Source organism: Enterobacter cloacae complex sp. XAL002 (genome assembly GCF_049236805.1).
Lineage (GTDB): Bacteria > Pseudomonadota > Gammaproteobacteria > Enterobacterales > Enterobacteriaceae > Enterobacter > Enterobacter intestinihominis.
The window spans coordinates 1-57,671 of sequence record NZ_JBMKJN010000020.1; the positions used below are offsets into that span (position 1 = coordinate 1).

Annotated in this window: 50 protein-coding genes (1 of these 50 running past the window's edge); 25 read left to right on the forward strand and 25 right to left on the reverse strand. The window is 56.4% G+C overall.

The genetic code is table 11. The features are described 5' to 3' along the window. Window positions 1-100: 100 nt before the first annotated feature. Window positions 101-2,806, reverse strand: a complete 2,706-nt coding sequence (gene malT, locus ACOT0L_RS17595) for an HTH-type transcriptional regulator MalT (protein WP_022649640.1) — start codon at window positions 2,804-2,806, stop codon at window positions 101-103. A 573-nt stretch (window positions 2,807-3,379) separates the two neighbouring features. Between malT and malP the strand changes: the two genes are divergently transcribed. Then, window positions 3,380-5,773, forward strand: coding sequence for a maltodextrin phosphorylase (gene malP, locus ACOT0L_RS17600; RefSeq protein ID WP_126503844.1), 2,394 nt, complete (start codon window positions 3,380-3,382; stop codon window positions 5,771-5,773). A 9-nt stretch (window positions 5,774-5,782) separates the two neighbouring features. After that, complete coding sequence (malQ, locus tag ACOT0L_RS17605; RefSeq protein ID WP_126503846.1) at window positions 5,783-7,861, forward strand: 4-alpha-glucanotransferase; 2,079 nt, start codon at window positions 5,783-5,785, stop codon at window positions 7,859-7,861. An 87-nt stretch (window positions 7,862-7,948) separates the two neighbouring features. Here the strand turns inward: malQ and gntT are convergent, their stop codons facing one another. The 3 genes from gntT to gntX form a co-directional block, all read right to left on the reverse strand. Continuing rightward, window positions 7,949-9,265 carry a gluconate transporter gene (gene gntT / locus ACOT0L_RS17610; protein WP_023298788.1) on the reverse strand — a complete coding sequence of 439 codons (1,317 nt, stop codon included), beginning with the start codon at window positions 9,263-9,265 and terminating at the stop codon, window positions 7,949-7,951. Between the two features lie 305 nt (window positions 9,266-9,570). Then, complete coding sequence (nfuA, locus tag ACOT0L_RS17615) at window positions 9,571-10,146, reverse strand: Fe-S biogenesis protein NfuA (protein ID WP_003861601.1); 576 nt, start codon at window positions 10,144-10,146, stop codon at window positions 9,571-9,573. Between the two features lie 61 nt (window positions 10,147-10,207). Further along, a complete protein-coding gene (gene gntX / locus ACOT0L_RS17620; protein ID WP_023298787.1) occupies window positions 10,208-10,888 on the reverse strand; it encodes a DNA utilization protein GntX in 681 nt (226 codons plus the stop codon). A 36-nt stretch (window positions 10,889-10,924) separates the two neighbouring features. Between gntX and bioH the strand changes: the two genes are divergently transcribed. Continuing rightward, complete coding sequence (gene bioH / locus ACOT0L_RS17625) at window positions 10,925-11,707, forward strand: pimeloyl-ACP methyl ester esterase BioH (RefSeq protein ID WP_126503848.1); 783 nt, start codon at window positions 10,925-10,927, stop codon at window positions 11,705-11,707. Here bioH and feoC read toward each other — a convergent pair. The 5 genes from feoC to greB form a co-directional block, all read right to left on the reverse strand. Further along, window positions 11,682-11,918, reverse strand: coding sequence for a [Fe-S]-dependent transcriptional repressor FeoC (gene feoC / locus ACOT0L_RS17630; RefSeq protein WP_015571443.1), 237 nt, complete (start codon window positions 11,916-11,918; stop codon window positions 11,682-11,684). The genes bioH and feoC overlap by 26 nt on opposite strands. An 11-nt stretch (window positions 11,919-11,929) precedes the next feature. After that, a complete protein-coding gene (gene feoB / locus ACOT0L_RS17635) occupies window positions 11,930-14,248 on the reverse strand; it encodes a Fe(2+) transporter permease subunit FeoB (RefSeq protein WP_063151001.1) in 2,319 nt (772 codons plus the stop codon). 30 nt (window positions 14,249-14,278) lie between these two features. Then, a complete protein-coding gene (gene feoA, locus ACOT0L_RS17640; RefSeq protein WP_126503850.1) occupies window positions 14,279-14,506 on the reverse strand; it encodes a ferrous iron transporter A in 228 nt (75 codons plus the stop codon). A gap of 336 nt (window positions 14,507-14,842) precedes the next feature. Then, entirely contained in the window at window positions 14,843-17,173 is a 2,331-nt protein-coding gene (locus ACOT0L_RS17645; protein ID WP_046620723.1) for a Tex family protein, read from the reverse strand. 87 nt (window positions 17,174-17,260) lie between these two features. Continuing rightward, complete coding sequence (gene greB / locus ACOT0L_RS17650; RefSeq protein WP_022649631.1) at window positions 17,261-17,734, reverse strand: transcription elongation factor GreB; 474 nt, start codon at window positions 17,732-17,734, stop codon at window positions 17,261-17,263. A 228-nt stretch (window positions 17,735-17,962) separates the two neighbouring features. On the opposite strand from greB, the gene ompR reads away from it, so the two are divergent. Beyond that, a complete protein-coding gene (ompR, locus tag ACOT0L_RS17655; RefSeq protein ID WP_001157751.1) occupies window positions 17,963-18,682 on the forward strand; it encodes a two-component system response regulator OmpR in 720 nt (239 codons plus the stop codon). Further along, entirely contained in the window at window positions 18,679-20,025 is a 1,347-nt protein-coding gene (envZ, locus tag ACOT0L_RS17660) for a two-component system sensor histidine kinase EnvZ (protein WP_003861615.1), read from the forward strand. Before ompR ends, envZ begins: the two co-directional genes overlap by 4 nt. Before the next feature lie 93 nt (window positions 20,026-20,118). Here envZ and pckA read toward each other — a convergent pair whose 3' ends face one another. Beyond that, window positions 20,119-21,735, reverse strand: a complete 1,617-nt coding sequence (gene pckA, locus ACOT0L_RS17665; protein ID WP_046620356.1) for a phosphoenolpyruvate carboxykinase (ATP) — start codon at window positions 21,733-21,735, stop codon at window positions 20,119-20,121. Between the two features lie 376 nt (window positions 21,736-22,111). On the opposite strand from pckA, the gene ACOT0L_RS17670 reads away from it, so the two are divergent. Beyond that, window positions 22,112-23,869, forward strand: coding sequence for a DUF4153 domain-containing protein (locus ACOT0L_RS17670; RefSeq protein ID WP_126503852.1), 1,758 nt, complete (start codon window positions 22,112-22,114; stop codon window positions 23,867-23,869). 122 nt (window positions 23,870-23,991) lie between these two features. Here the strand turns inward: ACOT0L_RS17670 and hslO are convergent, their stop codons facing one another. The 4 genes from hslO to ACOT0L_RS17690 form a co-directional block, all read right to left on the reverse strand. Continuing rightward, window positions 23,992-24,876, reverse strand: a complete 885-nt coding sequence (gene hslO / locus ACOT0L_RS17675; protein WP_006812239.1) for an Hsp33 family molecular chaperone HslO — start codon at window positions 24,874-24,876, stop codon at window positions 23,992-23,994. A gap of 18 nt (window positions 24,877-24,894) precedes the next feature. Next, window positions 24,895-25,296 (reverse strand): ribosome-associated heat shock protein Hsp15, encoded by a 402-nt coding sequence (gene hslR, locus ACOT0L_RS17680; protein ID WP_003861618.1) that lies wholly within the window; start codon window positions 25,294-25,296, stop codon window positions 24,895-24,897. Further along, the gene (gene yrfG, locus ACOT0L_RS17685; RefSeq protein ID WP_003861619.1) at window positions 25,293-25,976 is read right to left on the reverse strand and encodes a GMP/IMP nucleotidase; all 684 of its coding nucleotides are present in this window, start codon (window positions 25,974-25,976) and stop codon (window positions 25,293-25,295) included. Before yrfG ends, hslR begins: the two co-directional genes overlap by 4 nt. A gap of 64 nt (window positions 25,977-26,040) precedes the next feature. After that, the gene (locus ACOT0L_RS17690; RefSeq protein WP_023298780.1) at window positions 26,041-28,179 is read right to left on the reverse strand and encodes an intracellular growth attenuator family protein; all 2,139 of its coding nucleotides are present in this window, start codon (window positions 28,177-28,179) and stop codon (window positions 26,041-26,043) included. Between the two features lie 327 nt (window positions 28,180-28,506). Here ACOT0L_RS17690 and nudE point away from each other — a divergent pair, with 327 nt between their 5' ends. Next, complete coding sequence (nudE, locus tag ACOT0L_RS17695) at window positions 28,507-29,067, forward strand: ADP compounds hydrolase NudE (protein WP_003861622.1); 561 nt, start codon at window positions 28,507-28,509, stop codon at window positions 29,065-29,067. 93 nt (window positions 29,068-29,160) lie between these two features. Here the strand turns inward: nudE and mrcA are convergent, their stop codons facing one another. Next, the gene (mrcA, locus tag ACOT0L_RS17700) at window positions 29,161-31,713 is read right to left on the reverse strand and encodes a peptidoglycan glycosyltransferase/peptidoglycan DD-transpeptidase MrcA (protein ID WP_045308980.1); all 2,553 of its coding nucleotides are present in this window, start codon (window positions 31,711-31,713) and stop codon (window positions 29,161-29,163) included. A 120-nt stretch (window positions 31,714-31,833) separates the two neighbouring features. Here mrcA and pilM point away from each other — a divergent pair, with 120 nt between their 5' ends. The 12 genes from pilM to trpS all read left to right on the forward strand — a co-directional run bounded on the left by pilM (window position 31,834) and on the right by trpS (window position 41,794). After that, a complete protein-coding gene (pilM, locus tag ACOT0L_RS17705; RefSeq protein WP_022649626.1) occupies window positions 31,834-32,607 on the forward strand; it encodes a pilus assembly protein PilM in 774 nt (257 codons plus the stop codon). Beyond that, complete coding sequence (locus ACOT0L_RS17710; RefSeq protein WP_126503854.1) at window positions 32,607-33,101, forward strand: PilN domain-containing protein; 495 nt, start codon at window positions 32,607-32,609, stop codon at window positions 33,099-33,101. Before pilM ends, ACOT0L_RS17710 begins: the two co-directional genes overlap by 1 nt. A 3-nt stretch (window positions 33,102-33,104) precedes the next feature. Next, window positions 33,105-33,557 (forward strand): hypothetical protein, encoded by a 453-nt coding sequence (locus tag ACOT0L_RS17715; RefSeq protein ID WP_063850319.1) that lies wholly within the window; start codon window positions 33,105-33,107, stop codon window positions 33,555-33,557. Beyond that, window positions 33,547-33,951, forward strand: a complete 405-nt coding sequence (locus ACOT0L_RS17720; protein WP_032621951.1) for a HofP DNA utilization family protein — start codon at window positions 33,547-33,549, stop codon at window positions 33,949-33,951. The genes ACOT0L_RS17715 and ACOT0L_RS17720 overlap by 11 nt, the downstream gene beginning before the upstream one ends. Then, a complete protein-coding gene (gene hofQ / locus ACOT0L_RS17725) occupies window positions 33,863-35,101 on the forward strand; it encodes a DNA uptake porin HofQ (protein ID WP_063841660.1) in 1,239 nt (412 codons plus the stop codon). Before ACOT0L_RS17720 ends, hofQ begins: the two co-directional genes overlap by 89 nt. Before the next feature lie 286 nt (window positions 35,102-35,387). Further along, window positions 35,388-35,909 (forward strand): shikimate kinase AroK, encoded by a 522-nt coding sequence (gene aroK, locus ACOT0L_RS17730; RefSeq protein WP_003861630.1) that lies wholly within the window; start codon window positions 35,388-35,390, stop codon window positions 35,907-35,909. Window positions 35,910-35,966: 57 nt separating this feature from the next. Further along, a complete protein-coding gene (gene aroB / locus ACOT0L_RS17735) occupies window positions 35,967-37,055 on the forward strand; it encodes a 3-dehydroquinate synthase (RefSeq protein WP_022649622.1) in 1,089 nt (362 codons plus the stop codon). 92 nt (window positions 37,056-37,147) lie between these two features. Then, complete coding sequence (gene damX / locus ACOT0L_RS17740) at window positions 37,148-38,446, forward strand: cell division protein DamX (RefSeq protein WP_126503855.1); 1,299 nt, start codon at window positions 37,148-37,150, stop codon at window positions 38,444-38,446. A gap of 67 nt (window positions 38,447-38,513) precedes the next feature. After that, entirely contained in the window at window positions 38,514-39,326 is an 813-nt protein-coding gene (gene dam, locus ACOT0L_RS17745; protein WP_022649620.1) for an adenine-specific DNA-methyltransferase, read from the forward strand. Between the two features lie 39 nt (window positions 39,327-39,365). Then, window positions 39,366-40,043, forward strand: coding sequence for a ribulose-phosphate 3-epimerase (gene rpe / locus ACOT0L_RS17750; RefSeq protein WP_003861634.1), 678 nt, complete (start codon window positions 39,366-39,368; stop codon window positions 40,041-40,043). After that, entirely contained in the window at window positions 40,036-40,797 is a 762-nt protein-coding gene (gene gph / locus ACOT0L_RS17755; RefSeq protein ID WP_017384158.1) for a phosphoglycolate phosphatase, read from the forward strand. Before rpe ends, gph begins: the two co-directional genes overlap by 8 nt. After that, window positions 40,790-41,794 (forward strand): tryptophan--tRNA ligase, encoded by a 1,005-nt coding sequence (trpS, locus tag ACOT0L_RS17760; RefSeq protein WP_015571430.1) that lies wholly within the window; start codon window positions 40,790-40,792, stop codon window positions 41,792-41,794. The genes gph and trpS overlap by 8 nt, the downstream gene beginning before the upstream one ends. Window positions 41,795-41,929: 135 nt before the next feature. Here trpS and ACOT0L_RS17765 read toward each other — a convergent pair whose 3' ends face one another. The 5 genes from ACOT0L_RS17765 to tsgA all read right to left on the reverse strand — a co-directional run bounded on the left by ACOT0L_RS17765 (window position 41,930) and on the right by tsgA (window position 48,066). Then, window positions 41,930-42,100, reverse strand: a complete 171-nt coding sequence (locus ACOT0L_RS17765; RefSeq protein WP_003861638.1) for a YhfL family protein — start codon at window positions 42,098-42,100, stop codon at window positions 41,930-41,932. Between the two features lie 146 nt (window positions 42,101-42,246). After that, complete coding sequence (cysG, locus tag ACOT0L_RS17770) at window positions 42,247-43,620, reverse strand: siroheme synthase CysG (protein ID WP_022649618.1); 1,374 nt, start codon at window positions 43,618-43,620, stop codon at window positions 42,247-42,249. Between the two features lie 134 nt (window positions 43,621-43,754). After that, the gene (gene nirD, locus ACOT0L_RS17775) at window positions 43,755-44,081 is read right to left on the reverse strand and encodes a nitrite reductase small subunit NirD (RefSeq protein WP_022649617.1); all 327 of its coding nucleotides are present in this window, start codon (window positions 44,079-44,081) and stop codon (window positions 43,755-43,757) included. Further along, entirely contained in the window at window positions 44,078-46,621 is a 2,544-nt protein-coding gene (gene nirB, locus ACOT0L_RS17780) for a nitrite reductase large subunit NirB (protein ID WP_022649616.1), read from the reverse strand. The genes nirD and nirB overlap by 4 nt, the downstream gene beginning before the upstream one ends. 260 nt (window positions 46,622-46,881) lie before the next feature. Continuing rightward, window positions 46,882-48,066 (reverse strand): MFS transporter TsgA, encoded by a 1,185-nt coding sequence (tsgA, locus tag ACOT0L_RS17785; protein ID WP_022649615.1) that lies wholly within the window; start codon window positions 48,064-48,066, stop codon window positions 46,882-46,884. Window positions 48,067-48,344: 278 nt separating this feature from the next. Here tsgA and ppiA point away from each other — a divergent pair, with 278 nt between their 5' ends. The 4 genes from ppiA (at window position 48,345) to argD (ending at window position 51,509) form a co-directional block, all read left to right on the forward strand. Then, window positions 48,345-48,917, forward strand: a complete 573-nt coding sequence (gene ppiA / locus ACOT0L_RS17790) for a peptidylprolyl isomerase A (protein ID WP_022649614.1) — start codon at window positions 48,345-48,347, stop codon at window positions 48,915-48,917. A gap of 105 nt (window positions 48,918-49,022) precedes the next feature. Beyond that, window positions 49,023-49,607 (forward strand): putative adenosine monophosphate-protein transferase Fic, encoded by a 585-nt coding sequence (locus tag ACOT0L_RS17795; RefSeq protein ID WP_023298771.1) that lies wholly within the window; start codon window positions 49,023-49,025, stop codon window positions 49,605-49,607. A gap of 30 nt (window positions 49,608-49,637) precedes the next feature. Continuing rightward, the gene (pabA, locus tag ACOT0L_RS17800) at window positions 49,638-50,201 is read left to right on the forward strand and encodes an aminodeoxychorismate synthase component 2 (RefSeq protein ID WP_126503857.1); all 564 of its coding nucleotides are present in this window, start codon (window positions 49,638-49,640) and stop codon (window positions 50,199-50,201) included. Between the two features lie 87 nt (window positions 50,202-50,288). Beyond that, window positions 50,289-51,509, forward strand: coding sequence for a bifunctional acetylornithine/succinyldiaminopimelate transaminase (argD, locus tag ACOT0L_RS17805; protein ID WP_185817718.1), 1,221 nt, complete (start codon window positions 50,289-50,291; stop codon window positions 51,507-51,509). On the opposite strand, the gene ACOT0L_RS17810 is transcribed toward argD, so the two are convergent. Together ACOT0L_RS17810 and crp are read right to left on the reverse strand one after the other, a co-directional pair. Next, window positions 51,506-53,593, reverse strand: coding sequence for a YccS/YhfK family putative transporter (locus ACOT0L_RS17810; protein WP_023307103.1), 2,088 nt, complete (start codon window positions 53,591-53,593; stop codon window positions 51,506-51,508). The two genes, argD and ACOT0L_RS17810, sit on opposite strands and share 4 nt — an antisense overlap. Window positions 53,594-53,650: 57 nt before the next feature. Further along, on the reverse strand, window positions 53,651-54,283 hold the full coding sequence (gene crp / locus ACOT0L_RS17815) for a cAMP-activated global transcriptional regulator CRP (RefSeq protein WP_000242758.1): 633 nt from the start codon (window positions 54,281-54,283) through the stop codon (window positions 53,651-53,653). Window positions 54,284-54,593: 310 nt separating this feature from the next. Here crp and ACOT0L_RS17820 point away from each other — a divergent pair, with 310 nt between their 5' ends. Further along, entirely contained in the window at window positions 54,594-54,998 is a 405-nt protein-coding gene (locus ACOT0L_RS17820) for an OsmC family protein (RefSeq protein ID WP_022649609.1), read from the forward strand. An 85-nt stretch (window positions 54,999-55,083) separates the two neighbouring features. Here ACOT0L_RS17820 and ACOT0L_RS17825 read toward each other — a convergent pair whose 3' ends face one another. The 3 genes from ACOT0L_RS17825 to ACOT0L_RS17835 are packed head-to-tail and all read right to left on the reverse strand — an operon-like array spanning window position 55,084 to window position 57,220. Continuing rightward, window positions 55,084-55,953, reverse strand: a complete 870-nt coding sequence (locus ACOT0L_RS17825; RefSeq protein WP_003861663.1) for a phosphoribulokinase — start codon at window positions 55,951-55,953, stop codon at window positions 55,084-55,086. Between the two features lie 29 nt (window positions 55,954-55,982). Continuing rightward, entirely contained in the window at window positions 55,983-56,201 is a 219-nt protein-coding gene (locus ACOT0L_RS17830; protein ID WP_022649608.1) for a YheU family protein, read from the reverse strand. Further along, window positions 56,198-57,220 (reverse strand): hydrolase, encoded by a 1,023-nt coding sequence (locus ACOT0L_RS17835; RefSeq protein ID WP_048966613.1) that lies wholly within the window; start codon window positions 57,218-57,220, stop codon window positions 56,198-56,200. Before ACOT0L_RS17835 ends, ACOT0L_RS17830 begins: the two co-directional genes overlap by 4 nt. Before the next feature lie 228 nt (window positions 57,221-57,448). Here ACOT0L_RS17835 and mdcA point away from each other — a divergent pair, with 228 nt between their 5' ends. After that, a protein-coding gene (gene mdcA / locus ACOT0L_RS17840) for a malonate decarboxylase subunit alpha (protein ID WP_126503862.1) crosses the window boundary here: on the forward strand, window positions 57,449-57,671 show its 5' portion. Its footprint extends 1,433 nt past the window's final position; only the first 223 of its 1,656 coding nucleotides appear in the window; it begins with the start codon at window positions 57,449-57,451; the stop codon falls past the right edge of the window.

The window sequence follows — 57,671 nt, forward strand, 5'->3', positions numbered from 1 at the left end:
CATTTAGAAAGCAACTTTATTGCTTCTGCATAAAAAAATTACTGGGGATCCCTCAGCCCTGTGGGAGAGGGCCGGGGTGAGGGCATCAGGCCGCACAAAACTAAACTCCGTACCCCATCATCTTCAACAACTGCTGCGCATGCTGCACCGCGTCCTGACGGTGCGCCACGCCCAGCTTCTGATACAGATTGCGAATGTGCGTTTTGATGGTGGTTGCCGCCACCGCCAGCTCACCGGCTATCTGCTCGTTGCTGTAGCCTGAATAGATCAGCCCCAGCACCTGCCATTCACGCTGTGTGAGCGGGCTGGTGCGGATAAGCTCCGGTACTTCCGGATGGTTCAGCAGACGTTCAACAAAGTTCTCATCGAAGTGCGCAAACTTGTGGCGATGGTGCTGGTTGATCTCGCGCAGAATGCGCTGGGCGCGATGCTGATCGAGTTCCGGCAGCGTGTTGAGCTGAATCAGCTGGCGCAACTGCTGGGCCATCACTTCACCCTCAATCACAAAGTGGCTGATAAACCCGGTGCGGTTCGCCAGCTGCAACGCTTCCAGCAGCACGCGCTGGGCATCGTTTTTACGTCCCGCCTGCCAGTAAAGCTGGTTTAACAGCAGCAGGTTGCGGTTTAAATCGCTCATCAGGCGCAGGCTACGGGCGTTTTCGTTTAACTCTTCCAGCACGATTTCGGCAGGCTCGAAGTCACCCAGCAGGATCTGCACGCGGGCAATATTGCGCCACTGGCTTTGCAGGAAGTGGTTATTGGCAAATTCTGGTTTAGGCGTGTGACGCAGCCAGTTGGCGGCGGACTTTTTATCGCCGGTCATCTGCCAGTAAATCACCCGGACCTTATCGGCGTTGGAGACCCAGTCGCTATGGTACTGTCCGTTGCCAAGCAGGTTTTCCAGGCGGTTAAGGTGGTTGCGGGCATTATCCAGGTCGCCTCGCGCCAGCGAGCACTGCACCAGCAGGGCCAGGCACTGGAGTTGCTGCTGCGGCTGGAAGCTCGAAAGCACATTCAGGCCCTGGCGGGCGCAGCTTTCTGCTTCATCCAGACGCGACCATGCCCAGAGCAGCTGAGCGCGAATACGCAACAGGAACTCGTGCATTGGCAGCTGTTCCAGATGCTGTTCACGGATCAGCTGGAACGCTTTCTCCTGGTTTTCCCAGGCGGCCTGCAGGAACCCCTGAGCAAATAAAATCTCGCTTTGCTGGATCAGGCTCCAGAGGGCGTAATGCCAGACATCGTGGCGGCGGGCCATCTGTTCGGTTTGCTGCATGAGCGAAAGCGAACGCGTGAGGTCGCCCTTACAGTGCAGCACTTCGCCGTGTACCGAGGTGGCCACAATACGGCTGTAGAAATTCGCCAGCGGCAGCTCATCCAGCGCGACCATCGCCAGCCGTTCGGCTTCTTCCGGGTCGCCGTCGTTAATCGCCACCTGCGCACGCAGGGCGTTAAATTCGCCGTGCAGGGTGGCATCCATCTCGCTTTCCATCTCCTGCTCGGCGCGCGCCAGCAGGGTGTTCACTTCGCTGTAGCGATGCTGGCTCTGCATCAGCCAGGCCTGGAGCAGCACCAGACGCGGATTCTCCAGCAGGCTCTCCCACGGCAGCGCTTTTAACGACTCTTCCAGCAGCGTCAGTTCGCTGTGGTTGAACAGTCCCCACGCGTGGTTGAGCAGAATATCGCGCAGCATACCGGCATCTCCGGCGGCCAGCGCATGGTGGATAGCCTCGCTCGGGAAACCTTGCGCCATCCAGCTTTCGGCGGCGGCGCGGTGAATTTCTGGCAGCTCTGCGGCCATCTCCCACTGGCAACGCTGGCGCAGGAAGCTGCCAAACAGCGGATGGTAGCTAAACCATTCGCCGGGATCGTCCATTCGCGTCAGGAACAAACCCTGACGTTCAATCTCTTCGAGCTGAAGCTGCCCGTTTTCAATACCGGTGACGCGCACAATCAGCGCATCGTTCATCGAACGTAGCAGGGAGCTTTTCAGCAGGAAATGGCGGGTAGTGAGGTCTACGCTGTTGAGTACCTCATCCACCAGATAATCCGACAGGTGGCTGGCGTTGATGCCCGCCAGGCGGCGCGCGGACTGGTGCGTCGGGCTGTTGTTTTGCCGCGCGGAAAGGGCAATCAGCTGAAGCGCCGTGGCCCAGCCTGCAACGTCATCACACAGGCGGCTGCTTTCCGACGCCTCAATCGGAGAAGTCAGACGGCAGTCAAAGAACTGTTTCGCTTCCTGATGGGTAAAGGCCAGCTGCTGACTGCCAATTTCCAGTAGCTGATCGCGCACCCGCAGGTTGGCAATGCCCAGCTGCGGAAGGTTGCGCGACAGGACGACCAGCGTCAGGTTTTCCGGCTGATGGCGCAGGAAGAACCGCATCGACTCGTGAATAACCGGGTTGGTGATCAGATGATAATCATCAATCACCACATACAGCGGGCGATGCCATTCGGCCAGTTCGATAAACAGCTGGGAGAACAGAGAGGACAGGCTGGCGTACTGGCGCTTTTGCACCATCACCTCGCTGGTGACGCAGTGTCCGTTGGTTGCCTGCTGAATCGCGGCAATTAAATAGCTGGCAAAACGCTCCTGCTGGTTATCACCTTCATCCAGGGAGTACCAGCCAAGATCGCTTTTACCTGCCGCCCATTGCGAAATGAGCGTTGTTTTTCCATAACCCGCAGGACTCGTAACCAGCGCCAGTCGGAAATTATGCGCACCGGAAAGTTTAGCCAGCAGGCGCTCGCGAACCACAGTATGGTCAAGACGAACCGGGCGACTTAATTTGGACGGAATCAACATAGTTTTCACTTCACTGTGGGGAACGAGAGAATTTATTTTTTTTGCGCTTCGTAATTAATATCTATAAGTTCGGCCAATAGAGGAACTATTGCAAGTTATGTCTGGGTTTGGAGGCTCTGAATTTGCACTCTGTCACAAAACATTCTCATCATTGGTGGAACTTTTCATAAATGGCTGGATGCCGCGCTGTTACTGGCTTGTCTGCATGGCGCGCGGTTGCGCTGAAACTGGTTTCAGAAAGAGATAATGACGGTGAAGTTAATTAACTTTGGGGAAAGTTGCTCTGGCTTAATAGTGTTGCTGGAAAGCCGCTGTACGTGAGAAATATTATTCTACGTAAGTAATCATTTCAGCGATGATTAATTTCCTCCGAAACTGCATTTCATTTCTTTGACGCTCTTCCGGGATCGCTTTTTCAGCGAAGCGCACACTTACACAGTGGCCTCGATCACACTTTTATGCTCATCCCCGCTACTCCTCCCTGCCTAATCCCCGACAGGAGGAGGAAGAGGCGCAATGAGCCAGGCACACTAGCGCCAAATGTGTTTTCTCTCTACAGGATGCCGATTCCCTATGTCACAGCCTACTTTCAACAAAGCTCAATTCCAGGCTGCCCTGACGCGTCAGTGGCAGCGTTTTGGCCTTCATGCTGCAAACGAGATGACGCCTCACCAGTGGTGGCAGGCGGTGAGCGGGGCGCTCGCAGAGCAGCTGGACGCTCAGCCCGCGACGAAGCCTGTGAAAGGCCAGCGTCACGTCAACTACATTTCGATGGAGTTCCTGATTGGCCGTCTGACGGGTAACAATCTGCTGAACCTTGGCTGGTATCAGGACGTCGGCGATGTGCTGAAAGAACACGACATCAACCTGACCGATCTGCTGGAAGAAGAGATTGATCCGGCGCTGGGTAACGGCGGTCTGGGACGTCTGGCAGCCTGCTTCCTGGATTCCATGGCAACCGTGGGCCAGTCGGCCATTGGCTATGGTCTGAACTACCAGTACGGTCTGTTCCGCCAGTCGTTCGCTGACGGCCACCAGATGGAAGCGCCGGACGACTGGCATCGTAATACTTACCCGTGGTTCCGCCACAACGCACAGCTGGATGTGCAGGTCGGGATTGGCGGGAAAGTCACGAAGCAGGGGCTCTGGGAACCAGCGTTCACCATTACCGGTGAAGCCTGGGATCTGCCGGTGCTCGGCTACCGTAACGGCGTGGCGCAGCCGCTGCGTCTGTGGCAGGCGAAGCACGCGCATCCATTCAACCTGACTAAATTCAATGACGGTGATTTCCTGCGCGCCGAGCAGCAGGGTATCGACGCCGAGAAGCTGACCAAAGTGCTCTACCCGAACGACAACCATCTGGCGGGTAAAAAGCTGCGCCTGATGCAGCAATACTTCCAGTGCGCCTGCTCCGTGGCGGACATTCTGCGCCGCCACCACCTGGCAGGCCGCAAGCTGGCGCAGCTGCCGGACTTCGAAGTTATTCAGCTCAACGACACGCACCCAACCATTGCCATCCCGGAACTGCTGCGCGTGCTGATCGACGAGCATCAGCTGAGCTGGGACGACGCCTGGGCCATCACCAGCCGCACCTTCGCCTACACCAACCACACCCTGATGCCGGAAGCGCTGGAGTGCTGGGATGAGAAGCTGGTGAAAACGCTGCTGCCGCGCCATATGCAGATCATCAATAAAATTAACGACCAGTTTAACGTGCTGGTGGAGAAAACCTGGCCGGGCGACAAAGCCGTCTGGGCGAAGCTGGCCGTGGTACACAACAAACAGGTGCGCATGGCGAACATGTGCGTGGTAAGCGGCTTTGCGGTGAACGGCGTGGCCGCGCTGCACTCGGATCTGGTGGTGAAAGATCTCTTCCCGGAATATCACCAGCTGTGGCCGACCAAATTCCACAACGTGACCAACGGCATTACGCCGCGTCGCTGGATCAAACAGTGCAACCCGCTGCTGGCCGGCCTGCTGGACAAGACCCTGAAGAAAGAGTGGGCCAACGATCTGGACCAGCTCATCAACCTGGAAAAATACGCTGACGACGCGAAGTTCCGCGAGCAGTACCGCGCCATTAAGCTGGAGAACAAGATACGTCTGGCCGAGTTCGTGAAAATGCGTACCGGAATTGAAATTAACCCAAATGCGATTTTCGATATCCAGATCAAACGCCTGCACGAGTACAAACGTCAGCACCTGAACCTGCTGCACATTCTGGCGCTGTACAAAGAGATCCGCGAGAACCCTCAGGCCGACCGCGTCCCGCGCGTGTTCCTGTTCGGTGCGAAAGCGGCGCCGGGCTACTACCTGGCGAAAAACATTATCCTTGCCATTAATAAAGTGGCGGCGGCGATCAACAACGATCCGAAAGTGGGCGACAAGCTGAAGGTGGTGTTCCTGCCGGACTACTGCGTCTCTGCGGCTGAAATGCTGATCCCGGCGGCGGATATTTCCGAGCAGATCTCTACCGCCGGTAAAGAAGCGTCCGGCACCGGCAACATGAAGCTGGCCCTGAACGGCGCGCTGACCGTCGGCACGCTGGACGGTGCGAACGTTGAAATCGCCGAGAAGGTCGGTGAAGAGAACATCTTTATCTTCGGCCATACTGTTGAAGAAGTGAAAGCCATCAAAGCCAAAGGGTACGACCCGGTGAAATGGCGTAAAAAAGACAAAGTGCTGGATGCAGTGTTGAAAGAGCTGGAAAGCGGAAAGTACAGCGACGGCGACAAGCACGCGTTTGACCAGATGCTGCACAGCATGGACAAACAGGGCGGCGACCCGTACCTGGTGATGGCGGACTTCACCGCTTACGTTGAAGCGCAGAAGCAGGTCGACGTGCTGTATCGCGACCAGGATGCCTGGACCCGCGCGTGTATCCTGAACACCGCGCGCTGCGGTATGTTCAGCTCTGACCGCTCAATCCGTGATTATCAGGCTCGTATCTGGCAGGCAAAACGCTAAGGAAGCGCGATGGAGAGTAAACGTCTGGACAGTGCCGCGCAGGCGGCGGGAATTAGCCTCAGTTACATCAATGCGCACGGCAAACCGCAGTCTATTGGTGCGGACACCAAAAGACGTTTGCTGGATGCCATGCACAAATCCGACGCGAAAGCGTCGGGAGCGCCGGTGCCGAACGTGAAGGTCTTTACCGCGGGCAAAAAGATGCCGCTGGCGGTGGAAGGACGCGGCGAGTTCAGCTGGCTGCTCACCACCGAAGAGGGGCATCAGCATAAAGGCCATGCCACCGGCGGCAAAACCCTCACCCTTCCGGCGAAGCTGCCGGAGGGCTATCACAGCCTGACGCTCACCCAGAATGACAGCCGCTTCCACTGTCGGGTGATCGTCGCGCCGAAGCGCTGCTATGAGCCGCAGGCGCTACTCGAAGGCAAAAAGCTGTGGGGCGCCTGTGTGCAGCTTTACACCTTGCGTTCAGACAGCAACTGGGGCATTGGCGATTTTGGCGACCTGAAAAAGATGCTGGCATCTGTTGGTGAGCGCGGCGGGGCATTTATCGGCCTCAACCCGATCCACGCCCTCTATCCGGCGAATCCGGAAAGCGCCAGCCCGTACAGCCCGTCTTCCCGCCGCTGGCTGAACGTGATCTACATCGACGTTAACGCGTTAGACGATTTCAAAAACAGCAAAGAGGCGCAGGCGTGGTGGAAGCTTGAGACCACCCAACAGATGCTGAAACAGGCCCGCGATGCGGACTGGGTCGATTATGCCTCCGTGACCGCGCTGAAAATGGCGGCGCTGCGTCTGGCCTGGAAGGGCTTTGCGAAGCGTGACGACGAGCAGATGGCAGCCTTCCGCCAGTTTGTGATGCAGGAAGGCGAGAGCCTTTACTGGCAGGCTGCGTTTGATGCGCTGCATGCGTATCAGGTCCAGGAGGATGAGATGCGCTGGGGCTGGCCGGTGTGGCCGGAAGCGTATCAGTCCGTGGATACCCCGGAAGTGAAGGCGTTCTGTGAGACGCATGCCGACGAGGTGGATTTCTATCTCTGGTTGCAGTGGCTTGCGTACAGCCAGTTTGCTGCCTGCTGGCAGGTGAGCCAGGGCTATAACATGCCGATCGGTCTGTATCGCGATCTGGCCGTCGGCGTGGCGGAAGGTGGGGCGGAGACCTGGTGTGACCGTGAACTTTACTGTCTGAAAGCCTCCGTCGGTGCGCCGCCGGATATTCTGGGCCCGCTTGGTCAGAACTGGGGCTTGCCGCCGATGGATCCACACGTGATGGCGGCGCGTGCCTACGAGCCGTTTATCGATCTGCTGCGCGCTAACATGCAGAACTGCGGCGCGTTGCGTATCGACCATGTCATGTCTGTGCTGCGTCTGTGGTGGATCCCGTACGGTGAAACGGCCGATCACGGGGCGTACGTGCAGTATCCGGTGGACGATCTGCTCTCAATCCTCGCGCTGGAGAGTAAGCGTCATCAGTGCATGGTGATTGGCGAAGATCTCGGTACCGTGCCGGTTGAGATTGTCAGCAAGCTCCGCGACAGCGGGGTTTACTCCTACAAAGTGCTCTATTTTGAAAACGACCATGAGAAAACCTTCCGCGCGCCGAAAGCGTACCCTGAACAGTCAATGGCAGTCGCGACGACGCATGATCTTCCTACGCTCAGAGGCTACTGGGAAAGCGGCGACCTGACGCTCGGCAAAACGCTGGGCCTCTACCCGGATGAAGAGGTTCTGCGTGGGTTGTATCAGGATCGCGAGCTGGCGAAACAGGGGCTGCTGGATGCGCTGCATAAGCATGGCTGTCTGCCGAAGCGCACCGGGCATAAGGCGTCGCTGATGTCGATGACGCCAACGCTTAACCGTGGCTTACAGCGCTATATTGCCGACAGCAACAGCGCGTTGCTCGGTCTGCAACCGGAAGACTGGATTGATATGGCGGAGCCGGTAAACATACCCGGTACCAGCTATCAGTACAAAAACTGGCGTCGCAAGCTGTCCACTACGCTTGAAGCGATGTTCGCCGATGACGGGGTGAACAGGCTGATTAAGGATTTGGATAAACGGCGAAAAGCAGCCGGTAAGAAGTAATAAAAAACCCGCCAGTGGCGGGTTTTTTATTATCAGGTCGTGCTCATGTAGGTCGGGTAAGGCGTAGCCGCCTCCCGACTCATGGCATTAAATCACCATATTCAACAGCAGCACCCCGACCAGACCGCACACCGAAATAATGGTCTCCAGCGCGGACCAGGACTTGATGGTTTCACCGATGGTCAGGTTGAAGTACTCCTTGAACAGCCAGAAGCCCGGATCGTTCACGTGGGAGAAAATCACGCTGCCCGAACCGACCGCGATAACCATCAGCTCAGGGCTTACGCCCGTGGTCGCAATCAGCGGCGCAACGATACCACCCGCGGTAATCGCCGCAACGGTTGCAGAGCCCAGCGCGATACGCAGCACCGCGGCAATAGACCATGCCATCAGGAGCGGCGATACGTTGGTTTCATGCATCATGGCAGCAATGTATTTATCCACGCCGCTGTCGACCAGCACCTGCTTAAACGCGCCGCCACCGCCGATGATCAGCAGCATCATGGCAATGATTTTGATGGAAGAGGTCAGCGTGTCGTTGATCTGATCCATGGAACGACCACGGTTAAGACCGAAGGTGAACATGGCGATCAGGACCGCAATCAGCGTTGCCATCACCGGGTCGCCCAGGAACTCCGCAACGGACAGGAACGCGTGACCTTTCGGCAGAACCATCTCTGCTACGGCACGCATTGCCATCAGGATCACCGGCACCAGAGAGGTCCAGACGCTGACGCCAAAGCCAGGCATCTCTGCATCTGTGAAGGTTTTGGCGCTGTACAGGCCTTCCGGGATGGGCTTATCAATGCCTTTCAGGAAGCGTGCATAAACAGGACCGGCCAGGATAACCGTTGGGATCGCCAGAATCGTACCGAACAGCAGGGTTTTACCCATGTCGGCGTGGAAGATGGTGGCGATAGCCGTTGGACCCGGATGCGGCGGCAGGAAGCCGTGGGTGACGGACAGCGCCGCAGCCATCGGTACGCCTACGAACAGCAGCGGGATGTTGGCGGCAGCGGCGATGGTGAACACCAGCGGCAGCATCAGGACGAAGCCCACTTCATAGAACAGTGCGAAACCGACGGTAAAACCGGTTAACACCACCGCCCACTGGATGTGCTGCTTGCCAAATTTATCGATTAGGGTAGTGGCAATACGCTGCGCGCCACCGCAGTCCGCGAGCATTTTACCGAGCATGGCGCCGAAGCCCATGATCAGCGCCAGGCTGCCGAGCGTACCGCCGACACCGGCTTTAATGGAGCTGATAACTTTAACCAGCGGCATTCCCTGCATCAGACCGACTGCAAGTGCCACCAGAACCAGAGCGATAAATCCGTTCATTTTGAAGCGGATCATCAAGAGCAGTAATAACACAACACCGATAGCGACGATGACTAATGGCATGATTGACCTGGCCTTTGAATTGTTATGGGTAACGTCATTGTTTCAACGACAAATTCCGGTTGTCCCAACTGGGAACAGAGTATTAACGGCACTCATACTGATGCCTGCGAAAACGATAAGTTTAGTCGGCTGTTATAAGGGTGTTGAGTGCCCATGGGAATGATACGGGTAACATGACGTGATTGAGAATCACCCAGGGAGGCAAAATTTGAATTATGAGACGCAGGTCAACATATAGAGGGGGAGGCAAGAAAAAGCAGGCCCGGTAAGCGCAGCGCCACCGGGCAATACAGACGGGCACTGAATTAGTAGTAAGAGTGCTCGCCGCGCTGGTGTTCGGTCAGATCGCGCACGCCTTTCAGTTCCGGGAATTCGTTCAGCAGCTGCTTCTCGATCCCTTCTTTCAGGGTTACATCGACCATGGAGCAGCCGTTACAGCCGCCGCCGAATTGCAGGATCGCCAGACCATCTTCGGTGATTTCCATCAGGGAAACACGTCCACCGTGGCCGGCCAGCTGCGGGTTGATCTGCGATTGCAGCAGATATTCCACACGCTCCATCAGCGGGGCATCGTCAGAGACTTTACGCATCTTCGCGTTTGGCGCCTTCAGCGTCAGCTGAGAACCCAGCTGGTCGGTGACGAAATCAATCTCCGCATCTTCAAGATACGGCGCGCTCAGCTCATCAACGTATGCGGTGAGCTGTTCAAATTTAAGGGCAGTGTCAGTTGCTTCCACAGCATCCGGAGGACAATAAGAGACACCACATTCTGCATTCGGAGTGCCTGGATTGATCACAAACACGCGGATCTGCGTCCCTTCTTCCTGATTTGCCAGCAGTTTGGCAAAGTGCGCTTGTGCAGAATCGGAAATACGGATCATAGCTTTGGCCTAATAGTTGACTAAATTACCTGGGTATAATCATACGCCCATTGAAGAAGGGCTACAAGGTACGGCACAGACACCATACCTGAACTGACGCGGCGCCGCTTTGCAAAAGCAGTCGGGAAAGTTCAGCCACGGTACTGCCCGTGGTGACGACATCATCCACAATCGCGATATGGAGACCGTTGACCGGCAATTCAAGGCGAAAGGCGTTTTTCAGGTTTCTTTTGCGCGACCGGGCGTTGAGCCGGTGCTGAACGGCAGTGGCATGAATACGTTTCAGCGCAGAGGCGGGGTACCGGCAACCCAGCCAGCGGGCGAGCGGACGGCACAGCAGGTCGCTCTGATTGTATCCCCGCCGCCAGTGCCGACGCTGAAAGAGTGGCACGTTCACGAGCGTGTCGACCGACGGTAGCCCACGCGTTCTTCGCGCCTGCAATACCGCCAGTAATAACAGGCGTGCCAGTGGCTGCGCCAGCGCGAACTGGCTGGAAAACTTAAACTGATGAACCAGACGACTCAGCGGCAAAACGTAATCATCCACCGCCACCAGCGCGCTCCACGGCGGCGCTTTTTTCAGGCATCGACCACAGGGGAGCGTCTGGCTTACGGCAGGCAAGCCGCATTGCGGACAACCCTTCAGGTAACCCAGCGCTCCCGTGCAAACGGAACAGACGCCCCACGCGCTCAGCGCAAGTGGCATTCGGCATAGCCAGCACAAGCCGGGCACTGTTAGCATACGCAACCTCCATGTGAAAAAAGAGTAAGTTAACTGATGAAGACGCTGTGGTGGCAGACCGTTGGGACGGGAAATTGTCATCTTGTGCTGCTGCACGGATGGGGACTGAACGCCGAAGTGTGGCGTTGCATAAGTGAGGAACTGGCCTCGCAATTTACGGTACACCTGGTGGATCTGCCGGGGTATGGCCGTAGCCACGGCTACGGCGTGATGACGCTCGACGACATAGCGGAGCAGGTTCTGGAAGCGGCGCCGCAAAAAGCCGTCTGGCTCGGCTGGAGCCTGGGCGGGCTGGTGGCAAGCCAGATTGCGCTGCGCCATCCTGAGCGGGTGCAGGCGCTGATCACCGTTGCCTCATCACCCTGTTTCAGCGCCCGCGAGGCGTGGCCGGGCATCAAACCTGAGGTGCTGGCCGGGTTCCAGCACCAGTTGAGCGAAGATTTCCAGCGGACGGTGGAGCGTTTCCTGGCGTTGCAGACGATGGGAACTGAAACCGCCCGTCAGGACGCGCGGATGCTGAAGCAGACGGTGCTTTCCCTGCCGATGCCGGAGGTTGAGGTGCTGAACGGTGGACTGGAGATCCTGAAAACGGCCGATCTGCGTGAGCCGCTGGCGTCACTGACGGTGCCGCATCTGCGTATTTATGGCTATCTGGATGGGCTGGTCCCGCGCAAGGTGGTTCCGCTGCTGGATGCGCTGTGGCCGGAGAGTGAATCAATGGTGGTTGCCAAAGCGGCACATGCGCCGTTCATCTCTCATCCTGCTGAGTTTTGTTCGGCGCTGACCGGTTTTATCAGCGAAGCGTCCACCACTCCCTGAGGCAGGCTTTACCTTCCGGACAACTTTTACAACTGCCGGACAGACAACTGTCCGGCTCTTCCTGAATGCGCACGGCTTTCCCCATCGCCTCCAGCCTTTCCAGCATGGCATCGATCATCGGCTGCGGCGTATGCAGGCTGAGGCTGAGCTGCTTCGCCTCCATTCGTCCCTGTAACGCCAGTAAGTCACGGACCTGAATCAACGATGCCATCTTTTTTCCCCTCAGTGACAGTCGCCCGCAGGGCTGCTACAGCAGGTCGTTGGGGTTTTGCGCGTTGCCAGCAGGTTAACGTCAACGCGGCTACGCGCCCGGCGCAGCAGGCCAATCACCATCACGTTAAACAGGATCACCGCGAGGATACAGACCAGGCTGTAGCGCGGATGCTGGCTGTAATTGACGGTTTGATAAAACACGGTCGCCAGCGAGTAGGCAATGTTCAGCCCCCACAGAATGGAGAAGCCCATCCAGCCGCGGCTGGACTCACGGGCAATGGCGCCCATGACCGAGATGCACGGAATATAGAGCAGGACGAAGATCAGGTAGCTGTAGGCCGCCGACGCGCTGCCAAATTTCTGGCCCATCACGCCCATTGCTCCGGTCGCCATTACGCCGTCGCCTTTGCTGGCTTCAATCGGGTTCGCCAGCACGCTCAGGCTGAAGGTGTCTTTCAGGCTCTGCCAGGTCTCTTCTACTGCACCCAGAAGTTCGTCACCGAGGCTGAACTCTGCCGGGTTGAACTCCTCTTCCTGGATGTTTTCCGCGGTGTAGAGCGTGTTCAGGGTGCCGACAACCACCTCTTTTGCCATCGCGCCGGTGAACAGGCCCACGGTTGCCTGCCAGTTGTCTTCCTGTACGCCAATCGGTTTGAAGATCGGCGTAATGATCCGGCTGACGGAGGCAAGGGCAGAGTCATTAATGTTGTCCGCTGCCTGGCCGCTCAGGGTGAAGCTGTTCAGGGCGCTCAGGAAAATGCTGACCACTACAATCACCTTACCGGCGCGCAGAACAAAGCCCTTCAGGCGCTGCCATGTTTGAATAATCAGGCTTTTCAGATGCGGAACGTGATAAACCGGCAGTTCCATCACGAACGGCGACGCTTCGCCACGCATGATGGTGTGCTTCAGCATCAGGCCGGTGAGAATAGCCATCACGATACCCAGCACATACAGGGAGAAGACGGCCAGCGCACCTTCCTGACCAAAGAACGCCGCGGCAAAGACCGCGAAGATCGCCAGACGTGCGCCGCAGGACATGAACGGCGCCATCATGATGGTCATCAGGCGTTCGCGCGGTGCGTCCAGCGTACGCGCGCCCATGACTGACGGCACGTTACAGCCAAAACCGACAATCAGCGGCACGAAGGATTTCCCCGGCAGCCCCAGCGCCTGCATCAGGCGGTCCATCACGAAGGCGGCGCGTGCCATGTAACCGGAATCTTCAAGGAAGGAGAGGAACAGGTACATCATGCCGATCTGCGGTACCAGCGGCAGGACGGTGTTGATCCCGCCGCCGATCCCCTGCGCAAGGAAGATGGTCAACCATTCCGGGAAGTGGAGGGTGTAGCCCAGCCACTGAATACCGTGCACGAAGATAGCGACAGAGCCGCCATCAAAGATGGGTTGTAATGCACCGCCGATGTTTATAGCGAGCAGGAACATTACGTACATCACCAGTAAAAAGATTGGCAAACCGAGGAAGCGGTTGAGCACAATCTTATCCACGGCGGCGGTGAAGCGGCTGGGTTCAGCGGTTAATGCATTGCTGACCACGTCACAGATAGCGGCGATGGCCTGATAGCGCGCATCCGCAATATGCAGGGCCGGGTCATCCAGCTCGTCGCTCAGGCGAGCCTGTGCAACGCTCAGTTTATCCGCCGCATCGCCTGCGTAGGCGCGGCTGTAGATATCGCCTTCCAGCATTTGCAGGCCAAGCCACAGGCGCTGTCTGGCGGGCATGGCGTTGTCCATCTCCTGCGCCAGCTGCCCGGCCTCGCGCAGCAGCGGCTGGGCGTAGTGCACCAGTTCGACGTCGGCATTGCCCGTGTGGCGGTCAATTGCCAGCTTCAGGGCGTCAATGCCGCGCGCGCGGGTAGAAACCAGCGGAACCACCGGGCAGCCCAGACGGGCGGAGAGGGCGTCGACGTCGATGCGCAGCTTTTGCTTCTCGGCGATGTCGAGCATGTTAAGCGCTACGATGCAGGGGATCCCCAGCTCCAGCAGCTGTAGCGTGAGGTACAGATTTCGTTCGAGATTGGAGGCATCCACCACATTGATGAGCAGATCCGCGTCGCCGCTCAGAATATAGTGGCAGGCAATTTGCTCATCGAGAGAGGTCTGAGATGAAATTGTGGTGAGTGAATAGGTCCCCGGTAAATCAACCAGCGTGACCTGATTATCTGTCGTGGTGAACTGGCCTTCTTTGCGTTCAACCGTTACGCCTGCCCAATTTCCCACACGCTGGCGTGCGCCGGTTAACTGATTAAATAAGGTTGTCTTGCCGGAATTAGGATTGCCAATTAAGCCAATAGTTAATTTTTTCATTGTTTTAGACTCACTGAAACCGCTGGCTTGTTAACGGGATAAAGATTCAACTTCAATTAATGCGAGGTCTTTTTTACGCAGAACCAGATTAACGCGTCGGGTTTCGATATGAACAGGATCGCCCAACGGCGCCACGCGCACCACCTGGAATGATGAGCCGGGTAGCATGCCCAGTGACAGTAGCTTCTGCCGATAGGCCGGGCTTATCTCAGGGGTAAAACCGATAATTTTCCACGCACTTTCTGGAGTGAATTGCATAGCGCCTGATTCCACGAGAGGTTAAATAATCAACACTGCGATGATAATGAGAATAGTTTTTATCAGCAATAATAAAAATGTGACGGGATGTTGTTAATCGTATTAATTTGCGGTCTGCTTGACCTTGCTCAATATTTGCGGGAATACCCGGGAAGGAATAAAAAGCGTATTTGTTAATGGAGTGATAAATAGCGGTTTAAATATGGATATGCAATCGGTTTCATATTTTACGATATAATTTTTCCCCTCACCCCGGCCCTCTCCCCAAAAGGGCGAGGGTGTTCAAGTTCCCTTTCCCCTTTGGGGAGAGGGTTAGGGTGAGGGGCATTTACAGGATTAGCGTTTCTTACCCATCGCCGCTGCCAGAGCATCCATCATCGCGCTGTTGCCTGCTGGCTGTGCGTCACGTCCGCGTGGCTTCGCGGCTTTCGCTGCCGGACGCTGCTGTTCACGGCCACCGCCATTACCGCCACGGCGCGCGTTAGTGTCGCCCGGCTGCTCGTCCAGACGCATGGTCAGGGCGATACGCTTGCGCTGAAGATCCACTTCCAGCACTTTCACCTTCACGATGTCGCCCGCTTTGACCACGGTGTGCGGATCTTCAACGAACTTGTCGGCGAGGGAAGAGATATGCACCAGACCGTCCTGATGCACGCCGATATCCACAAACGCGCCAAAGTTGGTGACGTTGGTTACCGCCCCTTCCAGCACCATGCCCGGCAGCAGGTCGTTCATGGTTTCCACGCCGTCAGCAAAGGTCGCGGTTTTAAACTCAGGACGCGGATCGCGGCCCGGTTTTTCCAGCTCTTTGATGATGTCAGTGACCGTCGGCACGCCGAACTGTTCGTCGGTAAAATCCACCGCTTTCAGGTTACGCAGCGCGCTGCTGTCGCCCATCAGGTCTTTCAGCGCCTGCTGGGTGGCGGCCAGGATACGCTCGACAACCGGATAGGCTTCCGGGTGAACGGTAGAGGCATCCAGCGGGTTATCGCCGTGGTTGATGCGCAGGAAGCCCGCGCACTGCTCAAAAGCTTTCGGCCCCAGACGGCTCACCTTCAGCAGCTGCTGGCGGTTCTGGAACTGACCGTTCTCATCACGCCAGGCGACGATATTCTGCGCCATCATACGGGTCAGGCCTGCTACGCGGGTCAGCAGCGGAACGGAAGCGGTGTTCAGGTCCACGCCGACGGCGTTAACGCAGTCTTCCACCACCGCATCCAGCTTGCGCGCCAGTTGCGTCTGGCTCACGTCGTGCTGATACTGGCCCACGCCGATGGATTTCGGGTCAATTTTCACCAGCTCCGCCAGCGGATCCTGCAAACGACGGGCGATAGAGACCGCACCGCGCAGGGAAACGTCCAGTTCCGGGAACTCCTGCGCTGCCAGCTCAGAGGCGGAATAGACAGATGCCCCCGCTTCGCTGACGATCACTTTCTGCGCCGTCACTTTCGGGAACTGCTTCTGCACGTCGAGATAGAAACGTTCGGTTTCGCGGGACGCCGTACCGTTACCGATGGCAACCAGCTCAACGTTGTACTTTTCGCACAGCGCGGCGACCACGACAGCCGCTTTCGCTGCCTGACCGGTGTGCGGGTAAATGGTGTCGGTGGCAACCAGCTTGCCGGTGCCGTCAACCACGGCCACCTTCACGCCGGTGCGCAGACCCGGATCGAGACCCATGGTGGCGCGCAGGCCAGCCGGCGCAGCCATCAGCAGGTCGTGCAGGTTACGGGCGAAGACGTTGATCGCTTCGTCTTCGGCGCGCTCGCGCACGGTGCCCATCAGCTCGGTTTCGAGGTGCATGAGCACCTTGATGCGCCAGGTCCAGCTCACCACGCCTTTGCGCCAGCTGTCCGCCGGGGCGTTGTTCAGGCGCAGACCGAGGTGATCCATAATGATCTGCTCACAGTGGCTCTCTTTAGGCGGCTCGTCAAACTGCGGATCGGCATTCAGGGAGAGTTGCAGCACGCCTTCGTTACGACCGCGGAACATCGCCAGCGCGCGGTGAGACGGCGCGGTAGAAATGGGTTCGTGGTGATCGAAGTAGTCGCGGAATTTCGCGCCTTCGTCCTCTTTGCCGGACACCACGGTGGAGACGATATGGGCGTTCTTCCACAGGTAATCACGCACTTTGGCCAGCAGCGCCGCGTCTTCGGCGAAGCGCTCCATCAGAATGTAGCGAGCGCCGTCCAGCGCGGCTTTGGTGTCCGCTACGCCTTTTTCGGCGTCGATAAATCTGGCGGCTTCGGTTTCCGGATCGTGAGACGGCTCGTTCCACAGCAGGTCGGCCAGCGGCTCAAGGCCGGCTTCGATCGCAATCTGCCCGCGCGTGCGGCGCTTCGGTTTGTACGGCAGATAGAGATCTTCAAGTTCGGTTTTGCTCAGGGTACCGTTAATGGCTTTTTCCAGGTCACTGGTCAGCTTGCCCTGCTCGCCGATAGATTTGAGGATCGCCTGACGTCGGTCTTCCAGCTCGCGCAGATAGCCCAGACGGGTCTCAAGGTTACGCAGCTGCGTGTCATCCAGACCGCCGGTGACTTCCTTACGATAACGTGCAATAAACGGCACGGTGTTCCCTTCATCAAGCAGACGAACGGCAGCTTCTACCTGTTCGGCTCTGGCCTGAATATCACCCGCAATAATGCGGCAGAGCGACTCTTTCATCATGGTCAGTTCATCTTGTGGATCGAAAATCAGGGGGATAGTTATACGGGCTGACACCAAAAAATGCCAGCCGGGGAGGGCGCTCTCGGACTATTTAACATACTCGATTTCGTTGACGTACCAGCTTGCTTCACCCGCGGGCGTCTGGACAACGGCTAAATCGCCCACCTCTTTTTTCAGCAGGGCGCGGGCCATGGGTGAATCGATAGAAATGTAATCCTTACGACCGAAAATTTCATCATAGCCAACGATACGAAAACGCAGGGTGTCGCCGTTGTCGTTTTCAATTTCGACCCACGCGCCGAAAAACACTTTACCTTCCTGCTGCGGGGAGTAATCGACAATTTTGAGATTCTCGAGGCATTTCGTCAGGTAGCGTACCCGGCGATCGATTTCGCGCAGTCGCTTTTTATTGTACTGATAGTCCGCATTCTCGCTGCGGTCGCCCAGACTTGCGGCCCAGGTGACTTTTTTGGTCACTTCTGGACGCTCTTCGCGCCACAGGTAATCCATCTCTTTTTTGAGTTTCTCGTACCCTTCGCGGGTGATCAGAGGCGTTTTCATGGTGCTGCCTTTAATGCCGGTTAACTGTCTTTGCGCACAATACGTAGCGCACAGTGTAACAGACAAGATTAATAATGATTTATGTGATGAAATGAACAGATAAGCTGCTGTTAAATATGCTTTGTAACAATTTCGTCTAGAATTTATACCAGAATTTGCTGGTCGAACCCGTGCACTTTTTTAGAATACGCTGTTCCAGGCTTATCCGAACCTTTGGGAGTACACACAATGCAAGAGAACTACAAAATTCTGGTCGTAGATGACGACATGCGCCTGCGTGCGCTGCTGGAACGTTATCTGACCGAGCAGGGCTTCCAGGTTCGTAGCGTCGCGAACGCGGAACAGATGGATCGTCTGCTGACGCGTGAATCCTTCCACCTGATGGTGTTGGACCTGATGCTGCCTGGCGAAGATGGGCTCTCTATTTGCCGTCGTCTGCGTAGCCAGAGCAACCCGATGCCAATCATCATGGTGACGGCGAAGGGTGAAGAAGTTGACCGTATCGTCGGCCTTGAGATTGGCGCTGATGACTACATTCCTAAGCCGTTTAACCCGCGTGAACTGCTGGCGCGTATTCGCGCCGTGCTGCGTCGTCAGGCGAACGAGCTGCCGGGCGCGCCGTCTCAGGAAGAGGCCGTCATTGCATTCGGTAAGTTCAAGCTGAACCTCGGCACCCGTGAAATGTTCCGTGAAGATGAGCCAATGCCGCTCACCAGCGGCGAGTTTGCGGTACTGAAAGCGCTGGTCAGCCACCCGCGTGAACCGCTTTCACGTGACAAGCTGATGAACCTGGCGCGCGGCCGTGAATACTCCGCAATGGAACGTTCTATCGACGTGCAGATCTCTCGTCTGCGCCGCATGGTGGAAGAAGATCCGGCGCATCCTCGTTATATTCAGACCGTGTGGGGTCTGGGCTACGTGTTTGTCCCGGACGGCTCTAAAGCATGAGGCGAATGCGCTTCTCGCCGCGAAGTTCGTTTGCCCGCACGCTGTTATTGATCGTCACCCTGCTGTTTGTCAGCCTGGTGACGACCTACCTGGTGGTGCTGAACTTTGCGATCCTGCCGAGCCTTCAGCAGTTTAATAAGGTGCTGGCATACGAAGTGCGTATGCTGATGACCGACAAACTGCAACTGGAGGACGGCACGCAGTTGGTTGTTCCCCCGGCATTCCGTCGGGAAATCTACCGTGAGTTGGGCATTTCTCTCTATTCGAACGAAGCGGCGGAAGATGCCGGCCTGCGCTGGGCGCAGCACTATGAATTCCTTAGCCAGCAGATGGCACAGCAGCTTGGCGGCCCGACGGAAGTGCGCGTTGAGGTCAATAAAAGCTCGCCGGTTGTCTGGCTGAAAACCTGGCTGTCACCCAACATCTGGGTGCGTGTTCCGCTCACCGAGATTCATCAGGGCGACTTCTCACCGCTGTTCCGATACACCCTGGCGATCATGCTGCTGGCTATCGGCGGCGCATGGCTGTTTATTCGTATCCAGAACCGACCGCTGGTCGACCTGGAGCATGCGGCATTGCAGGTTGGTAAAGGTATTATCCCACCGCCGCTGCGCGAGTATGGCGCATCGGAAGTGCGCTCGGTAACGCGTGCTTTTAACCACATGGCGGCAGGCGTTAAACAGCTGGCTGACGACCGTACGCTGCTGATGGCGGGGGTTAGCCATGACCTTCGCACCCCGCTGACACGTATCCGCCTGGCAACAGAGATGATGGGCGAGCAGGATGGTTATCTTGCAGAGTCCATCAACAAGGATATCGAAGAGTGTAACGCCATCATCGAGCAGTTTATCGACTACCTGCGTACCGGGCAGGAGATGCCGATGGAGATGGCGGATCTGAACGCGGTTCTGGGCGAAGTTGTTGCCGCCGAAAGCGGCTACGAACGTGAAATTGCGACCGACCTTCAGGCGGGCGAGATTCAGGTACGTATGCACCCGCTCTCCATCAAACGCGCGGTAGCGAATATGGTGGTCAACGCGGCGCGCTACGGCAACGGTTGGATCAAAGTCAGCAGCGGTACGGAACTCAACCGCGCCTGGTTCCAGGTGGAAGACGATGGCCCGGGCATCAAGCCTGAGCAGCGTAAGCACCTGTTCCAGCCGTTTGTGCGCGGCGACAGCGCGCGCAGCACCAGCGGAACCGGCTTAGGCCTGGCGATTGTGCAGCGTATTGTTGATAACCATAACGGACTGCTGGAAATTGGCACCAGCGAACGGGGTGGTTTGAGCATTCGCGCATGGTTACCGGTGCCGGTTTTACGGGGGCAGGTGAAAGAGAGTTAAAAAAGGGTGGGGCCTGATGCCCTCACCCCGGCCCTCTCCCACGGGGAGAGGGAGAAAACATTAAAAAAGGCAACTTTCGTTGCCTTTTTGCTTTTACCTTGGTCCCGCACTCACCAGCGCAGCACCCGCCGGGGTGTCGGTATACTTCTCAAAGTTTTCGATAAACAGTTTCGCCAGCGATTCTGCCTTCTCGCGCCACTGTTCCGGTGAACCGTAGGTGTTACGCGGATCGAGGATACGCGTATCCACGCCAGGCAGCTCTGTTGGGATCGCCAGATTGAACATCGGCAGCGTAAAGGTCTCGGCGTTATCCAATGAACCATCCAGAATCGCGTCGATGATGGCGCGTGTATCTTTGATGGAGATACGTTTGCCCGTCCCGTTCCAGCCGGTGTTCACCAGGTATGCCTGTGCGCCGGATGCCTGCATGCGTTTCACCAGCACTTCCGCATACTGCGTTGGGTGTAGCGACAGGAACGCTGCGCCGAAGCAGGCGGAGAAGGTTGGGGTTGGCTCGGTCACACCGCGCTCGGTACCCGCCAGTTTAGCGGTAAAGCCGGAGAGGAAATGGTACTGAGTCTGGCTGGCGGTCAGGCGGGAAACTGGCGGCAACACGCCGAACGCGTCTGCGGTAAGGAAAATCACCTTCGTGGCGTGGCCCGCCTTCGACACCGGCTTCACGATGTTGTCGATGTGGTAGATCGGGTAAGAGACGCGGGTGTTTTCGGTTTTGGACGCATCGTCGAAGTCGACAGAGCCATCGGCACGCACGGTGACGTTTTCCAGCAGCGCATCGCGGCGAATCGCGTGATAGATATCCGGCTCTGCCTCTTCAGACAGGCGAATGGTTTTCGCGTAGCAGCCGCCTTCAAAGTTAAACACACCGTCGTCGTCCCAGCCGTGCTCGTCGTCGCCAATCAGACGACGTTTTGGATCGGTGGACAGCGTCGTTTTACCGGTGCCGGAAAGGCCGAAGAACACCGCCACGTCACCTTTTTCACCGACGTTCGCCGAGCAGTGCATGGAGGCGATACCGCGCAGCGGCAGCAGGTAGTTCATGACCGAGAACATCCCTTTCTTCATTTCGCCGCCGTACCAGGTACCGCCGATCAGCTGGATACGCTCGGTCAGGTTGAAGGCGATGAAGTTTTCGGAGTTCAGACCCTGCTCTTTCCACTGCGGGTTGGTGCATTTCGCGCCGTTCATCACGATAAAGTCAGGGGTGAAGTTTTGCAGTTCTTCATCGGTCGGACGAATGAACATGTTCTTCACGAAATGCGCCTGCCAGGCCACTTCAGTGATAAACCGAACGGAGAGACGGGTGTCGGCGTTAGCGCCGCAGAAAGCATCGACGATGAACAGACGCTTGCCGGAAAGCTGATGGGTGACGAGCCCTTTCAGATGCTGCCAGGTTTCAGGAGAGAGCGGTTTGTTATCGTTCTTCCCTTTGCCTTTATCGGCCCACCACAGCGTATCGCGGGTGGTATCATCTCGGACAATGTATTTATCTTTCGGCGAACGGCCGGTAAAAATACCGGTATCGACGGCGATAGCACCAAGATTCGTCAACACACCTCGCTCGTATCCTTCCAGTGCCGGATTGAGCTCTTCCTGATACAGCGTATCGTAATCGGGGTTGTAGACCACTTCCTGGACGTCGTGAATACCATAAGCCTTGAGATCTTGCGGGGTTAAACCATTAACACGCATATCACTGCTCCTTAGCCAATATGTACTGCCTGAAATTGTAGGGTTTTTCTGGGGATGTTAACCGCGACGGGGCTCATAGATTTACGTATCTGGTCAAAACCCTTACTAACGGAAAACGCTGCGACTCCAGTCACAGGGCGGGCAGATTATCGCAGGAATCGCTTTTTGGTTGGGGAAAATGTTCTTAAAAGGTTAATCTCTGGTGAATTTATCCAGAAGAATGTGAATGTAATCGCATACATGAAAGAAAATTACGTAAGAGTTACATTGGGAAAACGATTCAGGTCTCTTGGGTCAGCTATTTTCAGAGTTTGAGGTGGGGGCCAGAGTTTTGCCTTGATGAGACAATAGATTTTTCATGAACAAGGGATGAGAAATGGAAAACCGTGAGACGTTATCTCCTTCAACGCGCGTAGCCGTCGTGCTGGCGGGGGCTCTACAGGGCGTAATTTGCTATGTAATTACGTGGTATATCGAGTACGCAAAATTGCCATCGGATACGCTGTGGCTGATGTGTGTAGTACCTGCCACCGTGGTAATGACAACCACGTTGTCTCTTGCCATGACGTCATTCAGAAAGCCATTTTTGTGGCTGTCACTCGGGATGATCGGCGCGGCAGTCGCGGGTATGGGCGGCTGGCTTAAGTGGAGCGTTGCAGGACTCGAAAGCTGGAATCTCAGAGATGAGATGCTCGTTTTCGGCTTTCATCTGCTGCTGATGACGCTGTTCGTGTTGCCATGGATTCAGCGGCGTCTGGATCCCGTCCCGACTACCTCGTTCTACAGCGACTTTTATCAACGAAACTGGCATAACGCGCTGACGCTGCTCATTATTTTTGTTTCGAATGGTCTCTTCTGGCTGGTGCTTTTCCTCTGGGCCGAGCTTTTCGAACTTATCGGCATCGGCTTTTTTGATCGGCTTTTCTTTCATTCTGACGGGTTTATTTCAGTGGCGATTGGCGTGGTTTCAGCCAGTGCGGCCGTGCTCACGCGTATGCAGGTAAGGTTAATCCTTGCCCTGCAAAATCTGCTGACCCTCATAGCCACCGGTCTGCTTCCCCTGATGGCGGCGCTGGCGCTGCTCTTTATTGGCGCGTTGCCTTTTGTCGGCTTTGAATCCATTTCAGCCAGAATATCCGCCGCGGGCTTGCTGACCACCTTAGCGCTGCTGCTGTTATTCCTGGTGACGATAGTGTGGCATCCACAGCGTCAAACGCTGCCTTACTATGCCCCGTTGCGAGGGATGATTCGCCTTGCTGTGGCTATCGTACCCGCGTATCCGGTTCTGGCGGGGTGGGCGCTGTGGCTACGCATTTCGCAATACGGCTGGTCACCCGAGCGTCTGTACGGGGTATTGATAACCATCGTGGCGCTGGTCTGGGCGGTCGGTTTTTGCGCCAGCGTTCTGATTCAGCGCCGTGAACCGCAGAAGATCCATGCGTACGTCATACCGGCGACCGGGCTGCTTTCCCTCATCTTCCTGGCGTTGATCCATACCCCCGTGCTGGATCCGTGGCGAATAAGCGTTGCAAGCCATATGGCCCGCTATCAGGACGGCAGAATAACGGCGGATCAAGTCAGCCTGTATATGCTCAGTAACGCTGGACGAAAGGGGCGGGAGGCAATGCTCACGCTGCAAAACGATCCGCAGTTTATCTCTAACCTAAAACGGCAGCGTGAAATAAATGGTCTTCTCTCCAGGAACGCTGGCGGAGCAGGTAAGATGACCGCCGCGATGCTGGAAAAACAGGTCCAGCTCGCACCGGGAATGGCTCGTCCTGATAAGGCATTGTGGCAAGCCATGCTCAGCAATCAGTATCGCTTTGAGAGCTGCGATAGCGCCCAGAGTAACTGTTTACTCATGCCGCTGGATCTTAACGGCGACGGCAAGCCTGAAGCCGTGCTATTTCAATTTACCGATCGCACGATCGTGGCTTACACACAAACCAACACGGGCTGGAGGATCGCCGGGGACGCGTGGAAAATGCCGGAGGCATTGACCAGAGAAGAACTTGACCGCGCATTAAGGCAGAGGAAAGTGAAATCTGTCGTGAAGCCCTGGGCGGATATTGAGATTTTTGGGGAGCGTGTCGATATGAGCTACGACAGTTACAATAATGCGCGGCGGCGTTAGTGCTCTTTCTTGCCGGGTGGCGCTACGCTTACCCGGCCTACAATTAGCAATCATATCAAAAAATTGCACAATTCATTGTAGGCCCGTGCGAGCATAGCGCCGCCGGGCAACAGGCTCAGAGCTTAGTGAACCTGCGGATCCGCCGGAGAGGCGTTATTGCGGATCTCCGCGATATCCATCGAATTGAACACGTAGTGCGTACCACAGTAGTCACAGTGCATATCGATTTCACCGTCTTCCGCCATGATGCTGTCGATCTCTTCATCCGGCAGCGTTTTCAGGGCGCCAGCACAACGCTCGCGGGAGCAGGTGCACTTAAATTCCACCGCCTGCGGATCGTAAACCGTCACTTCTTCTTCGTGGTAGAGACGCCACAGCACGTCGGTCGCCGACAGGGTGAACAGCTCTTCCGCTTTGATGGTTTCCGTCAGCGTTGCCAGATGTTCGAAATCATTGGTCTGCGCATCCTGCGCAGGCAGAACCTGAAGCAGCATACCGCCGGCAGCAGGCTGACCATCCACTTCACCGGTGCGGATGAACAGACGGGTTGGCAGCTGTTCGGAACGCATGAAGTAATCTTCCAGGCAGGCGGCAAGCGTATCGCCTTCCAGACCGACAACGCCCTGATAGCGCTCACCTTCTTCAGGCGAGATCGTGATAACCAGGTAGCCATTTCCGACCAGCGTTTTCAGATCCGCATTTTCAGGGATATCGCCCTGAACGCGCGCCACGCCGCGCATCTGCTGCTGGTTATTGCCGTTGATCACCGCCAGCGACATTGGGCCATCGCCCTGCAACTGGACGGTAATATCGCCAGCGAACTTCAGCGTGGCGGTCAGCAGGCTGGTGGCAACCAGCAGTTCGCCCAACAGGGTTTTTACCGGCAGCGGGTAGTTGTGGTTTTCCAGAATCTGTTTCCAGGTTTCGGATACGGTGACCAGCTCGCCGCGCACGGCGAATTGTTCAAACAGATAGCGGTGTAATTGGTCGTGTTGGGCCATTTTCATCTCTCATGCAGGTGAGGGTTACTCGCTCTCACCGTGTTTAAATTTCATCAGATCGCGGCGCTCTTTTTTATCCGGACGCCGGTCCGGGTGAGGCATCGTCAGCGCGTTCATTTTGCGCGCCAGCGCGGTTTTCTCGCGCTTCTCTATGCTTTCGGCCGTCTCTTCATACAGCAAAACGGCTTCGGTTGCTGGCCGCCGCTGTTCGGTAATGGCTTTCACCACCACCGTTTTCTCATCGTTGCCCTGGCGAAGCGTTAACGTGGCATTCAGTTCAACCAGCTTGCTCGGTTTGCTGCGCTGACCGTTGTAATGCACCTTTCCGCCGTCAACCATTTCACGGGCAAGGGCGCGCGTTTTGTAAAAACGGGCGGCCCACAGCCATTTATCCAGTCTTACCCCATCAGAGGGTTTTTCTTTCATGGCGTCTCCTTCACGGTGAGTGAGGGGATCATCCGGCGATAGTCGTTCAGCCCCGGATGTCGCAGATAGCTTTTTTCAGCCAGGCCGGAATCAGGATTGGTCACGCCCAGACAATAGCGAATGCCAAATGCGGCCGCAGAATCCAGAATCGGCTCGCTGTCGTCAATGAACAGCGTGCGTTCCGGCTGTAAACCGGTCTCTTCCACCACGGCATGCCACAACCGCTGATCCTCTTTCGGATAACCAAATGTGTGGGTGGAAAGCAATAAATCAAGGTGCGAAGCAAGACCGGTATGTTCCAGCTTCACGGCCAGGTTATGGGGATGCGCATTTGTCAGCAAAATACGGCGCTTACCGCAGGCTTTCAGCGCGTCCAGGAACGGGACCGTATCTTCGCGCAGAACGGCGCGTGCGCCCTGGGCGGTGGTCATGGCGCAAATATCCAGACCGAGTCGCTCGCTCCAGTAGTCAAGACAGTACCAGTTTAGCGTATGCTGCACCGCGCTATATTGCGAACGAATGAATTCCTGCGCTTCCGCCGGGGAGATCCCCTGCTGTTCACCGTACGTTTCCGGAACCAGCTTTTGCCAGAAATAGTTATCAAAGGCGAGATCAAGCAGCGTGCCGTCCATATCAAGCAGGACGGTATCGACCGCCTGCCAGTCGATATTAAGATGCATAAGGGGGAACTCCAGCCAGAAGAAACGTGCGCGACAGGGTAGCACAACTTGTCGCGCAGAGACGTTATCCGATCAGGCTCTCAGAAGAGGAGATCAGTTTCGGGTTTAGGCAATTTTCGTAGTAGGCCTGGATTTCTGCCAGTCGCGTGCGGGAGCGCTGATAGCGGCGTACGGCCTGATAACCGTTCCAGATAATACACGCCAGCATCGCAATCAGCAGCAGGGATGTCCCTACATAGCGCCACAGGCCAGCGCTATCCGGCATACGGTGCAGGCCAATATGACGCGTGCCGTTGGCATCGGTAAAGAGGGTGGTGACGATCCCTTCCGCGCTGAATGGCGTCTGCATCAGCATCTGCGCCAGACGCTGGAATTCGCTCCACTGCTCCTGGGCAGGATAGTCATACAGCGAAACCTGCGGATAGGGTTGATCCACCAGGTCGCTGCCTTCATCGCTGGCAATCACAAAACCACCCGGCGCCGGGCTGTTAAGCGCCTGGGCGGCACGGGTGGTTTCACGCATCACGAAGGGGGCGGTAGAGGTCGCCACCAGGTTATCCAGCGACTCGGCGCTGACCGGACGCAGAAGCACATTTACACCATCGAGGCGTCCCGCTTCGGCGCGTTTCACCAGCGCGTCCCAGTCTTTGCTGTTGCCGAGATTGACCAGCGCGTTCTTCAGCCGGATACAGTCATCCTGAGCTGAGCAGAGATCTTCTGTTTTCAGGACGATTTCGCCAAAGTCATCCAGCAGCACCATGCCGGACTTCTGAATGGCCGAACGCAGGGCAGGGCTGACGCGAGAATCATCATCCGGTTTTGGATGGAGCTGGCGATTAATCGTCTGGGTGAGCGCGGTGGCCTTATTGACCACATCCGATTCCGGAAGCGGCAGCGGAGAGGCGTCATTCCAGATGATCTGAGAGCAGTCGAACGGCGCGAACGGCGAGTTCTGGCGCGTGTTCCAGGCGCCCGGTGAGTGGATATTACACATCCCGGTGCCTTTCAGCCGCAACGTATCCCCCACGCGTACACCCGCTTCTTCGAGCTGCTGTACGCTGGTGGCTTCCACGGTTTGCGCCCCTTTGATCCATGACAGGGTAAATTTAATCGGCATATCCAGCGGCACGAAAAGCAGCAGCATGAGGAAGATTAACGCGGCGCCACCGGCAATCACCGCGCTGCGAAGCCAGTGCTGAAGCGGGAAGTTTTTTACTTCGTCGTGCAGGGATAAGTAACGTCCCTGGCGTACAACGTGGCGGTCGAGATAGATATCAATATCCGTTTTGTGGCCCAGGTCCTGCGCAATCCACGGCTGCCAGTGGCGCGGATAGATAAGATCGATGATCCCGAGCGAGATATTGTTGATATGTTCCTGATCGTTCTCGCCGAACAGTCCCCAGCGTTTTGGGGTTCCGCGCAGGCAGTGAATTTCGCGTAATGACGTTTTTGCCGGCGGGGCAAATATGCCCCACAGCCCGGCGGCCAGAAGCAGTACTGCGCCGCCCGCGAGCCACGGAACAAACACGTCCGGCGTCAGCAGGCAGATGAAAAAGAGCAGGAACGAGACGACAATCAGCACCGCTTCGCGAATGCCATCCGGGCGGCTCAGGACGTACTCTTCATGCGTTTCCTGGCGGATGTTGAGCAGTTCAATCTGCTCTGTCTCTTCACCACGAATAGAGGCCTGCGTTCCGCTCGCGCGTTCCAGCGCAAAGCGTGGCGCTTCCTGAACATATTCGCTCAGAGTATGACCATTAAGGGAGATAACCAGCGGCAGCGTATCGGTATGGATGAGCTCGACGCTGTTTTCGTCGTTGATATACTGCTCCCAGAAGGGAGGCAGGTGCACTTCAACAGAGTCGAGATAGTAACGCCATTTGTTGGGATCGTCGGTTGTGATGCCGTAGCGGGTAATAGAGCGCGTTACGCACAAAACGGTGTCGCTTTGTGCGTTAAGGTTGAGCGATACGGGGGCGGCGCTGGCGCCGGTAGGGCCAGGCGAAAGCCGGGATCGGTTCAGCGTGTCGAGATACTGCTCAACGGTGCTGCGTTCCTCTGGCGAAAGCTTGCGCGTGTTTGCCCCGGCAAACGCGTTCAAAAAGGGCAGCCGATAACGGCGATGTACGCGGCGCCTGAATACCCACACTGCAATCGACGCGCAGGCCAGCACAGCAGCGAGAAAAATCAAAATGGTGCTCATGCTTTCCCCATCTTACTTATCTTCTTACAGGTGTTGTCAGTCGCACCTTTTGTACAATGAATGAGATTCTGTGGTCGGCTATCGGCAAGTATGGAGTCTAACTTGAGCATGTTGACGCGCATCCCAGTGACCGGTAATGATAACAAAGCCTGTTCCGGCGCGATATCAGCAAATTCCTGGAAACTTTTCAACCTCTTGACATTTGTTTTGAAATGAGAATTGCCTACAGTTACGTTGCATAAATGTAAATAAAGAGCAATTGACATTGCCGAAACCGTGCGGCGTATCGCACAATAAAGCCAGTTCACCCAGCAAAGACCCGTCAAGATGACCAAACCCTTACAAAAGCCCACCATTCTGAATGTTGAAACCGTCGCAAAATCGCGTCTGTTTAATGTTGAAAGCGTGGATCTGGAGTTCAGCAACGGTGTGCGTCGTGTTTATGAGCGTATGCGCCCCTCCTCGCGTGAAGCGGTGATGATAGTGCCTATCGTCGACGAGCACCTGATCCTCATTCGTGAATACGCCGTGGGTACAGAATCCTACGAGCTGGGCTTCTCCAAAGGACTGATCGATCCGGGTGAAACGGTGTTTGAAGCGGCAAACCGGGAGCTGAAAGAAGAGGTCGGCTTTGGCGCGAAAGAGCTGACGTTCCTGAAAAAGCTGAGCATGGCGCCGTCCTATTTCTCCAGCAAAATGAACATTGTTGTCGCGGAAGATCTCTATCCTGAATCGCTGGAAGGAGACGAGCCGGAACCGCTGCCGCAGGTTCGCTGGCCGCTGGCTCATCTGATGGATTTGCTGGAAGATCCTGACTTTAACGAGGCACGCAACGTGAGCGCACTGTTCCTGGTGCGGGAGTGGCTGAAGGGGCAGGGGCGTTTGTAGCGCCACCATTAAAAACGGCAACCGAAGGTTGCCGTTTTGCATTACGCTGTAGGCCGGGTCAGGCGTCGCCACCGCCCGGCTTTTTTGTTGGCGTCAGAAGAGCTCGTGCGTTTCGCCGTTATCAATGATTTCGGTACCCACCTCATGCACCGCCTGCGTGGTTGGCTGCGTACCCTCGATGAAATACTCGGCACGGCTGTTGCCGCCATTCGCGAGCTGTCCGGTGCTGCGGTCAATATTGATCGTGACAATGCCCGGCGGAGGCGTTAGCGGCTGCTCCGGCACGCCCTCGAGAGCGGCCTTCATGTAAGCATCCCAGGCCGGTTGCGCACTCTTAGCCCCGCCCTCGTAACCGGAAATCTGATCTTTAATCGCGCCAGAAGCGGTTGTGCGCCCCAGAGTGCGGCGGTGATCGTCAAAACCAATCCAGACCGAGGTGACAACGCCCGGGCCATAACCTGAGAACCAGGCATCTTTTGAGCTGTTGGTTGTGCCTGTTTTGCCGCCGATGTCGCGGCGCTGCAAATCGCGGCCCGCTCGCCAGCCGGTGCCTTGCCAGCCCGGTTCGCCAAAGATGTTGGTGTTCAGCGCGCTCTTAATCAGGAACGACAGCGGCGTGCTGATCACGTGTGGAGCATACTCCTGCGCGCCACTCTGGGCGACCAGCGCCTGATTGGCCTGTTCCAGCTGAGGCTGCGGCACCGCCAGATTCTGACGTTCCTGAGAGATGGCAACATCTTCCATATCCTTGTTTTCAAGGACATTGGATTTTGGCGTGTCGCCGTAAATCACCGGAATATCGCATTCAGGGCAGGCAATTTTCGGCTTCGCTTCAAACAGTACGCCGCCCTGATCGTTCTCGATTTTGCTGATGAAATACGGATCGACCAGGAAGCCGCCGTTTGCCATTACCGAGTAGCCACGTGCGACCTGGAGCGGCGTGAAGGACGCGGAGCCGAGCGCCAAAGATTCGGTATGAACGATGTTTTGCGCCGGGAAGCCGAAGCGTTGCAGATACTCTGCCGCATAATCAACGCCCATCGCACGCATCGCGCGAACCATGACCACGTTCTTCGACTGGCCAAGGCCCTGACGCAGACGGATAGGGCCAGCGTATTGCGCCGGAGAGTTCTTCGGCTGCCAGTCAGAGCCCGCACCGGCGTCCCATCGGGAGATTGGCACGTCGTTGAGAATGCTGGCGAGCGTTAGCCCCTTGTCCATCGCCGCGGTATACAGGAACGGTTTGATGTTCGAACCGACCTGACGCAGCGCCTGGGTTGCGCGGTTAAATTTGCTCTGGTTGAAATCGAACCCGCCAACCAGCGCCATCACGGCACCGTTCTGCGGATTGATGGAGACCAGGGCAGAGTTGACGTCCGGCACCTGTGCCAGCCACCAGGCATCGCCTACCTGACGCACCCAGATTTGTTGTCCGGTTTGTACCACATCCGTCACTTTACGTGGAGTAGGCCCCTGAAGGGTGTCAGAACGGTACGGACGCGCCCAGCGGATACCCTCCATACGCAGCGAAACGGATGTACCATCGGCCATCATCGCCACCGCTTCCTGCGGATCGGCCTGGGTGACCACCGCCGGACGCAGCGGGCCATAGGTCGGCAGCGCTTTCAGGGAATCAGTAATTTTTTTGCTGTCCCATGCGCCTTCGCCCACTCTCCACAGCACGTTGGACGGGCCGCGATAGCCGTGACGCATATCGTAATCCATCACGTTATTACGCACCGCCTGCTGGGCAGCCTGCTGCACCTTGCGGGTCACGGTGGTATAAACGCGATAGCCGTCTTCATATGCTTTGTCGCCGTAGCGGCGCACCATCTCCTGGCGAACCATTTCCGTCAGATACGGCGATGAGAAAGCAATTTCCGGTGCATGGTAATTGGCATCAATCACATCGCTGCGTGCCCGATCGTACTCATCCTGGCTGATGTAGCCTTCGCTCAACATACGCGATAGCACAACGTTACGGCGCGCGGTGGCGCGGTCCAGCGAATAGAGCGGGTTAAACGTTGATGGCGCTTTTGGCAGGCCGGCAATGGTCGCCATTTCGCTCAGCGTGAGCTGATCGATCGACTTACCGAAATAGACCTGAGCCGCAGCCCCTACGCCATAGGCGCGGTAGCCCAGATAGATCTTGTTGAGGTAAAGCTCAAGGATCTCGTCTTTGCTCAGCAGTTGCTCAATGCGGATCGCGAGGAACACTTCTTTGATCTTACGTATCAGCGTCTTTTCCGGGCTGAGGAAGAAGTTACGCGCCAGCTGCTGGGTAATGGTACTTGCCCCCTGAGAGGCATGACCGGAGAACAGCGCCACGCTTGCCGCACGGAAAATACCGACCGGATCGACACCGTGGTGCTCGTAAAAACGGCTGTCCTCGGTGGCGATAAAAGCCTTCACCATCACGGGTGGAATTTGATTTAAGGTCAGTGGGATACGACGTTTCTCGCCGTATTGCGCCATCAGTTCACCATCGGCGCTATAGACCTGCATAGGGATCTGAAGCCGCACATCACGAAGTGTGGCGACATCAGGGAGTTGCGGCTCGACATATTTGTACAAACCAATAATCGAGCCTGCTCCCAGCAGAATGCAACAGACTGCAAGGATCAATAAATACTTTACGAACTTCACCGGAGATTTCCCATTTGGTTTAGCCTGGGCAGTTTCTAAACAATCGCGCGGTAGTATAAAGGCAAGCCTGATTCATTGATATAGCCGTCACTCCGACGGGCGATAAGGAGATCGTGAAGCATGGCTTTTAAAACGTGGCAAACAGGCGTTCATATTCAACAGGATAAGGTGATTGCCGTGGCGCTGACCAGAGAGCGGGCCGGCTGGCGTTTACGGCGCTGGTGGGCGGTGCCGCTGTCGGACGGGGTTATCGGTGAAGGCAAAATACTTAAGCCAGAACAACTGGTTAACGCATTACGTGGCTGGCGGAAAACATTGCCGCACTCGCATCGGGTATTTCTCTCATTTCCGGCAACGCGCGTTCTGCAACGCGCGTTGCCCCGTCCATCCGTTACCTTGCGTGACAGCGAACAGCTCACCTGGGTAGGCGCCGCATTAGCGCGTGAGCTGGAGATGCCTCCCGATACGCTCTGCTTTGACTACGCGCAGGATACGTTCAGCAACACTTTTCAGGTTACCGCCGCGCAAAACAGAGAGGTCGATACCCTGTTGTCGCTGGCGAAAGCGCTGCGTTTGCGCCTGGCCGCAATCGTCCCGGATGCCGGCGCACTGGCTAATCTTCTCTCTGCTGTTGCCCCCGTCCGGTGCGTAGCCTGGAGGGATAAACACCAGTGGCTGTGGGCGATGCGTCACCAGTGGGGGCGGCGCTACACCACAGAAGCGGCGACGGTGAATGAGCTGGCGGCGTTGCTTGCGCTTTCTCCTTCTGATATCGCCGTGTTTGATGCTGCCCGCGATCCGTGGGAAGCGGTGACGCTGTGTCAGCCGCCGTTGCCAGAATGTGGTGCTGATTACACCGTCGCCCTGGCGCTGGCCATGAGCGAGGCGCCGTAATGAGCATGCCCAATCTTTTACCCTGGCGTCGGCAGCAACGTAATCAGCGCCTGCGTTTTTGGGGGCTGCTGCTTACCGCCTCATTGTTGGTGATGCTGGCGGGAGGCGTCAGCCTTCGGGCGACGCAGACTCTCGCGTCACAGGCGTTGCAGAGCGATCTGGCGGGAACGCGTGCGGTGCAGAAGGTATTGAAAGCCCGTCAGCCGCAGTCTGCGGGGGTGGAAACCCCTTCGCAGCCGCCTGAGACGGTGGCATGGCAACCCGCGCTTGAATCCCTTGCCAGTGCAATGCCCCGGCAGGCGTGGCTGACGGCGCTGCGTTATCAGCCACCCTCGCTGATCCTGACGGGCTATACCACCTCACTCCCGACGCTCTCCGCCATGACCGATGCGCTGAAAAGGGTGACGGGGTTTAACCCCGGACCGGCAGGCGAATTGCAACAGGATAGCCAGGGGCGATGGATGTTCTCTTTTCAACTGCATAGCCGGAGGTAGCCAGTGGGCATCTGGTATCAACGCTGGACAGATGCACGTCCTTCCCGGCGCGTCCTTTGCTGGTTGATCGCGTCGGGGATCGTTGCGTTTGCGATTTGGGGAGCGCTGCTCAGACCCGCTGCTCTGTGCTACGCCGGTATTCAGGTGCAGGCCAGCAGTGCGAAGCGAATCAACGCCTCGCTGTGGCCAAAGGCCGGGCGGCGACCTGTGGTTACGCAAGTGAAGCCGGTGCAGCCCTTTTCTCCGCTGGCATTTCAGCGTGAGGACGCAAGGCTGGTGTACTGGAAACCGCAGCAGAGTGGGGGAGAGCTGGCGCTGGATGCCTTATGGGGCGCAGTTCCGGCGCTCTTTTCCCGGCTGGCGCTTGAGAACGTGCGGGTGAGCGCGTTTTCCATCACCCCACAGGGAAAACAGCTACGCCTTAGCCTGCAACTGGAGATCGGTCATGCGCAGTAAAACCCGTTTGCTGATCCTGCTTTCTCCGCTTTTCCTGACCGGGATGCGGGATCCCTTCTCCGTGCCGGAAGAGCGTTGCGCAGCAGGGCAACTCAGCCAGTGGCGGTATCAGGGAGTCGTCAGCGGCAGCAGGGATATCGGCCTTATGCAGGACGGGCAGAACCGCTGGCACCGGGTAAAAACGCAGATGCGGTTACCGCCAGGCTGGCGGGTGAGTGCGATAGATACACAACAACTGACCGTTGATGTCGGCGAGATGTGCGAGCCGAAACGATGGACATGGCAGCGAGAAGGAACGAAAAAAAGTGAAGATATGGATAGGGCTGTTACTGGCGGCACTCAGCCAGCCCCTGTGGGCCGCGACGCCAAAACCGGTCACCCTGCTGGTGGATGATGTCCCGGTGGTGCAGGTATTACAGGCGATGGTAGCGCAGGAGGATCGCAATCTGGTGGTGTCGCCGGATGTCAGCGGTTCGCTTTCGCTGAATCTAACGCGGGTGCCCTGGAGGCAGGCGCTTCAGACGGTAGTGAACAGTGCCGGGCTGGTATTGCGGGAAGAGGGCGGCATTTTTTATGTGCATACGGCGGCCTGGCAGCGGGAGCAACAGACGCGTAAAGAGCAGGAGCGGGCCCAGCGTCTGCTCGACGCTCCGCTGCTCTCTCACAGCATTCCGTTTGCTTATGCGGATGCGGCCGAATTGCAAAAAGCGGCGGAAAAGCTCTTAAGCCCGAAAGGCAGTCTCGCCGTCGACAAGCGCACCAACCGTCTCCTGGTCAGGGATAACAAGTCGGTGGTGGATATGCTCCAGCGCTGGGCAGCGCAGATGGATCTGCCCGTCGAGCAGGTAGAACTGGCGGCGCAGATTGTGACCATCAGTGAAAAAAGCCTGCGTGAACTGGGGGTGAAATGGAACCTCGCTGACGCAACGGAGGCCGGTAAGGTGGGTCAGGTCACGACGTTGGGCGCTGACCTGTCGGTGGCCAGTGCAACCACACACGTTGGGTTTAATATCGGGCGCATCAACGGCAGGATGCTGGATCTTGAGTTGTCGGCGCTTGAGCAAAAGCAGCAGGTGGATATCATCGCCAGCCCGCGGCTACTGGCGTCGCACATGCAGCCGGCCAGCATCAAGCAGGGCAGCGAAATCCCGTATCAGGTTTCCAGCGGCGAAAGCGGGGCGACCTCCGTTGAGTTTAAAGAGGCGGTATTAGGCATGGAGGTCACGCCGGTGGTGCTCCCGGGCGGCCGCGTTCGACTGAAGCTGCATATCAGTGAAAATATGCCTGGCCAGGTGCTGCAACAGGCGGACGGCGAAACGCTGGCGATTGATAAGCAGGAGATCGAAACGCAGGTAGAAGTAAAAAGTGGGGAAACGCTCGCGCTGGGCGGGATCTTTTCGCAAAAGAATAAAACCGGACGCGACAGCGTGCCCGTGCTGGGCAACATTCCGTGGCTGGGTCAGTTGTTCCGCCATGACGGAAAAGATAACGAACGGCGCGAGTTAGTGGTGTTTATCACGCCACGTCTGGTCAGTATTCATTAATGGGTAACGATCCCCGCAATGATTTTGCATTCAGTTTGTTGCAGATGTTTGACGTGGGGCATGAATTAGCATACAAGGAGTACCGATTTGAGTTGGACTTACGTCTTATTTCCTTATGCGCCGGGAACGGTGATTTAATCAGTTGCCAAACAAGCCGGAGTATTGAGATAATTTTTCGTCTGACTCTCGCTCTATTGCAAATGAGGTTTCAGTTCATGTCCTGCTACGCCGGGTGTCTGCGCAGCGGGGATTACCATTAACGAATAGTCTTAGTAGTACCGAAAAAATGGCAGAGAAACGCAATATCTTTCTGGTTGGGCCTATGGGTGCCGGCAAAAGCACTATTGGGCGTCAGTTAGCTCAACAACTCAATATGGAATTTTACGATTCTGATCAAGAGATTGAGAAACGAACCGGAGCGGATGTGGGCTGGGTCTTCGACGTAGAAGGCGAAGAAGGTTTCCGTGACCGAGAAGAAAAAGTGATCAACGAACTCACGGAAAAACAGGGCATTGTGCTGGCAACAGGCGGCGGCTCTGTAAAATCTCGCGAAACCCGCAACCGTCTCTCCGCCCGTGGCGTAGTGGTCTATCTTGAGACGACCATCGAAAAACAGCTGGCACGCACGCAGCGTGATAAAAAGCGCCCGTTGTTGCAGGTTGAAACACCGCCACGTGAAGTTCTGGAAGCTTTGGCCGATGAACGCAATCCTCTGTACGAAGAGATTGCTGATGTGACCATTCGTACTGACGATCAAAGCGCTAAAGTGGTTGCAAACCAGATTATTCATATGCTGGAAAGCAACTGATTCTGGCTTTATATACACTCGCCTGCGGGTAAAAGCATTTAAGGTGGATGTCGCGTCATGGAGAGGATTACAGTTACTCTCGGGGAACGTAGTTACCCTATCACCATCGCGGCTGGTTTGTTTAACGATCCAGCTTCCTTCTTACCACTGAAAGCGGGTGATCAGGCGATGCTGGTCACCAACGAGACGCTGGCTCCGCTTTATCTCGACCGTGTACGCCACCTGCTTGAGCAGGCGGGCGTGAAGGTCGACAGTGTGATTCTGCCCGATGGCGAGCAGTACAAAAGCCTGACGGTACTGGATACCGTCTTTACCGCACTTCTGCAAAAACCGCACGGTCGTGATACAACACTGCTTGCCCTGGGCGGCGGCGTTGTGGGCGATCTGACCGGTTTTGCAGCCGCCAGCTACCAGCGCGGTGTGCGCTTTATTCAAATTCCAACCACGTTGCTCTCACAGGTCGATTCTTCTGTGGGCGGTAAAACGGCGGTTAACCATCCGCTCGGCAAAAACATGATTGGCGCGTTCTACCAGCCTGCATCGGTGGTGGTGGATCTCGACTGTCTGCAAACCTTGCCAGCGCGCGAACTGGCGTCCGGCCTTGCAGAAGTGATCAAATACGGCATTATTCTTGACGGTGAGTTCTTCACCTGGCTGGAAGAGAATATGGATGCGCTGCTGCGCCTCGATGGGCAGGCAATGGCCTACTGTATTCGCCGTTGCTGTGAGCTGAAAGCAGAAGTCGTTGCCGCAGATGAGCGTGAAACCGGCTTACGTGCTTTACTGAATCTGGGGCATACGTTTGGTCATGCGATCGAAGCCGAAATGGGCTACGGTAACTGGCTTCACGGTGAAGCTGTCGCTGCCGGAATGGTCATGGCGGCCCGTGCCTCTGAACGTCTGGGGCAGTTCAGGCCGGAAGAGACAGCACGTATCATCACGTTGCTTAAACGTGCTGGCTTGCCGGTGAGTGGTCCGCAGGAAATGTCTGCGCAAGCGTACCTTCCCCACATGATGCGCGATAAAAAAGTATTGGCAGGTGAGATGCGTCTGGTACTCCCGCTTGCAATAGGGAAAAGTGAAGTGCGCGGCGGAGTGCCGCACGAAGTCGTACTTGGCGCTATTGCTGATTGTCAGCAGGCGTAACAACTAGAAAGGTCAGGCTGCTGTAACAGGTGGTCGTTTTAGCTTCAGGTAAATGCAGAGTCGTTGGCAGAAGCCTTTGAGTGGGGTGTTAAATGGATGAATTCAAACCAGAAGACGAGCTGAAACCCGATCCCAGCGATCGTCGTACTGGTCGTTCTCGTCAATCTTCAGAACGTGATAACGAGCCGCAGATCAACTTTGACGATGTCGATCTGGATGCAGACGATCGTCGCCCTTCGCGTAGCCGTAACGCGCGAAATGAGCGTGAAGACGAGGAGTATGAATCCGAAGAAGAGTTAATGGATGAACAGCCTGTTGAACGTCGTCCGCGCAAACGTAAAAAAGCGGTAGCGGCAAAACCGGCCTCCCGTCAGTACATCATGATGGGCCTTGGCGTTCTGGTTCTGGTATTGCTGATTGTCGGCATTGGTTCCGCGCTAAAAGCACCTTCTACCCATTCTACCGAGCAGACAGCGTCTGCCGAGAAGAGCATCGACCTGTCTGGTAACGATGCGAGCAACCAGGCGAATGGCGCTCAGCCAGCGCCGGGCACCACTTCCGCAGAGCAGACCGCAGGTAACACCACCGCCGGTCAGGATATCTCTCTGCCGCCCGTCTCTGCGACCCCAACTCAGGGCCAGGCGCCTGTTACGCCGGAGGGCCAGCAGCGTGTTGAAGTTCAGGGCGATCTGAATAACGCGCTGACGCAGCCGCAGAATCAGGAGCAGGTTAACGCTGCCGTGGTGAACTCCACGCTGCCTACTGAACCTGCCACCGTTGCGCCAGTTCATGGCAGCAATGCCCAGCAGCAAACGGCGGCAACGGAAACCAAACCGCGCCAGACGCAGACTGCGGCGCGTCAGGAGCGTAAGCAGGCTGTGATTGAGCCGAAGCGTGAGACGAAACCGCAGACCGTGGCAAAAGCGCCAGAAACGAAAGCGCCAGCGCAGACAAAACCTGCGGTGAGCCAACCGGTTAAAGCGCCAACGCCTGCGGCAACCGCTGCACCTAAAGCAACGGCGACCACAACCGCGCCTGCTGCAACTGCGGCACCGGCTGCTACGCCAACCGCTAGCGCATCCAGCACCGCGGCAGGTAAAACGACGGGTAACGTGGGTTCTCTGAAATCCGCATCATCCAGCAACTACACGTTGCAGCTGAGCAGTTCGTCTAACTACGACAACCTCAACGCCTGGGCGAAGAAATCGAATCTGAAAAACTTTGTGGTTTATCAGACGACCCGTAACGGACAGCCTTGGTACGTTCTGGTAAGCGGAGTTTATGCCTCAAAAGATGAAGCAAAACGTGCCGTTTCCACGCTACCAGCCGATGTGCAGGCGAAAAACCCGTGGGCGAAGCCAATTCATCAGGTGCAGGCCGATCTGAAGTAATGTTTAAAGCGCAGGATGCTGTCGGAGCTTTCTCCACAGCCGGAGAAGGTGTAATCAGTTAGTCAGCATGAAAAAAAATCGCGCTTTTCTTAAATGGGCAGGGGGGAAATACCCCCTGCTCGACGATATTAAAAAGCACCTGCCGAAAGGCGAGTGTCTTATCGAGCCCTTCGTGGGTGCTGGATCGGTATTCCTGAATACCGATTTTTCTCGTTATATCCTGGCGGATATCAACAGCGACCTTATCAGCCTCTATAACATCGTCAAACTGCGTACCGATGAGTATGTGGAAGAGGCGCGGAAGCTGTTTACGCCAGAGAACAACAACCCGGACATTTACTATCAGTTCCGCGCTGAGTTTAATCAGAGCCAGGACCCGTTCCGTCGCGCGCTGTTGTTTCTTTATCTCAACCGCCATGGCTACAACGGTCTGTGCCGGTATAATCTGCGTGGCGAGTTTAACGTGCCGTTTGGCCGCTATAAGCGTCCCTATTTCCCGCAGGACGAGCTGTATCACTTTGCTGAAAAAGCGCAGAATGCCGAGTTCTACTGTCTCTCCTATGAAGAGTGCATGGAGCTGGCGGGTGTAAACTCGGTGGTCTACTGTGACCCGCCTTACGCGCCGCTGTCTGCCACGGCAAATTTCACCGCCTACCACACCAACAGCTTCAGCCCGGCCGAGCAGGCGCGTCTGGCTGAGATGGCGGAAAAGCTGGTCAGCAAAAGAATTCCGGTGTTAATTTCGAATCACGACACGCCTGATACGCGCGAATGGTACAAAGCCGCGAAGCATTTTCAGGTAAAAGTGCGGCGTAGCATTAGCAGCAACGGCGGCACACGTAAAAAGGTGGACGAACTTCTGGCGCTTTATCGACCCTGAGCCTTTGCCCGCCGGTAAACACATTTCAAGGAGATGCGGATGAAACAGTTTTTGATTGCCCCCTCAATTCTGTCGGCCGATTTTGCCCGCCTGGGTGAAGACACTGCCAAAGCTCTCGCGGCTGGCGCGGATGTCGTCCATTTCGACGTTATGGATAACCACTACGTTCCCAACCTGACCATCGGTCCGATGGTGCTTAAAGCACTGCGTAACTACGGGATCACCGCGCCCATTGACGTGCATCTGATGGTGAAACCGGTTGACCGCATCGTGCCTGATTTCGCCGCGGCGGGTGCCAGCATCATCACTTTCCACCCGGAAGCCTCCGAACACGTTGACCGCACGCTACAGCTGATCAAAGAGAACGGCTGTAAGGCGGGACTGGTCTTTAACCCGGCGACCCCGCTGAGCTATCTCGACTACGTGATGGACAAGCTGGACGTGATCCTGCTGATGTCCGTCAACCCGGGCTTTGGCGGCCAGTCGTTTATCCCTCAGACCCTCGACAAACTGCGTGAAGTGCGCCGCCGTATTGATGAGTCTGGCTATGATATTCGCCTGGAAGTGGATGGCGGCGTGAAGGTCAATAACATCGGTGAGATTGCGGCGGCAGGAGCGGATATGTTCGTCGCAGGCTCCGCCATCTTCGATCAACCGGATTACAAAAAAGTCATTGATGAAATGCGCCGTGAACTGGCGAAGGTAAGTCATGGATAAATTGCAGGCTATTCGGGGTGTAGCATTTGACCTCGACGGCACGCTGGTCGACAGCGCGCCTGGATTAACCCGCGCCGTCGATCAGGCGCTGTATGCCCTTGAACTCCCCGTTGCGGGCGAAGAGCGCGTCGTGACGTGGATTGGTAACGGTGCAGACGTGCTGATGGAGCGCGCGCTGACCTGGGCTCGTCAGGAACGTGCCTCTCAGCGTTCTGCGCAAGGGAAACCGAGTGTTGACCACGCGGATATTCCCCAGGATGAGCAGCAGCGTATTCTGCGCAAACTGTTCGACCGTTTCTACGAAGAGACCGTCGAAGAGGGCAGCTTCCTGTTCCCGGATGTCGCTGAAACGCTGAGCGCGCTACATGCGAAAGGCATCCCGCTGGGGCTGGTGACCAACAAGCCAACACCGTTCGTTGCGCCTCTGCTGGAAGCGCTGGATATCGCGAAATACTTCTCCGTAATTGTGGGCGGCGATGACGTGCAGAATAAAAAGCCGCATCCGGAACCGCTATTGCTGGTGGCAGGAAAATTATCCTTAGCGCCTGCGGAGCTGCTCTTTGTCGGGGATTCCCGCAATGATATTCTGGCTGCCAGAGCGGCAGGTTGCCCGTCTGTTGGGTTGACCTACGGCTACAACTACGGTGAAGCCATTACGCTGAGTGAGCCGGACGTTGTGTTCGACCACTTCAAAGATTTGTTGCCCGCACTCGGGCTCTCGCACAGTGAACATCAGGAATTGAATAATGACTAAGCCCATCGTTTTTAGTGGCGCACAGCCTTCAGGTGAACTGACCATTGGTAACTACATGGGTGCGTTACGTCAGTGGGTGAGCATGCAGGATGACTACCACTGCATTTACTGCATCGTGGATTTGCATGCTATCACCGCGCGTCAGGATCCCGAGAAGCTGCGCAAGGCGACGCTCGATACGCTGGCGCTGTACCTGGCGTGCGGTATCGATCCAGAGAAGAGCACCATTTTCGTTCAGTCTCACGTACCAGAGCACGCGCAGCTGGGCTGGGCGCTGAACTGCTACACCTATTTCGGCGAGCTGAGCCGCATGACCCAGTTCAAGGATAAATCTGCGCGCTACTCTGAAAACATCAACGCCGGTCTGTTTGATTATCCGGTGCTGATGGCGGCAGATATTCTGCTGTACCAGACCAACCAGGTACCAGTGGGTGAAGACCAGAAGCAGCACCTGGAGCTGAGCCGCGATATCGCCCAGCGCTTCAATGCGCTTTACGGCGACGTGTTCAAAGTGCCTGAGCCGTTTATTCCGAAATCCGGCGCGCGCGTGATGTCGCTGCTGGAGCCGACCAAAAAGATGTCCAAGTCTGACGATAACCGCAACAACGTTATCGGCCTGCTGGAAGATCCGAAATCGGTGGTGAAAAAGCTCAAGCGTGCGGTGACCGACTCCGACGAGCCGCCAGTGGTGCGCTACGACGTGCAGAACAAAGCGGGCGTATCCAACCTGCTGGACATTCTCTCCGGTGTGACCGGACAGAGCATCCCTGAGCTGGAAAAACACTTTGAAGGCAAGATGTACGGCCACCTGAAAGGTGAAGTGGCAGACGCCGTTTCCGGCATGCTGACCGAGTTGCAGGAGCGCTATCACCGTTACCGTAACGACGAAGCTTTCCTGCAAAAAGTGATGAAAGAGGGCGCGGAAAAAGCCAGCGCGCGCGCCTCCGAAACCCTGAAAGCGGTGTACGACGCGATTGGGTTTGTGGCGAAACCTTAAGCCGCTTTGCCGGGTGGCGCTTACGCTTACCCGGCCTACGGGACCGTGTAGGTCGGGTAAGGCGGAGCCGCCACCCGACAAAACTGACGAAAAAAAAACCGGGAAATCCCCGGTTTTTTTACGCCTGAAAAACGCTTACTGCTGTGCCGCCGGGCCGCAACCGCCAATGATCTTCGAAATGGAGATCGCCGGGTGAAGCAGGTAATCGTAGCTGCAATTATTTTTAGTATTTTGAACGTGACCGGTGCAGGCCGTCAGAGTTGTTAACAGGCCGACCAGAACGGCAGCTTTTGCCAGTTTGAACATACGCATTCCTTGTCAATAAAATCAAAAAATTGGATGTAACACGAGGGAATAAATGGAAAAGTTCCATTACGCGGGCGGTATGTTATCGACTGAGGTAAGAAGGGAGTAGTCCGCTTCAAGACTACTCCCGGGAGAGAGATTGTGCGTTAGTGGCTGGAGAACCAGTTCAGTTTTTCACGCAGTGCTACCACGCGGCCCACCACGATCAGCGCCGGGCTTTCAACCTGCTGCGCCAGCTCGCCCAGCTGCGTCAGTACGCCATCGACCACGCGCTGCGTAATGGCGGTACCGTTTTCTACCAGTGCGACCGGCATATCTGCTTCCATGCCGTGCTCCAGCAGTTTCGCCTGAATCGTGGCTGCCTGATTTAGCCCCATATAGAAGACCAACGTCTGCTTTTCAGCGGCCAGATTATGCCAGTCCAGCTCGCTGCCGGTTTTCAGGTGGCCCGTCACCAGGCGCACGCTCTGGGCATAGTCGCGATGGGTTAACGGAATGCCGGAATAGGCAGAACAGCCGGATGCCGCCGTAATGCCCGGCACCACGGAGAACGGAATGCCCGCGTTGCAGAGAGTTTCCAGCTCCTCGCCGCCGCGACCAAAGATAAACGGATCGCCCCCTTTCAAACGCACCACGCGCTTACCTTTTTGCGCTTCCCGCAGCAGGATCTGGTTGATCTCCTCCTGCGGTACGCAGTGATAACCTGCCCGTTTGCCGACGAATACGCGGTCAGCATCGCGGCGCACCAGATTCATGATGTCATCAGAGACCAGACGGTCATACACCACGATGTCCGCCTGCTGGATCTGCTGGAGACCCTTCAGCGTCAGCAAGCCCGCATCGCCGGGACCTGCGCCCACCAGTACCACTTCACCGCGATGATCCAGCGGTTCAGAGAGGAGTTGCTCGGTCGTCTCTTCAACCGCTTTGGCGTCCTGATTGGCTAGCGACTGCGCCAGCCTGTCGTTGACAAAGAACTTCTCCCAGAAGCGACGGCGTTCGCCCACGGTTGCGAAGGTTTGCTTCACGCGGGAACGCAGCTGCCCGGCGTAATGGGCAATCTGACCAAGGTGTTGAGGCAGCACGGCTTCCAGTTTTTCCCGCAGCAGACGGGCAAGAACGGGCGAGCGGCCACCGGACGACACCGCAATCATCAGCGGCGAGCGGTCGATAATGGATGGCATGATAAAGCTCGCCTCTTTCGGCGCATCCACCACGTTACAGAAGATGCGGCGCGCTTCGCAGGCGTCGCTGACGCGCTGGTTAACGTCATCGTTATCCGTTGCGGCGATGGTCAGCCAGCAGGTATCCAGCAGGGATTCATCAAATTCGCCCTGCACCTGCGTGAGCATCCCTTCCTGCGCCCAGACGTCAAACTGTGGGGCGAAGGTGAGGGCGTTAACGGTCAGTCGGGCGCCCGCCTCTAACAGCAGGCGCGCCTTGCGTTCAGCCACATCGCCGCCGCCCACGAGCAGGCAGTCGCGGTTGCGTAATTGACAAAAAATCGGCAGGTGATCCACGACGTTACCTCACAGTATTCATGGCGGGGGAAGAATTGACGTCAGGATAACAGCAGGAATCGTACAGAACATACGGTTTTTCCTGCCGTTACCCATAAGGGGTCATAAGCCTTTCCTATTGAAAAGGCGAGGGGTTACGCTTTCAGCTGCACCTCGCCGTCCTTCACGCGGACGTCGTAGTGTTTGACCGAGAAGCTTTCATCTTCCATGCAGCGCCCGTCGGTTAAGCGGAAGCGCTGCTTTTTCAGCGGGCTGGCAACCCACAGTTCGCCCTGGTGCTCCGCAATCAGACCGCGGGAGAGCACGCTGGCCTCGAAGAACGGGTCGATATTGCTGATGGCAAAAACCTGTTCATCGTGGCGAGGGCGGAAAATCGCTACCTGCTCGTTGCCCAGCAGGGCACAGACGCCGGTTGCTGGCAGAATGTCGTTAATGTTGCAGATGTTTACCCACTGGCTCATGCGTTTTCCTCCACCAGCATCACCGGAATACGTTCATACGGGGTCGCTGGACGATGCTGTTCGCGCTCCGGCACCACCTGCACGTTCGGGTCGCGCTGGGTGCTGTTGATAAAGTGTTTGAAGCGCGTCTGCGCCGCTGGCGTGTTCACGGTTTCGGTCCACTCGCAGATAACCGCCTCGCGCAGGCGAGTCATCTCGGATTCCAGCTGTTCATTCAGGCCCAGCTTGTCGTCGATAATGACTGACTTCAGATAGTCGATGCCGCCTTCGAGATTATCCAGCCATGACGCGGTACGGGTCAGCTTATCGGCGGTACGAATGTAGAACATCATGAAGCGGTCGAGGTATTTGATCAGCGTATCGCGATCGAGATCGGCAGCCAGCAGATCGGCGTGGCGAGGTTTCATCCCGCCGTTACCGCACACGTACAGGTTCCAGCCTTTCTCGGTGGCGATAATACCCACGTCTTTACCCTGTGCTTCCGCACATTCACGGGTACACCCTGAGACGCCGAACTTCATTTTGTGCGGCGTACGGATGCCTTTGTAGCGGTTTTCCAGCTCGACGCCGAAGCCCACGCTGTCGCCCACGCCGTAGCGGCACCAGGTGCTGCCCACGCAGGTTTTCGCCATGCGCAGCGCCTTGGCGTACGCGTGACCGGTTTCGAAGCCCGCCTCAATCAGCTGACGCCAGATTTCCGGCAGATCATCTTTCTGCGCACCGAACAGGCCGATACGCTGGGAACCGGTGATTTTGGTGTACAGATTAAACTCACGGGCGATACGGCCCACGGCGACCAGCCCTTCAGGGGTAATTTCTCCCCCGGCAGAACGCGGGATCACCGAGTAAGTCCCGTCTTTCTGAATATTGGCCAGGAAGTTATCGTTGGTGTCCTGAAGCGGAGTGTGTTCTGGTTTGAGCACATATTCGTTCCAGCAGGACGCAAGCAGGGAACCGACGGTAGGCTTACATACTTCACAGCCATAGCCCTGGCCGTGTTTCTCCAGCAGTTCGTCGAAGGACTTAATGCCTTCCACGCGGATCAGGTGGTACAGCTCCTGGCGTGAGTAAGCGAAGTGCTCGCACAGGTTGTTGTTCACTTCAATGCCCTGTTTTGCCAGCTCGGCGTTCAGCACCTGGGTGACCAGCGGGATACAGCCGCCGCAGCCGGTCCCGGCTTTGGTTTCCGCCTTCAGCGCCGCAACGGTGTGGCAGCCTTTGTTAATGGCGGAGATCAGCATGCCTTTGGTGACGTCGAAGCAGGAGCAGATTTGCGCGCTGTCCGGCAGTTTATCCACGCCAATGGACGGCTTACCGCTGGAGGCGTGCGCCGGGAGGATCAGCGCATCCGGGTTTTCCGGCAGCTCAATGGCGTTCAGCACCAGCTGGAGCAGGTTGCCGAAGTCGCTGGTGTCGCCCACCAGCACCGCCCCGAGCAGGGTTTTGTTGTCCTGGCTGACGATAAGACGTTTGTAGACTTCTTTGCTTTCGTCCAGATAAACATAGCTGCGGGAGTTCGGGGTGCGACCATGCGCATCGCCAATACCGCCCACGTCCACGCCCAGCAGCTTCAGCTTCGCGCTCATGTCTGCGCCGGTGAAGGCATTTTCGCTGCCGAGGATATGGTCAACGGCGACCTGCGCCATTTTGTACCCAGGTGCAACCAGACCGTATACGCGGTTATTCCAGCTGGCGCATTCGCCGATGGCGTAGATGTCCGGATCGGAGGTCTGGCAGGTATCGTTGATCATGATCCCGCCGCGCTGCGCAACGGCCAGACCGCACTGAGTAGCCAGCTTGTCGCGCGGGCGAATGCCGGTGGAGAAGACGATGAAATCCACTTCCAGCTCGCTGCCGTCGGCAAAGCGCATGGTTTTACGCGCTTCAGTGCCTTCCTGCACGATCTCTTTGGTGTTCTTGCTGGTGTGAACCTTCACGCCCATGCTTTCGATTTTACGGCGTAACTGGTCGCCACCCATATGGTCCAGCTGCTCCGCCATCAGCATCGGGGCAAATTCGATGACGTGGGTTTCAACGCCGAGGTTTTTCAGTGCGCCTGCCGCTTCCAGACCCAGCAGACCACCGCCGACAACCGCGCCACGTTTGCTTCGACGTGCGCAGGATTCAATGGCGTTGAGGTCTTCAATGGTACGGTAAACGAAGCAATCCTGGGTTTCCGAACCTTTAATCGGCGGGATCCACGGATACGAGCCTGTCGCCATGATCAGCTTATCGTAAAAAACCGTGCGTCCGGCGCTGGAGTGGATCACTTTCTCCTGACGGTTGATGGTGATAGCGCGTTCGCCCACCAGCACTTTTACGCCATGCTTCTCGTAGAAACCTTCACGCACCAGAGAGAGTTCTTCGGCGGTATGGTGAGAGAAGTAGGAAGACAAGTGCACACGGTCGTACGCCTTGCGGGGTTCTTCACAGAACACGGTAATATCGAACTGGTTAGCATCGGCTTTATCGAGAAGATCCTCAATAAAGCGGTGGCCGACCATGCCGTTACCGATGATAGCGAGTCTGACTTTGCTCATTTTTGCCTCGATTTCTTTTCTATTACTGCCTACCTTAACGATTCAGCAGGGGCACTTATTGATGCAAATCAAATACGCCTTCACCTACCCCTTAGGGGGTATATCTATGATTTGTCAGGATTTTTATAAGTTACGGATATTGTTTGATTTTTGTGCTTGCTTGTTTTTCGCACAATTTTGGTGGGGTTTTTTACCCATCGGCGGGCAGGGCGGGTGAGCAGGAGAAAACCCCTTTGCAGTACGCAAAGGGGTTACGGCGATTAGTGGGTAGCTGTTGCCGGGTTGTGTTGACGGTGACGGGTCACAAAGCCCAGCACGAAGCACATGATGAACACCACGGCGTACAGACCGTTAGCGGTATGCAGCGCCGCCAGCGGGCCGCTGTGCGCCACAATTGGGCCCGTGACCACAAAGGTCAGCATGGTGCCGATGGTGCCGCAGGTCAGCACGAAGTTCACCAGCTTTGGCGAGGCCACTTTGGTCTGAAGAGAGCCAAGGGTGATGATCGAGGTATAAATCGCGCTGGAGAAGAAGCCCAGGGTCAGGATGAACCACGGCATATGCTCCGGGGAACCGTTGATGAACAGATACATCAGCACGGTTGCCAGACCCGCCAGAACGGTCAGGATCCGTTGCAGGTCGAAGAAGCGCAGGATAAAGCTAAACGCCCACATGCCGAACATGTAAGACATCCAGAAATCGCTCACCAGTTTACCCGCGTCGTTCAGACTCATGCCCAGACCTTTCGCATACTCAGGAACCCAGGAGATAAAGCCCAGCTGGCCCAGGATGTAACACAGCGCGGCGATGGAAAGGAACAGCACGCCGATACCCCATTTTTCTTTCGCAACTGGCTCAGACGTGGTCTGCGCTTTTTTGCCCAGCACCGGGAACTCGCAGCCGAAGGTGAGAATAAAGATCGCGACATAGACCAGACCAATGCAGGCGTACACCCAGTACCACTCAATGCTGCGCGCCAGAAGATACGCGGCGACCATCGGGAAAATCATCCCGGCCATGCTGAAGAAGGAGTCGGTAAACAGCAGACGCGCGCCGCGCTGGCGGCCTTCATACATATGGGTGATCAGGAACGTACCGATCGACATGGTGATCCCGCTCACCAGGCCCAGCACGAACATGGCGGCAGAGAAGAGGGCGATGCTGTGGCTCAGCACCAGGCCCGCCACGGCGGCAACCATCAGCACGAAGCCGAAGCGCAGCTGGGTTTTCAGCGGCACGATTTCCATCAGCCAGGCATTAAGGAAAATAGAGATCAGGATCCCCGCGTTCAGGAAAGTGAAGGTATTGCTCATGCTGGAAACGGGCAACTGGAAGTAGTCTGCGATATTTCCCATCACCATCCCGGTGACGATCACCAACGCGCCGGTCAGGGCGTAGGAGAAGAAGCTGATCCATGTGAGCTTGATGCGATTGCTGTTAGTCATGTCTGGCCTGTTAAAAGTAAAGAAAAACGCAATGACTGCGTTTGAGCGGGCAGATTTTAGTCGCGAAAGTGATCTAATTAAATCTTTTCAGAAAATATTGAGCACAATTGCAGGCTTTAACGTGATGGAGATCACATTATATCGCGGGGTGAACAATCGTTTGCGCGGTAATAATTGTTTCAATTTCGTAAAATTAGGTAAAAGACTGGTCTGGGGTCATACTGCTCTTTAGAATCAAGCCATTCGCTTTTTATACTGCGCTTTGTTAAGGAATTCTCATGCTCAAATCAACACTGGCGGCTGTCGCAGCTGTGTTTGCTCTTTCTGCCGTTTCCCCTGCTGCGCTGGCAGCTAAAGGAGACCCTCACGTCCTGCTGACTACCTCTGCGGGGAATATTGAGCTGGAGCTGGATAGCCAGAAAGCCCCTGTTTCCGTGAAAAACTTCCTCGACTACGTGAACAGTGGTTTTTATAACAACACCACGTTCCACCGCGTGATCCCGGGCTTTATGATTCAGGGCGGCGGTTTCAACGAGCAGATGCAGCAGAAAAAGCCTAACCCGCCAATCAAAAATGAAGCGGATAACGGCCTGCTGAACAAGCGCGGCACCATTTCTATGGCGCGTACGGCGGATAAAGACAGCGCCACCAGCCAGTTCTTCCTCAACGTGGCGGATAACGCCTTCCTGGACCACGGCCAGCGCGACTTTGGCTACGCGGTGTTCGGTAAAGTGGTGAAAGGCATGGACGTGGCGGACAAGATCTCTCAGGTTCAGACTCACGATGTCGGTCCATACCAGAATGTGCCGTCTAAGCCAGTGGTGATTCTCTCCGCGAAAGTGCTGCCGTAATCGTTCCCTCACACGGGCACATCCTGCCCGTGTCTTTCCGCCCTCCCTGCGAAAGCGCGTTTTGCTGCTTATACTTGTGGCAAACGGACTATTCAGGGAGGCGTAGTGAAAAAACTCACCGACAAGCAAAAATCCCGACTCTGGGAGCAACAGCGTAGCGTCAATCTTCAGGCCAGTTGCCTCCTTGAAAAAGGCAAGGGGCCCGCTGAACCCGATATCGAGACGCTGGCACTGGGGCCTTCTGCACCGGGTTTACCCCATCTGTGCCTTATTCACCGCCATTTATTCCGCAACGAAATGAAAGGCGCTGGCGAGCTGCGCACCGCCGATATTTCCAAGGGCGACATTCCATTTTGCCATTTCGAGTACATCGAGAAGGTGGGTAATGAGCTGATGGCTTCGCTGGAAAGCGATAAATATCTGGTGGGCCTTCAGAAAGAAGAGTTTACAGACAGAATCAGTCATTACTACTGTGAAATCAACATGCTACATCCGTTTATGAGCGGTAATGGCGTGGCTCAGCGGATCTTCTTTGAACAGCTTGCGATCCATGCGGGCTACGTGCTGAACTGGCAGGGGATCGACCCGGACGACTGGGCATCCGCCAACCAGAGCGGGGCGATGGGTGATCTGACCGCCCTGAATGCTATCTTTGCCAAAGTTGTGAGCGAAGCGCGGGGATCTGAGTAAAATAGGGCGGCCATTTTTTCAGGAGCCGCCATGATTCTGCTGATTGATAACTACGATTCCTTTACCTGGAACCTTTACCAGTATTTTTGTGAGCTGGGGGCAGAGGTGGTTGTCCGCCGTAACGATGAGATCGCGCTGGCTGACATTGACGCGCTGGCGCCCCAGAAAATCGTGATTTCGCCCGGGCCGTGTACGCCGTCGGAGTCCGGCATCTCGCTGGAGGTAATCCGCCACTATGCGGGCAAGCTGCCGATTCTGGGCGTCTGCCTGGGTCATCAGGCCATTGCGCAGGTCTTTGGCGCCACCATTGTTCGTGCCGCGAAAGTCATGCACGGCAAAACCTCACCGATCACGCACACCGGTACCGGCGTATTCCTGGGGCTAAACAATCCGTTAACCGTGACGCGCTACCATTCTCTGGTGATTGATCCGCCGACCCTGCCCACAGACTTTGAAGTGACCGCCTGGAGCGAGACGCAGGAAATCATGGGCATTCGCCACCGCGAGTACGATCTGGAAGGGGTGCAGTTCCACCCGGAAAGCATTCTCAGCGAACAGGGGCACGCGCTGCTGGCCAATTTCCTTAATCGCTGAATATCTGTTGCCTTGTTGTGATTTTTTATGCATATTTTGTGATTATATTTTCACAAGCACTGTGACATAAAAATGGATGGTCATGACATGGCAACTGAACAACCAGCAATTACCCGCGCGACATTCGATGAAGTGATCCTGCCGATTTATGCACCGGCTGAGTTTATCCCGGTGAAAGGGAGAGGCAGCCGCGTCTGGGATCAGCAGGGCAACGAGTATGTTGATTTCGCAGGCGGTATTGCGGTGACGGCGCTGGGCCATTGCCATCCTGCGCTGGTGGACGCGCTGAAAACGCAGGGCGAAACGCTGTGGCACACCAGCAACGTGTTCACTAACGAACCGGCGCTGCGTCTGGGGCGTAAGATCATCGATGCCACCTTCGCCGAACGCGTGCTGTTTATGAACTCCGGCACCGAAGCCAACGAAACCGCCTTTAAGCTTGCGCGCTACTACGCAACCACGCGTCATAGTCCGTACAAAACCAAAATCATCGCCTTTCATAACGCCTTCCACGGTCGCTCGTTCTTTACCGTTTCCGTTGGCGGCCAGCCGAAGTATTCCGACGGCTTTGGTCCGAAACCTGCGGATATCATCCACGTGCCGTTTAACGATCTGCACGCCGTTAAAGCGGTGATGGACGATCACACCTGTGCCGTGGTGGTCGAACCCATTCAGGGGGAAGGCGGCGTCACGGCGGCCACCCCGGAATTTCTGCAAGGGCTGCGCGAACTGTGCGACGAGCACCAGGCGCTGCTGGTGTTTGATGAAGTGCAGTGTGGGATGGGGCGTACCGGAGACCTGTTCGCTTATATGCACTACGGCGTAACGCCGGATATTCTGACCAGCGCGAAAGCGCTCGGCGGCGGTTTCCCGGTCAGCGCGGTGCTCACCACCCAGGATATCGCTTCCGCATTTCATGTGGGCTCACACGGCTCCACTTACGGCGGTAATCCGCTGGCGTGCGCCGTAGCGGGAGCGGCGTTCGACATCATTAATTCGCCGGACGTCCTGAATGGCGTGAATGCGAAACGCGCCCTTTTTGTGAAACATCTTCAGCAGATTGACGAACAGTTTGATGTCTTCAGTGACATCCGCGGAATGGGGCTGCTGATCGGTGCCGAGCTGAAGCCTCAGTACAAAGGCCGCGCGCGCGATTTCCTGCACGCCGCCGCGCACGAAGGCGTCATGGTGCTCAACGCCGGGCCGGACGTGATGCGCTTCGCGCCGTCGCTGGTGGTGGAAGACAAAGACATCGAAGACGGGTTAACCCGTTTTTCCGCGGCGGTGGCGAAGATCGTCAGAGGCTAATAGGCGGTTCGTTTTAACCGGCGCGTTAACCAAATCCCGTGATGCGGACGCTGACGCCATGCCACCGACGAAATGGTGTGCATGGTGTTGAGATGCCCGAGAACGCGCTGTAAATGCTGCTCAAGGGTGCTCATCGGCCCGTGGGTCAGCGTCTCCGGCGCTTCCAGAATGTTCGAATCCCCTGACTCGCCCGGCGCGTCGTACTCCAGACGCTGCTGACAGCGCTGGAGGGCAATTTCACACGACTGCAAATAGCGCTGCGCCAGATCCGGCGTCAGCATGGTGTGCTCGCGCGCCAGCGTGGTCATGGCATTGATGTGTTCGACGATAAACTGGCTGTGCGTGACCCACAGCTTCATGTCTGCCAGATAGTGCGAGTTGAAGCCCGGCTCCTGCATGGCCTGGTTAAGGGAGTTGAACAGGGCATTATGCGCCTGGTTGACCTTCATGCGCTCGTAGGCCAGCGGAGACGGCTGCGGGTCGTCGCTCAGGATCAGGCGAATGGCCTGCTGATCCGCCTCCAGCGCGTCGTGGGCGTTTTGCCTCAGTAATCCACTTTGCCACTGCGGCCACAGCCAGACCATGCCGCCAAAGGCGATCAGGCAGCCGATCAGGGTATCGACCAGGCGGGCAATAATTAACTGATCGGCGTTGAGCGTAAGCAACTGCAGGGTGTACACCGCCGTTACCGTAAAGCCCACCGTCGCCCAGCCGTAGTTTTTACGGATGATCAGATAACTCACCATCGTAATCGCCAGCATGCCGACCAGCGTATACCCTTCCGGCACGTGGAAGTGCAACGTTACGCCCGCGATAATCAGCCCCGCCATCGTGCCGCCCGCCCGATGCAGAATGCGCACCCGCGTGGCGCCATAGCCGTTCTGGGTGACAAACAGCACGGTCATTAAGATCCAGTAGGGTTTCGGCAGGTGCAGGGCCATTCCCATCAGGCTGGCGATGCTGAGCATGACGCTAATTCTTGCGGCGTTGCGCAGGGCGGAAGACTTCAGCGACAGGTAGCTTTTGAGCGCAGGCAGCAACGGCAGTCGTTTTTGCTTATCGGCCATCAGGTCCCGGGCATAAAGCGGGCGCTGGGTGCGCAACACCCGGGCGATGCGGCTGAAATGCCAGGCGGCAAACTGCCCGACCGGGTTATCCGCGTGCTGACGCGCAATCTTTTCCAGCGCGCCGAGCTGTTTGTCCATGTTAAAGCGCGTCGGATAGCGGTGATAGAGGATATCCTCAGCCAGCACCCGCAGGCGCGCCGCGACGGTCTGCGCGTTCCAGCGGATCACCGCTTCCGCATGGCTGCGCTCCACCAGCTTTTGCACCTCTTCCGGATTATGAAGGCTGACGGAAATATGCTCCTGCAAATCCAGCCCGACCTGGAAGGTACGCAGCAGCCGCTTATATTCATGATTTTTGTTGGCGGCAAGCATGTGCAACTGCTGATAGCACTGGCTGATCAGATCCACCACTTTTTGCTGGCGTGCCAGCAGCGGCGGCAGGGATTTTTCCGGGTCGGTATGTTGCGTGAGCAGGGTGTATTTTGCTTCACAGTATTCAGCAAGCTGCACGTAGAGCAGGCTCAGGGATTCGCGAAGCGGCTGTTCCCGCCACAACCAGAACCAGAACCAGTTAAACAGCCCGTACCACAGCGTGCCGAGGGCGTAGATCAGCAATGGCTCCCACACCGGCATATTGCCCGCAAGGCTTAAGGTGAAGATGGCGGCAATCAGCGACGCGGGAAGCAGGCGGGCGTGCAGCGAGCTGATTTCAGCGGTTACGCCAAGCGTCATCGCCAGCACGGTCAGGATCAGCGGCAGAGGAATGTCGCGGGCCAGTAAGAGTTGCACGGCAAGGCTACAGCCGGCAAACAGGCAGCCGCCAATAATCAGGCGTTTGAAAAAGCGTTTATGCGGGGTGTCCAGACCGGCAATGTTGCAGCAGGCGGGCACGAGAGAAAACAGCAGGCCTTGCTGAAGATGTCCGAGGATCAGGCCCACGGCCACGGGAAGACATAACACCAGCGTTTGTCGCAGTGCGTAGTTAACTTCCGGGTGATAGATCAGCCTGCGCCACATAAGGAGTAGAGACAAAAACGGCGTGCCACCCTGCGGCGGCACGCCGTCTGACCGGAATTAACGGGTCCCGTAAACCACGATGGTTTTACCGTGGGCGGAGATCAGGTTTTGATCTTCCAGCATCTTCAGGATACGGCCCACTGTTTCACGGGAGCAGCCGACGATCTGACCGATTTCCTGGCGGGTAATTTTAATTTGCATACCGTCAGGGTGGGTCATGGCGTCTGGCTGTTTCGCCAGGTTCAACAGAGTCTGCGCGATACGACCGGTCACGTCCAGGAAGGCGAGGTTACCCACCTTCTCAGAGGTCACTTGCAGACGGCGTGCCATCTGGGAAGAAAGACGCATCAGGATGTCAGGGTTGACCTGAATCAGCTGACGGAATTTCTTGTAAGAAATTTCAGCCACTTCACATGCTGTTTTTGCACGAACCCAGGCGCTACGTTCCTGGCCTTCTTCAAACAGGCCCAGTTCACCGATAAAATCGCCCTGGTTCAGATAAGAAAGGATCATCTCTTTCCCTTCTTCATCTTTGATCAGCACGGCCACCGAGCCTTTAACGATGTAATACAACGTTTCCGCTTTTTCACCCTGGTGAATCAGCGTGCTCTTTGATGGGTACTTATGAATGTGGCAATGAGACAAGAACCATTCGAGAGTCGGGTCTGTTTGCGGTTTGCCAAGCACCATGCGCTGTTATCCTCTGTTATAAGCTGTCACCAGAGTCATAAGATGCATCCGGACTCTGGGGTTGCAATCGAATTCTTACCCATACCTGGGAAGTCGGCTGTCGTAACGTTTCGCAGCCAGTAAAGTTTGATGTCCTCTGCATACATGTGTAACGTCAATGTATTACTGTAGCATCCAGAGTGTTTTAGCATAGCTTTCGCCGCGTGTCTCCTGGTGTCTCGCTTCAGCATGACGCAGGTCGCCTTCCGTTGCGAGAAATGTAACGTACACGTAATCTGTCATAAAAAATGCAACGTTGGAGTGAGTGAATATGCAAGCGCGTGTGAAATGGGTTGAAGGGTTAACGTTCCTGGGCGAGTCTGCTTCCGGGCACCAGGTTTTGATGGATGGCAACTCCGGCGATAAAGCCCCCAGCCCGATGGAAATGGTGCTGATGGCGGCAGGTGGATGCAGTGCGATCGACGTGGTGTCGATCCTGCAAAAAGGCCGTCATGACGTGACCGATTGTGAAGTGAAGCTGACGTCAGAACGTCGCGAAGAGGCGCCACGTCTGTTCACGCATATTAATCTGCACTTTATCGTCACCGGCAAAGAACTGAAGGATGCGGCGGTCTCGCGTGCGGTTGACCTGTCTGCGGAGAAATACTGCTCTGTGGCGCTAATGCTGGAGAAAGCGGTAAACATCACCCATTCGTATGAAGTGATCGAGGCTTAATTTTTGGCGGGTGGCGCTTCGCTTACCCGCCCTACAAAAGCACGCCCGTAGGCCCGGTAAGCGCAGCGCCACCGGGCAAAACAACTCACGCGATTTGCTTTCCTTCCATCAGCCGCTGCACCAGTGGCGTCATGATCAGCTCCATCGCCAGCCCCATTTTTCCGCCCGGTACCACTAACGTATTCATGTGCGAAATAAACGAACCTTGTAGCATCGCCAGCAGCCAGGGGTAATCAATGCCTTCCAGGTTGCGGAAGTGGATCACCACAAAGCTCTCGTCCAGGGAAGGGATGCTTTTTGCGGCGAACGGGTTGGAGGTGTCCACGGTGGGGACGCGCTGGAAGTTAATGTGGGTTCGGGAGAACTGCGGCGTCAGGAAGTTGATGTAATCTTCCATGGAGCGCACCACCGAATCCATTACCGCCTCTCGCGAATGGCCGCGCTCGCTCATGTCACGCGTCAGCTTCTGGATCCACTCAAGGTTAACAATCGGCACCACTCCCACCAGCAAATCCACATGGCGCGCCACGTCGTGCTGAGGCGTCACCACGCCGCCGTGCAATCCTTCGTAAAACAGCACGTCAGTCGGTTCCGGCAGCGGCTGCCAGGGCGTGAACGTGCCGGGGACCTGGTTCCAGGGCACGGCTTCATCGTAGGTGTGGAGATACTTGCGGGACTGCCCGGTGCCGCTCTGCCCGTATTCACGGAAGGTTTGCTCCAGCAGGCCGAAGTCATTGGCCTCCGGGCCAAAATAGCTGATGTGTTTACCCAGATCGCGCGCCTTGCGGATGGCCATATCCATCTCCGGGCGCGTGTAGCGGTGAAAGCTGTCGCCCTCTACCTCTGCCGCCCGTAAGTTAAGCTGGGCGAAAATCTTGCGGAAGGCGAGGCTGGTGGTAGTGGTTCCCGCCCCACTCGAACCCGTAACGGCAATAACCGGATGTCTGGCAGACATAACAACTCCCTGACTGGAAAAGTGTAAGATCAGCCATGAAACGCGTTGCGGGGCATGATATTCACCGTCTCATGCAGTTCGGACCATACCAGCACCACGTCGCCGCTTTTAAGCTGGCGCTTCACATCGCTGACCTTTTGTTCAAGCGAACGTTCATGTTCACCATAATCGGTGCCTTCGCGCAAGACAAAGCTTTCAATCAGATTATCGAGCGTGTCGGGAGAGAGATCCTGCCAGGGAATAATCATTTTTTACCGTCCAGATAGGCCGTTAACCAGTCGGGTATACGCGTCTCAAGCCACATTTTTGGCCGACGCAGCGTGCCGCCAACAAAGCCCACGTGCCCGCCGAACTCGGTGAGCTGATACTCCACGTTATCCGGCAGATAGTCAGGGGCGGGGATCGAGTGATGATCCATAAACGGATCGTCTTTGGCGTGGATAATCAGCGTGGGTTTCGTGATTTGATTCAGTAAAGGCATGGCGCTGCACTGACGGTAATAGTCAATCGCATCGGCAAAGCCGTGAATTTTAGAGGTGATCAAATCATCAAACTCGCGCAGGCGCTTCACGCGTTTGAGCTGTTGCAGCGTCACAGGCAGCGTATCCGGATAGGCCTTAAGTTTACGTGCGGCGTTGGCTTTCAGCAGGTTGAGCAGATAACGCTGATAGACCCGCGAAAACCCCTTTTCCATATGATAACTGCACTGCTCCAGCATAAAGGGCGCAGAGACAATCACCGCCGCATCCAGCGGTACGGCGTCGCTCTCCTTCGCCAGCAGGCAGGCCAGCATATTCCCGCCCAGCGAATACCCCACCGCTGCCGTTGGTGCTTCGCCGAAATTGTCTCTTAGCCAGCGCAGGAACCAGGAGCCGTCCTCGGTTTCACCCGAGTGATAAATGCGTTTCTGACGGTTAGGCTCGCCGCTGCATCCGCGAAAATGCATCACCACCCCAAGCCAGCCGCGGGCTTTCGCCGCCTCAATGAGACCGTGTGCGTAAGGGCTGTGCAGGCTGCCTTCCAGGCCGTGAAAAACCACCAGACGGGGTTTATGTCTGGCCCGATCCGGATCTTCGCTCCAGGCGAGATCCAAAAAGTCACCGTCCGGCAGGTCAATGCGCTGCCAGTGGGGGTTGAACTGCACCTTGCGGCGGATCAGGCGCGGCAGCATGGTTTGCAGGTGAGGGTTAGCCACACCGCGCATGGGCACGAACTCTGCGCTCTCTTCGGCTGCAATGTCGAAGTCTGAGGGAATGATTTGGGTCATAAGGGCGATGCTGATTCTTGTCAGAAATTAACTATACCTTCCGAATTGTACCCCGTTTAGCCCGTTTTTCCGAAACATGAACTGATCCCGATCACATTTCTTTACCTTGATTATTACTCTCAGGCTAATGATTACGTCCTACGCTTAATTGATGCCTTTCTCACCAGAGCGCACACTTTACTCAACGTTAAGCAAATCAGAATGATGTGCTGAATCAGGAGGTTAATAATGTTATCTGGGCAAACACCCACCCGGCAATGGAACACCCGACGCAGCGAGAAAGCGCGTCGTCTGGCGTCCGTACCGGTGCAGGGCAAGGTACTGCCAACCGGCGATCTTGTCGCCATGCTGGAAAAACTGATCACACCAGGCGACAAAGTCGTTCTGGAAGGCAACAACCAGAAGCAGGCGGATTTCCTTTCCCGTTCACTGGCCGAAGTGAACCCGCAAA

Bases quoted from the DNA above. Each gene is read 5' to 3' on its own strand.
- aroK (WP_003861630.1), top strand. From the start codon at position 35,388: ATGGCAGAGAAACGCAATATCTTTCTGGTTGGGCCTATGGGTGCCGGC.
- ACOT0L_RS17810 (WP_023307103.1), bottom strand. From the start codon at position 53,593: ATGTGGCGCAGGCTGATCTATCACCCGGAAGTTAACTACGCACTGCGA.
- ACOT0L_RS17825 (WP_003861663.1), bottom strand. From the start codon at position 55,953: ATGTCTGCCAGACATCCGGTTATTGCCGTTACGGGTTCGAGTGGGGCG.
- ACOT0L_RS17835 (WP_048966613.1), bottom strand. From the start codon at position 57,220: ATGACCCAAATCATTCCCTCAGACTTCGACATTGCAGCCGAAGAGAGC.
- argD (WP_185817718.1), top strand. From the start codon at position 50,289: ATGGCAACTGAACAACCAGCAATTACCCGCGCGACATTCGATGAAGTG.
- malT (WP_022649640.1), bottom strand. From the start codon at position 2,806: ATGTTGATTCCGTCCAAATTAAGTCGCCCGGTTCGTCTTGACCATACT.
- ACOT0L_RS17690 (WP_023298780.1), bottom strand. From the start codon at position 28,179: ATGAGCACCATTTTGATTTTTCTCGCTGCTGTGCTGGCCTGCGCGTCG.
- dam (WP_022649620.1), top strand. From the start codon at position 38,514: ATGAAAAAAAATCGCGCTTTTCTTAAATGGGCAGGGGGGAAATACCCC.
- tsgA (WP_022649615.1), bottom strand. From the start codon at position 48,066: ATGACTAACAGCAATCGCATCAAGCTCACATGGATCAGCTTCTTCTCC.
- aroB (WP_022649622.1), top strand. From the start codon at position 35,967: ATGGAGAGGATTACAGTTACTCTCGGGGAACGTAGTTACCCTATCACC.
- ACOT0L_RS17720 (WP_032621951.1), top strand. From the start codon at position 33,547: ATGCGCAGTAAAACCCGTTTGCTGATCCTGCTTTCTCCGCTTTTCCTG.
- ACOT0L_RS17765 (WP_003861638.1), bottom strand. From the start codon at position 42,100: ATGTTCAAACTGGCAAAAGCTGCCGTTCTGGTCGGCCTGTTAACAACT.
- nirD (WP_022649617.1), bottom strand. From the start codon at position 44,081: ATGAGCCAGTGGGTAAACATCTGCAACATTAACGACATTCTGCCAGCA.
- ppiA (WP_022649614.1), top strand. From the start codon at position 48,345: ATGCTCAAATCAACACTGGCGGCTGTCGCAGCTGTGTTTGCTCTTTCT.
- ACOT0L_RS17710 (WP_126503854.1), top strand. From the start codon at position 32,607: ATGAGCATGCCCAATCTTTTACCCTGGCGTCGGCAGCAACGTAATCAG.
- damX (WP_126503855.1), top strand. From the start codon at position 37,148: ATGGATGAATTCAAACCAGAAGACGAGCTGAAACCCGATCCCAGCGAT.
- ompR (WP_001157751.1), top strand. From the start codon at position 17,963: ATGCAAGAGAACTACAAAATTCTGGTCGTAGATGACGACATGCGCCTG.
- feoA (WP_126503850.1), bottom strand. From the start codon at position 14,506: ATGCAATTCACTCCAGAAAGTGCGTGGAAAATTATCGGTTTTACCCCT.
- ACOT0L_RS17830 (WP_022649608.1), bottom strand. From the start codon at position 56,201: ATGATTATTCCCTGGCAGGATCTCTCTCCCGACACGCTCGATAATCTG.
- crp (WP_000242758.1), bottom strand. From the start codon at position 54,283: ATGGTGCTTGGCAAACCGCAAACAGACCCGACTCTCGAATGGTTCTTG.
- rpe (WP_003861634.1), top strand. From the start codon at position 39,366: ATGAAACAGTTTTTGATTGCCCCCTCAATTCTGTCGGCCGATTTTGCC.
- pckA (WP_046620356.1), bottom strand. From the start codon at position 21,735: ATGCGTGTTAATGGTTTAACCCCGCAAGATCTCAAGGCTTATGGTATT.
- ACOT0L_RS17645 (WP_046620723.1), bottom strand. From the start codon at position 17,173: ATGATGAAAGAGTCGCTCTGCCGCATTATTGCGGGTGATATTCAGGCC.
- gntX (WP_023298787.1), bottom strand. From the start codon at position 10,888: ATGCTAACAGTGCCCGGCTTGTGCTGGCTATGCCGAATGCCACTTGCG.
- nfuA (WP_003861601.1), bottom strand. From the start codon at position 10,146: ATGATCCGTATTTCCGATTCTGCACAAGCGCACTTTGCCAAACTGCTG.
- bioH (WP_126503848.1), top strand. From the start codon at position 10,925: ATGAAGACGCTGTGGTGGCAGACCGTTGGGACGGGAAATTGTCATCTT.
- gph (WP_017384158.1), top strand. From the start codon at position 40,036: ATGGATAAATTGCAGGCTATTCGGGGTGTAGCATTTGACCTCGACGGC.
- pabA (WP_126503857.1), top strand. From the start codon at position 49,638: ATGATTCTGCTGATTGATAACTACGATTCCTTTACCTGGAACCTTTAC.
- feoB (WP_063151001.1), bottom strand. From the start codon at position 14,248: ATGAAAAAATTAACTATTGGCTTAATTGGCAATCCTAATTCCGGCAAG.
- pilM (WP_022649626.1), top strand. From the start codon at position 31,834: ATGGCTTTTAAAACGTGGCAAACAGGCGTTCATATTCAACAGGATAAG.
- feoC (WP_015571443.1), bottom strand. From the start codon at position 11,918: ATGGCATCGTTGATTCAGGTCCGTGACTTACTGGCGTTACAGGGACGA.
- hslO (WP_006812239.1), bottom strand. From the start codon at position 24,876: ATGAAAATGGCCCAACACGACCAATTACACCGCTATCTGTTTGAACAA.
- greB (WP_022649631.1), bottom strand. From the start codon at position 17,734: ATGAAAACGCCTCTGATCACCCGCGAAGGGTACGAGAAACTCAAAAAA.
- nudE (WP_003861622.1), top strand. From the start codon at position 28,507: ATGACCAAACCCTTACAAAAGCCCACCATTCTGAATGTTGAAACCGTC.
- malQ (WP_126503846.1), top strand. From the start codon at position 5,783: ATGGAGAGTAAACGTCTGGACAGTGCCGCGCAGGCGGCGGGAATTAGC.
- trpS (WP_015571430.1), top strand. From the start codon at position 40,790: ATGACTAAGCCCATCGTTTTTAGTGGCGCACAGCCTTCAGGTGAACTG.
- envZ (WP_003861615.1), top strand. From the start codon at position 18,679: ATGAGGCGAATGCGCTTCTCGCCGCGAAGTTCGTTTGCCCGCACGCTG.
- malP (WP_126503844.1), top strand. From the start codon at position 3,380: ATGTCACAGCCTACTTTCAACAAAGCTCAATTCCAGGCTGCCCTGACG.
- ACOT0L_RS17670 (WP_126503852.1), top strand. From the start codon at position 22,112: ATGGAAAACCGTGAGACGTTATCTCCTTCAACGCGCGTAGCCGTCGTG.
- hslR (WP_003861618.1), bottom strand. From the start codon at position 25,296: ATGAAAGAAAAACCCTCTGATGGGGTAAGACTGGATAAATGGCTGTGG.
- yrfG (WP_003861619.1), bottom strand. From the start codon at position 25,976: ATGCATCTTAATATCGACTGGCAGGCGGTCGATACCGTCCTGCTTGAT.
- ACOT0L_RS17820 (WP_022649609.1), top strand. From the start codon at position 54,594: ATGCAAGCGCGTGTGAAATGGGTTGAAGGGTTAACGTTCCTGGGCGAG.
- gntT (WP_023298788.1), bottom strand. From the start codon at position 9,265: ATGCCATTAGTCATCGTCGCTATCGGTGTTGTGTTATTACTGCTCTTG.
- nirB (WP_022649616.1), bottom strand. From the start codon at position 46,621: ATGAGCAAAGTCAGACTCGCTATCATCGGTAACGGCATGGTCGGCCAC.